The sequence below is a fragment of the Streptomyces sp. CA-294286 genome (assembly GCF_050947155.1).
In the GTDB taxonomy this organism is placed as follows: domain Bacteria; phylum Actinomycetota; class Actinomycetes; order Streptomycetales; family Streptomycetaceae; genus Streptomyces.
The window spans coordinates 565,315-622,395 of the sequence record NZ_CP192004.1 but is presented as its reverse complement, the minus strand read 5'-3'; the positions used below and the strand labels follow the sequence as shown (position 1 = coordinate 622,395).

Annotated in this window: 46 protein-coding genes and 3 pseudogenes (1 of these 49 only partly in view); 26 read left to right on the top strand and 23 right to left on the bottom strand. The window is 74.0% G+C overall.

Annotated elements, in window-relative coordinates:
* The 3 genes from ACQPZG_RS02735 to ACQPZG_RS02725 form a co-directional block, all read right to left on the bottom strand.
* On the bottom strand, positions 1-369 hold the 5' portion of the coding sequence (locus tag ACQPZG_RS02735) for a GNAT family N-acetyltransferase (RefSeq protein WP_433544130.1). 687 nt of this gene lie to the left of the window's left edge; the window shows 369 of its 1,056 coding nt (coding positions 1-369); its start codon is at positions 367-369; its stop codon lies beyond the left edge, outside the window.
* Between the two features lie 289 nt (positions 370-658).
* Positions 659-2,104, bottom strand: a complete 1,446-nt coding sequence (locus ACQPZG_RS02730; RefSeq protein WP_433544129.1) for an acyl-CoA synthetase — start codon at positions 2,102-2,104, stop codon at positions 659-661.
* A 159-nt stretch (positions 2,105-2,263) separates the two neighbouring features.
* Positions 2,264-2,956, bottom strand: coding sequence for an MBL fold metallo-hydrolase (locus tag ACQPZG_RS02725; RefSeq protein WP_433544128.1), 693 nt, complete (start codon positions 2,954-2,956; stop codon positions 2,264-2,266).
* A 92-nt stretch (positions 2,957-3,048) separates the two neighbouring features.
* Between ACQPZG_RS02725 and ACQPZG_RS02720 the strand changes: the two genes are divergently transcribed.
* The 8 genes and pseudogenes from ACQPZG_RS02720 (at position 3,049) to ACQPZG_RS02685 (ending at position 18,128) form a co-directional block, all read left to right on the top strand.
* Positions 3,049-4,005 (top strand): GlxA family transcriptional regulator, encoded by a 957-nt coding sequence (locus ACQPZG_RS02720; RefSeq protein WP_433544127.1) that lies wholly within the window; start codon positions 3,049-3,051, stop codon positions 4,003-4,005.
* Between the two features lie 64 nt (positions 4,006-4,069).
* A pseudogene (locus tag ACQPZG_RS02715) lies at positions 4,070-4,243 on the top strand (YbaK/EbsC family protein); the annotation flags it as partial.
* Between the two features lie 333 nt (positions 4,244-4,576).
* Entirely contained in the window at positions 4,577-5,827 is a 1,251-nt protein-coding gene (locus ACQPZG_RS02710) for an MFS transporter (RefSeq protein ID WP_433544126.1), read from the top strand.
* A gap of 71 nt (positions 5,828-5,898) precedes the next feature.
* Positions 5,899-7,203: a non-ribosomal peptide synthetase gene (locus ACQPZG_RS02705; RefSeq protein WP_433544125.1), complete on the top strand. Its 1,305-nt coding sequence runs from the start codon at positions 5,899-5,901 to the stop codon at positions 7,201-7,203.
* Positions 7,204-7,543: 340 nt separating this feature from the next.
* Positions 7,544-10,738, top strand: a complete 3,195-nt coding sequence (locus ACQPZG_RS02700) for a non-ribosomal peptide synthetase (protein WP_433544124.1) — start codon at positions 7,544-7,546, stop codon at positions 10,736-10,738.
* Positions 10,739-10,740: 2 nt separating this feature from the next.
* Positions 10,741-12,750, top strand: a complete 2,010-nt coding sequence (locus ACQPZG_RS02695; protein WP_433544123.1) for a non-ribosomal peptide synthetase — start codon at positions 10,741-10,743, stop codon at positions 12,748-12,750.
* A gap of 64 nt (positions 12,751-12,814) precedes the next feature.
* Positions 12,815-15,139, top strand: a complete 2,325-nt coding sequence (locus tag ACQPZG_RS02690) for a non-ribosomal peptide synthetase (RefSeq protein WP_433544122.1) — start codon at positions 12,815-12,817, stop codon at positions 15,137-15,139.
* Positions 15,129-18,128 (top strand): condensation domain-containing protein, encoded by a 3,000-nt coding sequence (locus ACQPZG_RS02685; RefSeq protein WP_433544121.1) that lies wholly within the window; start codon positions 15,129-15,131, stop codon positions 18,126-18,128. The genes ACQPZG_RS02690 and ACQPZG_RS02685 overlap by 11 nt, the downstream gene beginning before the upstream one ends.
* 116 nt (positions 18,129-18,244) lie before the next feature.
* Here ACQPZG_RS02685 and ACQPZG_RS02680 read toward each other — a convergent pair whose 3' ends face one another.
* A complete protein-coding gene (locus tag ACQPZG_RS02680) occupies positions 18,245-18,667 on the bottom strand; it encodes a GNAT family N-acetyltransferase (RefSeq protein ID WP_433544614.1) in 423 nt (140 codons plus the stop codon).
* A gap of 388 nt (positions 18,668-19,055) precedes the next feature.
* Here ACQPZG_RS02680 and ACQPZG_RS02675 point away from each other — a divergent pair, with 388 nt between their 5' ends.
* From ACQPZG_RS02675 to ACQPZG_RS02665, 3 genes and pseudogenes are all read left to right on the top strand, one after another.
* Entirely contained in the window at positions 19,056-20,252 is a 1,197-nt protein-coding gene (locus ACQPZG_RS02675; RefSeq protein ID WP_433544120.1) for an MFS transporter, read from the top strand.
* A 35-nt stretch (positions 20,253-20,287) separates the two neighbouring features.
* Positions 20,288-22,138: a choice-of-anchor A family protein gene (locus ACQPZG_RS02670; RefSeq protein ID WP_433544119.1), complete on the top strand. Its 1,851-nt coding sequence runs from the start codon at positions 20,288-20,290 to the stop codon at positions 22,136-22,138.
* Between the two features lie 63 nt (positions 22,139-22,201).
* A pseudogene (locus tag ACQPZG_RS02665) lies at positions 22,202-22,369 on the top strand (LysR family transcriptional regulator); the annotation flags it as partial.
* Positions 22,370-22,413: 44 nt separating this feature from the next.
* On the opposite strand, the gene ACQPZG_RS02660 reads toward ACQPZG_RS02665, so the two are convergent.
* Positions 22,414-23,520: an FAD-dependent oxidoreductase gene (locus tag ACQPZG_RS02660; RefSeq protein WP_433544613.1), complete on the bottom strand. Its 1,107-nt coding sequence runs from the start codon at positions 23,518-23,520 to the stop codon at positions 22,414-22,416.
* A gap of 81 nt (positions 23,521-23,601) precedes the next feature.
* Here ACQPZG_RS02660 and ACQPZG_RS02655 point away from each other — a divergent pair, with 81 nt between their 5' ends.
* Complete coding sequence (locus ACQPZG_RS02655) at positions 23,602-24,123, top strand: MarR family winged helix-turn-helix transcriptional regulator (protein WP_433544118.1); 522 nt, start codon at positions 23,602-23,604, stop codon at positions 24,121-24,123.
* A 127-nt stretch (positions 24,124-24,250) separates the two neighbouring features.
* Positions 24,251-26,377: an MMPL family transporter gene (locus ACQPZG_RS02650; RefSeq protein WP_433544117.1), complete on the top strand. Its 2,127-nt coding sequence runs from the start codon at positions 24,251-24,253 to the stop codon at positions 26,375-26,377.
* A gap of 22 nt (positions 26,378-26,399) precedes the next feature.
* Here ACQPZG_RS02650 and ACQPZG_RS02645 read toward each other — a convergent pair whose 3' ends face one another.
* Together ACQPZG_RS02645 and ACQPZG_RS02640 are read right to left on the bottom strand one after the other, a co-directional pair.
* The gene (locus ACQPZG_RS02645; RefSeq protein ID WP_433544116.1) at positions 26,400-28,016 is read right to left on the bottom strand and encodes an AMP-binding protein; all 1,617 of its coding nucleotides are present in this window, start codon (positions 28,014-28,016) and stop codon (positions 26,400-26,402) included.
* Positions 28,013-28,615, bottom strand: coding sequence for a CGNR zinc finger domain-containing protein (locus ACQPZG_RS02640; RefSeq protein ID WP_433544115.1), 603 nt, complete (start codon positions 28,613-28,615; stop codon positions 28,013-28,015). Before ACQPZG_RS02640 ends, ACQPZG_RS02645 begins: the two co-directional genes overlap by 4 nt.
* A 117-nt stretch (positions 28,616-28,732) precedes the next feature.
* On the opposite strand from ACQPZG_RS02640, the gene ACQPZG_RS02635 reads away from it, so the two are divergent.
* Positions 28,733-29,959: an MFS transporter gene (locus ACQPZG_RS02635; RefSeq protein ID WP_433544114.1), complete on the top strand. Its 1,227-nt coding sequence runs from the start codon at positions 28,733-28,735 to the stop codon at positions 29,957-29,959.
* On the opposite strand, the gene ACQPZG_RS02630 is transcribed toward ACQPZG_RS02635, so the two are convergent.
* The 5 genes from ACQPZG_RS02630 to ACQPZG_RS02610 form a co-directional block, all read right to left on the bottom strand.
* The gene (locus ACQPZG_RS02630; RefSeq protein ID WP_433544113.1) at positions 29,888-30,889 is read right to left on the bottom strand and encodes an SGNH/GDSL hydrolase family protein; all 1,002 of its coding nucleotides are present in this window, start codon (positions 30,887-30,889) and stop codon (positions 29,888-29,890) included. The two genes, ACQPZG_RS02635 and ACQPZG_RS02630, sit on opposite strands and share 72 nt — an antisense overlap.
* 485 nt (positions 30,890-31,374) lie before the next feature.
* A complete protein-coding gene (locus tag ACQPZG_RS02625) occupies positions 31,375-31,992 on the bottom strand; it encodes a DoxX family protein (protein ID WP_433544112.1) in 618 nt (205 codons plus the stop codon).
* Between the two features lie 57 nt (positions 31,993-32,049).
* Positions 32,050-32,859, bottom strand: coding sequence for an SDR family oxidoreductase (locus ACQPZG_RS02620; protein WP_433544111.1), 810 nt, complete (start codon positions 32,857-32,859; stop codon positions 32,050-32,052).
* Positions 32,860-32,932: 73 nt separating this feature from the next.
* Positions 32,933-33,937, bottom strand: a complete 1,005-nt coding sequence (locus tag ACQPZG_RS02615) for an alpha/beta hydrolase (RefSeq protein WP_433544110.1) — start codon at positions 33,935-33,937, stop codon at positions 32,933-32,935.
* Positions 33,938-34,068: 131 nt separating this feature from the next.
* A complete protein-coding gene (locus ACQPZG_RS02610; RefSeq protein ID WP_433544109.1) occupies positions 34,069-35,736 on the bottom strand; it encodes a catalase in 1,668 nt (555 codons plus the stop codon).
* A 408-nt stretch (positions 35,737-36,144) separates the two neighbouring features.
* Between ACQPZG_RS02610 and ACQPZG_RS02605 the strand changes: the two genes are divergently transcribed.
* From ACQPZG_RS02605 to ACQPZG_RS02590, 4 genes and pseudogenes are all read left to right on the top strand, one after another.
* A complete protein-coding gene (locus ACQPZG_RS02605) occupies positions 36,145-36,348 on the top strand; it encodes a hypothetical protein (RefSeq protein ID WP_433544108.1) in 204 nt (67 codons plus the stop codon).
* Between the two features lie 215 nt (positions 36,349-36,563).
* Positions 36,564-37,082 carry a DUF1203 domain-containing protein gene (locus ACQPZG_RS02600; protein ID WP_433544107.1) on the top strand — a complete coding sequence of 173 codons (519 nt, stop codon included), beginning with the start codon at positions 36,564-36,566 and terminating at the stop codon, positions 37,080-37,082.
* An 87-nt stretch (positions 37,083-37,169) separates the two neighbouring features.
* On the top strand, positions 37,170-38,111 hold the full coding sequence (locus tag ACQPZG_RS02595) for a DUF5829 family protein (protein ID WP_433544106.1): 942 nt from the start codon (positions 37,170-37,172) through the stop codon (positions 38,109-38,111).
* 530 nt (positions 38,112-38,641) lie between these two features.
* Positions 38,642-39,736 (top strand): annotated as a pseudogene (locus tag ACQPZG_RS02590) (pectate lyase family protein); the annotation flags it as partial.
* A 59-nt stretch (positions 39,737-39,795) separates the two neighbouring features.
* On the opposite strand, the gene ACQPZG_RS02585 reads toward ACQPZG_RS02590, so the two are convergent.
* Positions 39,796-40,614, bottom strand: coding sequence for a TetR/AcrR family transcriptional regulator (locus ACQPZG_RS02585; RefSeq protein ID WP_433544105.1), 819 nt, complete (start codon positions 40,612-40,614; stop codon positions 39,796-39,798).
* Positions 40,615-40,757: 143 nt separating this feature from the next.
* Here ACQPZG_RS02585 and ACQPZG_RS02580 point away from each other — a divergent pair, with 143 nt between their 5' ends.
* From ACQPZG_RS02580 to ACQPZG_RS02555, 6 genes are all read left to right on the top strand, one after another.
* The gene (locus ACQPZG_RS02580) at positions 40,758-41,750 is read left to right on the top strand and encodes an ATP-binding cassette domain-containing protein (protein ID WP_433544104.1); all 993 of its coding nucleotides are present in this window, start codon (positions 40,758-40,760) and stop codon (positions 41,748-41,750) included.
* Entirely contained in the window at positions 41,743-42,510 is a 768-nt protein-coding gene (locus ACQPZG_RS02575; protein WP_433544103.1) for an ABC transporter permease, read from the top strand. Before ACQPZG_RS02580 ends, ACQPZG_RS02575 begins: the two co-directional genes overlap by 8 nt.
* Before the next feature lie 94 nt (positions 42,511-42,604).
* The gene (locus ACQPZG_RS02570) at positions 42,605-43,084 is read left to right on the top strand and encodes a pyridoxamine 5'-phosphate oxidase family protein (protein ID WP_433544102.1); all 480 of its coding nucleotides are present in this window, start codon (positions 42,605-42,607) and stop codon (positions 43,082-43,084) included.
* A 479-nt stretch (positions 43,085-43,563) separates the two neighbouring features.
* On the top strand, positions 43,564-44,592 hold the full coding sequence (locus ACQPZG_RS02565; RefSeq protein WP_433544101.1) for a FecCD family ABC transporter permease: 1,029 nt from the start codon (positions 43,564-43,566) through the stop codon (positions 44,590-44,592).
* A complete protein-coding gene (locus tag ACQPZG_RS02560) occupies positions 44,592-45,377 on the top strand; it encodes an ABC transporter ATP-binding protein (protein ID WP_433544100.1) in 786 nt (261 codons plus the stop codon). The genes ACQPZG_RS02565 and ACQPZG_RS02560 overlap by 1 nt, the downstream gene beginning before the upstream one ends.
* 16 nt (positions 45,378-45,393) lie before the next feature.
* Positions 45,394-46,455, top strand: coding sequence for an ABC transporter substrate-binding protein (locus tag ACQPZG_RS02555; protein WP_433544099.1), 1,062 nt, complete (start codon positions 45,394-45,396; stop codon positions 46,453-46,455).
* Between the two features lie 52 nt (positions 46,456-46,507).
* Here ACQPZG_RS02555 and ACQPZG_RS02550 read toward each other — a convergent pair whose 3' ends face one another.
* From ACQPZG_RS02550 to ACQPZG_RS02540, 3 genes are all read right to left on the bottom strand, one after another.
* The gene (locus ACQPZG_RS02550; protein WP_433544098.1) at positions 46,508-48,586 is read right to left on the bottom strand and encodes an iron ABC transporter permease; all 2,079 of its coding nucleotides are present in this window, start codon (positions 48,584-48,586) and stop codon (positions 46,508-46,510) included.
* Positions 48,587-48,608: 22 nt separating this feature from the next.
* Entirely contained in the window at positions 48,609-49,595 is a 987-nt protein-coding gene (locus tag ACQPZG_RS02545; protein WP_433544097.1) for an iron-siderophore ABC transporter substrate-binding protein, read from the bottom strand.
* Between the two features lie 128 nt (positions 49,596-49,723).
* The gene (locus tag ACQPZG_RS02540) at positions 49,724-50,710 is read right to left on the bottom strand and encodes an ABC transporter ATP-binding protein (RefSeq protein WP_433544096.1); all 987 of its coding nucleotides are present in this window, start codon (positions 50,708-50,710) and stop codon (positions 49,724-49,726) included.
* A gap of 192 nt (positions 50,711-50,902) precedes the next feature.
* Here ACQPZG_RS02540 and ACQPZG_RS02535 point away from each other — a divergent pair, with 192 nt between their 5' ends.
* Positions 50,903-51,463, top strand: a complete 561-nt coding sequence (locus ACQPZG_RS02535; protein WP_433544095.1) for a DUF664 domain-containing protein — start codon at positions 50,903-50,905, stop codon at positions 51,461-51,463.
* A 262-nt stretch (positions 51,464-51,725) separates the two neighbouring features.
* On the opposite strand, the gene ACQPZG_RS02530 is transcribed toward ACQPZG_RS02535, so the two are convergent.
* Positions 51,726-52,334: a TIGR03086 family metal-binding protein gene (locus tag ACQPZG_RS02530; protein WP_433544094.1), complete on the bottom strand. Its 609-nt coding sequence runs from the start codon at positions 52,332-52,334 to the stop codon at positions 51,726-51,728.
* Between the two features lie 173 nt (positions 52,335-52,507).
* Between ACQPZG_RS02530 and ACQPZG_RS02525 the strand changes: the two genes are divergently transcribed.
* Positions 52,508-53,467, top strand: a complete 960-nt coding sequence (locus ACQPZG_RS02525; protein WP_433544093.1) for a helix-turn-helix transcriptional regulator — start codon at positions 52,508-52,510, stop codon at positions 53,465-53,467.
* A 215-nt stretch (positions 53,468-53,682) separates the two neighbouring features.
* On the opposite strand, the gene ACQPZG_RS02520 is transcribed toward ACQPZG_RS02525, so the two are convergent.
* From ACQPZG_RS02520 to ACQPZG_RS02495, 6 genes are all read right to left on the bottom strand, one after another.
* Positions 53,683-54,810 (bottom strand): hypothetical protein, encoded by a 1,128-nt coding sequence (locus tag ACQPZG_RS02520; protein ID WP_433544092.1) that lies wholly within the window; start codon positions 54,808-54,810, stop codon positions 53,683-53,685.
* Positions 54,811-55,109: 299 nt separating this feature from the next.
* The gene (locus tag ACQPZG_RS02515; protein WP_433544091.1) at positions 55,110-55,376 is read right to left on the bottom strand and encodes a DUF6158 family protein; all 267 of its coding nucleotides are present in this window, start codon (positions 55,374-55,376) and stop codon (positions 55,110-55,112) included.
* Entirely contained in the window at positions 55,373-55,519 is a 147-nt protein-coding gene (locus ACQPZG_RS02510) for a hypothetical protein (protein ID WP_433544090.1), read from the bottom strand. The genes ACQPZG_RS02515 and ACQPZG_RS02510 overlap by 4 nt, the downstream gene beginning before the upstream one ends.
* A gap of 121 nt (positions 55,520-55,640) precedes the next feature.
* Positions 55,641-56,267: a histidine phosphatase family protein gene (locus ACQPZG_RS02505; RefSeq protein WP_433544089.1), complete on the bottom strand. Its 627-nt coding sequence runs from the start codon at positions 56,265-56,267 to the stop codon at positions 55,641-55,643.
* Positions 56,183-56,713 (bottom strand): hypothetical protein, encoded by a 531-nt coding sequence (locus ACQPZG_RS02500; RefSeq protein WP_433544088.1) that lies wholly within the window; start codon positions 56,711-56,713, stop codon positions 56,183-56,185. The genes ACQPZG_RS02505 and ACQPZG_RS02500 overlap by 85 nt, the downstream gene beginning before the upstream one ends.
* A complete protein-coding gene (locus ACQPZG_RS02495) occupies positions 56,710-57,057 on the bottom strand; it encodes a hypothetical protein (protein ID WP_433544087.1) in 348 nt (115 codons plus the stop codon). The genes ACQPZG_RS02500 and ACQPZG_RS02495 overlap by 4 nt, the downstream gene beginning before the upstream one ends.
* Positions 57,058-57,081: the final 24 nt, after the last annotated feature.

Below are 57,081 nucleotides of genomic sequence, written 5' to 3'. Positions count from 1 at the left end.
GAGCCAGTTGACGAGCCCGGTGCCCAGTCCGCGCCGCCGCAGAGCGGGGTGGACCGCCGCGTCCCCGCCGAAGCGGGCGGCGTCGCTCGCGCCGTGCGGGGTGTGCAGCACGCCGTACGCCACCAGCCGCTCTCCGTCCCACCAGCCGGTGCTGTCCCGCGCCAGGTCGAGCTTGGGATCCTCCAGCACTTCGACGAGCTCCGCCGCGTCGACGTGCTCACCGGCCCGGTCGATCCGCTCCACGGCCTCGTGGAGTTCCAGCCAGGCCGATACGGCGTCCCGGCTCAGGGGCCGGGCGGTCAGGCCCCGTACGGCGTCGTCCTGTCCCCGTGCGTCGTCCTGTCGGTGCGCGTCGTCCTGTCCCTGCACGTGCTGCCGTCCTTTCGCGAAACCGGCGGGCCCGGGGGCCTGCCGCCTCGAACGATCAAAACACGCAGCGGCCCGGGGGACATGTCGGGGGCGGGTCGCGGGAGGGCCCACCACGGGGGAAGGCCCGCTCGGACGCACATCCGGGGGACGCCCGCCGTGGCGGACCCGCCGTACCGGCCCGGTCGTGGGCCTCGGCCGTTCGGTCACGCTCGTTCGGTCCCGGCCGTTCGGTGACGGTTGTTCGGTCCCGACCGTTCGGTGACGGTCGTTCGGTCCCCGCCCTCGGATCTCAGTCGTTCTTCAGGGCCTTCTTCATGATCTTCCCCATGTCGTTGCGGGGCAGTGCTTCCCGCAGCCGCACCGTCCGGGGGCGCTTGTACGGGGTGAGCTGGGCGGCGACGTGGTCGGCGAGCTCCTGTTCGCCGGGCGGGGCCGCCGGGTCTCTGGGGACGATCCAGGCGACGACCCGCTCGCCGAGGTCGGGGTCCGGTTCCCCGGTGACGGCCGCGTCGGCGACGGCCGGGTGCTCCAGCAGCACGTTCTCGATCTCGCCGGCCCCGATCTTGTAGCCGCCGCTCTTGATGAGGTCGGTGGAGCGTCGGCCCACGATCCGCACGGCCCCGTCCGGGTCGGTCGTCGCGATGTCGCCCGTACGGAACCAGTCCCCGTCGAAGGCGGCTTCGGTGGCATCGGGCCGGCCGAGGTAGTGCAGGAAGAGGTTCGGGCCCTTCACCTGGATCTCGCCGAGCGTCTCGCCGTCACGGGCGTCGACGGTCCGGCCGTCGTCGTCCACGAGGCGCAGTTCGACGCCGTCCAGCGGAGTGCCCACACTGCCCGGCCGGGGTGCGCCGCCCGGACGGACACTGGTGATCATGAGCGTCTCGGTCATCCCGTACCGCTCGACGACCTGCTGTCCGGTGGCGGCGGTGAGGGCCTGGTGGTCGCGTCGGGACAGCGCGGCGGAGCCGGAGACGAGGAGCCGGGCGCCGCCGAGGGCGTCCCGCAGCGCCGGGTCGGCGGGCAGCGCCTCGGCGAGCCGGTGGTACATCGTCGGCACCCCGAAGAGCATCGTCGCGCCGTCCGCCAGGGCGTCCCGGACTCCCTCCGGGGAGAACCTGCCGAGGTGGCGGAGGCTGCCGCCGCTGCGCAGCGGGCCGAGGACGCCCAGGACGAGACCGTGCACGTGGAACAGCGGCAGCCCGTGCACCAGGACGTCGTCCGCGCTCCACTGCCACGCGTCCGCGAGCGCGTCGAGAGTCGCGCGGACCGCCCGCCGGGGCAGGACCGCGCCCTTCGGCGGGCCCGTGGTGCCCGAGGTGTAGACGATCAGGGCGGGAGCCTCGTCGCCGGGCTCCGGCGGCAGGTCGGGCAGCGGCCCCGCGGGCGCCGGGTCGGGATGGACGACGGGGAGGGCGGCGAGCGGCCCCGGCAGCTCGACGCCCGGTGCGGCGAGCACGAGCTCGGGTGCGCTGTCGGTCACCAGGTGGTCCAGTTCGCGGGCTCCGCTGCCGGGGTTGAGGGGTACGAAAGGAACTCCGGCGAGGAGCGCGGCCAGTGCGCCCACGGCGGTCTCCAGGGTCGGAGTGGCCCACAGGGCGACCCGTCGTGCGCCGCCGAGGCGGACCGCGGTGGCCGAGGCCGCCGCCCGGAGCCCGGCGTAGTCCAGTGCGCGCTCGCCGAACCGCAGGGCGGGCGCGGCACCGGCTGTGTCGAGGGCGGGGAAGAGAGCGGGCATGTCTGTACTCCTGCGGGAGGCGGAGAGAACGCGGCGGCCCGGGGCGGGGCGTGCGAGGCGTCCCGGCCCCGCGAACGAAATCTCTCATGCTTCGGCCGGGACGGAACAGTGCCCCCTGCGGTCCGCGACCTCCCGGGACCCAATCTCGGTTCCGCGACGCTAGCGCGGCGTCGTGTCGTCGCCCTCGAACGGGGCGCCGTGTCCGGGCACGATCAGGTCGGCCACGGCCAGCACCCGTCGCCGGGACGCGCGCAGTACCTCGCGGTCCGGGGCCACCGGGTCGTCCGCCGGGCCCTCGGAGTGCCACCACAGGTCGCCCGCGAAGGCCACCACACCGGATTCGGTGCCCGCCAGGAGCGTGATGTCCTCGGGGCTGTGCCCGGGGGTGCGGATCAACCGGAGGGAGGGAGTGAGGGCGTACCCCTCGGCGTCCCTGTTCGTCCACTGGTCGCCGCGGTACTCCACCTTGTGGTCGTGCACCCGGGCGTCGGGGAAGAGGCCGACGTTCATGGTGTTGTCGGGGTGGTGGTGGCTGAGCACCACGTCGGTGATGTCCTCGGGGCCCAGGCCGAGTTCGGCCAGCGGGCCGAGAATGCGGTCGACGCCCGCGACCATGCCGGGATCGAAGATCACGTGCCGTCCGGCGTCGGCGATGTACGAGACGGTCGCGGCGACTCCGGGGCCGGTGGAGCCCACGTAGCCGGTGGTCAGCACGTGGTGGGTGGCGGTGCGGCCGAGCGGTGCGTCAGAAGTGGCGGCGGGCACGGCCGTTGCGGTTGCGGTTGCGGTTGCGGCGGCAACGGTTGCGGAGTTGCTGGTGGCGGTGGTCGCGGGTGCGGCGGTGTTCGTCATGGCTTCATCGTGGCGTGCGGACGGGCGGTGCACGAGTGGCACATCTGCCTGGTACCGCAGGATTCGTGCCACCCGTGTGCCACACTGCGTCGATGCCGCCCTTCTCGACTGTCGCCGCCTACGTCCCGCCCGCTGTCGGCATGCTCGCCGTCGGTATCGTCACCGAGGTCTTCGGGCCGCACGGGGCCGGGTCGCCCGGTTTCGACTTCGCCCTGTGCGCCGACCGGCCGGGTCCGGTGGCCACGGACTGCGGGGTGCCGCTCGCCCTCACGCACGGGCTGGACCGGCTCGCCGACGCCGACCTGGTCCTCGCCCTGCCCGGGGCGGGGTTCCGCACGCCGCCGGGCCCGGACGTGCTCGACGCGCTGCGCACCGCGCACGGGCGGGGCGCGGTGGTCGCGGCACACTGCGTCGGCACGTTCACGCTCGCCGCCGCCGGACTCCTCGACGGTCGGCGCGCCACCACGCACTGGCGGTTCGCCGCACTGCTCGCCGAGCGCCACCCCGAGGTCGCGGTGCAGGCCGACGCCCTCTACGTCGACGAGGGGAACCTGGTCACGGGTGCCGGCGCCGCCGCGGGCTTCGACCTGTGCCTGCACCTGCTGCGTCGCGAGTACGGCACCGCGTCGGCCAACGCCGTCGCCCGGGACATGGTGCTGCCCTCTCACCGCGACGGCGGTCAGGCCCAGTACCTGGCCGCGCCCGTGCCCGAGGACAGCGAGGACGAGCGGCTCGCCGAGGTTCTCGGCTGGGCCCGCGCACACCTCCACGAGCCGCTCCCCGTCACGGAGTTGGCCCGGCGCGCCATGATGAGCAGACGCACTTTCGCCCGCCGCTTCACCGCCGCGACCGGCACCACCCCGCACGCCTGGCTGCGGGGTCTGCGGCTGAGCCGGGCGGAGGAACTCCTGGAAACCACCCGGCTGCCGGTCGAGGAGATCGCCCGGCAGGTGGGTTACGGAAGCGCGGCGGTGCTGCGTGAGCAGTTCGTACGGCGCCGCGGCGTACCGCCCCGTTCCTACCGGCGCACGTTCACGGGCGCGCCGTAGGCCGCGTGACGAAGGCCGCGTGACGAAGGCTCGCGGCGCACCTCGGTGCCTTGCCGGGCAGGCCGGCATCACCCCCGTCGCCCTGCCCGCGGACTGGCCGCTCCTCGTCGACGCGTCCCTGCTGGAACTGGAGCGGGTCCTGATCGGCAGCGGCCGGCGGGTCGGCAAGCTGGTCGTTCCGGGAAAGGTCTTCGCCCAGCTTCCCGGGGCCGCCGTCCTGCCCTGCCTCGCGGGCTGACGCGTCGGCACGCGACGACAAGCGGAATGCTTCATTCAACTCCGGACGGTTATCGACCGGTTCAGGTTGCTCCGGTGACCTAAACCTGTCACCGGGTGACTACTTTCGGACATACCTGCACCGTCGGCCCGGAACTTCCCGCCGCAGGCCGCACACACCCGTGAACAGCGGCCCGCACACCTCCCACACAAGTCCGAACGTGGGAGCAGTTCATCTACTGGACGTCTGCATCTGCCGGAATATTTACGCTCGTTGGTCGCCAATGAAGGAAAAAAGTCCGGAACTCTCAACTCCGCTTTGACTCTTGATCTTCCCTTGGTGAAGGTCACGTGCATGCCCACCTCGACACGAGCCGCTCCCGGCGGCCTTCTTCGCCTGCGCGATTTCCGCCTGCTGCTCGCGGGGGCGACGGCCGGGCAAGTAGGCGCACAGGTCACTCTCGTCGCGCTGCCGCTCGTCGCCGTCCTCGAACTCCGGGCCCCCGCCTTCCAGGTGGGCCTGCTGACGGCTGCGGAGACGGCCGCGTTCCTGCTCATCGGCCTGCCCGCCGGAGCGTGGGTGGACCGGATGCGCAAGCGCACGCTGATGATCCGGGCCGACGTGGTGCGTGCCGTCGCGATGGCGAGCGTGCCGCTGGCGGGGTTCGCGGGCGTACTGACGATGTATCAGCTGTACCTGGTGGCCCTGGTCACCGGTGCGGCGACGGTCTTCTTCGACGTCGCGCACCAGAGCTACCTGCCGCAACTCCTGCCCAAGGAACAGCTCGTGGCGGGCAACGGCGCCCTGGAGACGGTGCGTTCGTCCGCCCAGGTGACCGGCCCCGGCCTGGGCGGCGGGCTGGTTCAGCTCGTCGGGGCGCACCTGGCGATCGTGGCCGACGCGATCGGCTATCTGCTGTCGGCGGTGTTCCTGCTCGCGATACGGCAGCCGGAGAACAAACCCGAGCCGGTTCCCGGAGCGTCGCTGCGCAAGGACGTCGCCGAGGGGCTGCGCTTCGTGCTGGGCCATCCGCTGCTGCGGGTCATCGCCGGGGCGACCGGTCTGGGCAACTTCTTCAGCGCCATGCTGATGGCCACGCAGACCGTCTTCCTGGTGCGGGTCCTCGACCTCCAGCCCGGGGTCGTGGGACTGATGCTGTCCGCTTCGGCCGTCGGCGGCCTCGCCGGCGCGCTGTGCGCGGGCCGGCTCGCCCGGCGGTTCGGGCACGCCCGGATCATCTGGCTGGCGTCGCTGGCCTCGGCGCCCTTCGCGCTGCTGTGGCCGCTGGCGGGCAAGGGTGCGGCGGCGGCGCTGTTCGCGGTCGCCTCCGCCGCGGTCTTCTTCGGTGCGGTCGTCTACAACGTCGCCCAGGTGAGCTTCCGTCAGACCCTGTGTCCGCCGCGTCTGTTGGGGCGGATGAACGCCACCCTGAGGTTCCTGATGTGGGGCTCGCTGCCACTGGGCGCCCTCGTCGGCGGAGGCGTCGCGGACGCCCTGGGCGCGCGCGCCGCGCTGTGGGTGTGCGCGGTGGGCTTCCTCCTCGTACCGCTGCCACTGCTGCTGTCGCCGCTGCGCTCCATGCGGGACCTGCCGGACGCCGACTGACCGGTCCGCCCCCACCGGCAGGTCCCGAACCGCTTTTCCACGGTCAGAGAAACGATCAGAGAGAGGACCTCGTGCACTCCAGCATCACCGGTCAGCGTCCGAGCATCACCGGCCAGTACCTGAACCGCTACCAGCGGCTCGCCGCGAGCACCGCGGGCGAGGGGGCGGACCTGCTCCCCGTCACCGGTGCGCAGCGCCGCTTCGTCCTGGTGCGGGCCATGGATCCGGCAGGCCGCCCGGACACCGTTCCGATGTTCTTCGCGTTCCCTCGCGGCACCGTGGACACCGTGCGGCTGCAGGCCGCCGCCCAGTGCCTCGCCGCCCGCCACCCGGCGCTGCGTTCCCGCGCCTGCGTCCTGCGGGGCACTCCGGTGCTTCGCCAGGCGGATCCCGGCATACCCGTGGAACGGGTGCGCCGGGCGCCCGGCGAGGACGTCCACGACGCGCTGCGCCGTGCCGTGGGCGCCTGGTCGTCCGACGGCCCTCCGCTGCGCCTGTTCCTCGCGCAGGACGCCGCCGAGGAGGTGCTCGCGGTGGTGCTCGACCACGCCGCCTGCGACGGTCGGTCGCTCGCCCGCATCGTCGAGGAGCTGGGCGACGCCTACCGGGACCGCCTCGGGCCGCTCGACCCGTCGCCCGCCGAGGTCGCCTCGCACCTCGCCGAGTACCGGGAGGCGGTGCTGCTCCAGCTGGAGGCCGAGCGCAGGGCGAGCACACCGGACGCGCTCGCGTACTGGGGCGAGCGGCTTCGTACCGTGCAGGAGCGGGCGGCCAAGCCCGACACGTCCGCCGGCATCCCCACCGGTGCCGCTGAACTCACCCTCCGCGCAGACCAGTTGGGCGTGCCCTTCGCCACCCTCCTGGACGCCTGCCGGGCCGCGGCGGGCGTGCTGTACGGCCCCGGGCGGGTCCCGCCGATCGGCTACCCGTGGGGCGGCCGACCGGCCGGGGCGCCGCCGGTGCTGGGCTGCTTCCTCAATACGGTGGTCTTCCCCGCCGCGACCGGCCCCGAGCGCCCCGCGCCCGAGGTGACGGCCACCGAGTGGTGGGACGACCTGGACCGGGCCGACACCCCGTTCGACGAGGTCGTGCACGCCGCCCGGTCGGCGGGGGCCCGGTGGTCGGGAGCGCTGGACGGGCTGCTGACCGTGGACGACGCCCGTCGCCGCCCGACGCTGCGGCTGGGCGGGGTGGCCGGACGCGAGGTGCACGTCGACGGCCGCCGGGTGCGCGCCCCGTTCGCCGTGTCGGTCGTCCAGGGCGCCGAACTGCAGGTGCGGATGGTGTGGGACCGCACGGTACTCGCCGACGACGCCGCGCAGGACGCCTTCGCCGCGCTGGCCGGGGAGCTGCGGGCCGGGCTGCCCGTCTCCTGACCCGCCCCGCCGGACCGCCCCGGGTGCCGTACGGCACGGCCACCCGCGTGGACGACGCGGCTTCCTCCCGTACGACACGGCTGCTCGCGTACGAACACGACAGGTCGTATACGACACGGCTGCGCGCGTACGACACGGCCGCTCGTGCACGACACCACCACTGCCCTGCCGACACGGCCGGCCCCGTACGCACGGGGCCGTGCGGCGTCCGGCCGGGCGCCACGACCTCCGGTGCGGCACCGCGTGACCCGCGGGCCCGCCGGTACGCCACGGGCGGCGGGCACGACCGTGCCCCGCCGCCTCTTCCCGCACGTCCGACCCGACAACCTCAGGGATCGCCATGCTTCCTCTCTCCTCCTCGCAGGAGATCGTCTGGCTGCACGAGCAAGTGCAGCCGGGCAGCCGCGCCTACAACTTCACCGCCTCCCTCGACCTGTGGGGAACCCTCGACGTCGGCGCCCTGGAGCGCGGACTGGCCGCCACGCTGGAGCGCCACCCGGGTCTGCGCCTGGAACTGGTCCCCGTGCCCGGCGCCATGCCGGGGCAGCGGGTCGCCGACGTGTGCCCGCCCCGGCTGCGCACCGTGGACCTGAGCGGGGAGGCCGACCCGGAGAGCGCGTTCCAGGCTCTGCTGCGTGCCGAGGCCGAGAGCCCGCTCGACACCTTCGAGGCGCCGCTGCTGCGCTGGACGCTGGTCCGGATGGCCGACGAGCGGCACCGGCTGATCCACGTCGAGCACCACCTGATCCACGACGGGCACTCGTTCGCGATCCTGCTGGCCGACGTCTTCGGCGTGTACCGGGCCCATGTCCTCGGCGAGAGCGAGGAGTTGAAGCCCGCCTCCTCCTACGCCGACCACATCCGCGCGCAGGCCGACCCGGCGGCCCGGGACGAGGTGATGCGTGCCGGGCTGGAGTACTGGAGCGCCGAGCTGGAGGGCGCTTCGTACGACATGCCGCTGCCCGGCCTGGCCCGGCCCGGGGTGCAACGCCGGCACCACGGCGGCCAGTTGCGGCAGTCGATCGGCGCGGACCTCGCGGAGCGGCTGCGGGCGCACGCCAAGGAGCGCGGACTGACCCCGTTCGCCACCCTGCTCGGGCTGTTCGCGGAGCTGCTGCGGCGGCACAGCGGGCGCTCCGAGATGGTCGTGGGGACCGCGGTGGGCAACCGTCCGCTCGGGTTCGAGGACGCGGTGGGGATGTTCGTCAACACGATCCCGCTGCGGTTGCGGCTGGACGCCGACGCGCCCGCCGAGGACACCATGGACGAGGTGACGGACACCCTGCTGCGGGCCCTGCCCTACCAGGAGGTGCCGGTCCAGGAGCTGACGCGGGCGCTCGGCCTGCACACGTCGGGTGCGGACAATCCGCTGTTCAGCGTGATGTTCAGCGCGCACGACGCCGTGCTGCCGGACCTGGAGGTGCCGGGGCTGGACATCTCCCTCTTCGAGGGGTTCAACACCGGGACGACCCGCTTCGACCTCGACGTCGTGCTGCTGCCCGACGACCGGCGCGGGGTGGGCCCCCGGCACGGGGCGGCCGGCATGACGATGGTGTGGGACTACGACGCCGATCTGTTCGGGGAGGACGTGGCCCGGCTGCTCGCCGGACGTTTCCTGGACCTGCTGCGGGCCTACCTGGACGCGCCCGGCACGGTGCTGGCCGAGCTGGCGCCGCCGCCCGCGGCGCCCGCCGCGGAGCCGGAGGCACGGGGCTTTGCCGACCGCGACCCGCTCGACGTGCTGACGGGCCACGACCCGTCACTGCCCGCCGTGCTCGTCGGGGCCAGGCGGCTGACGTACGGCGAGCTGAACGAGCGGGTCGACGGCCTGGTGGCCCGGCTGCGGGCCGCCGGGGTCACGGCGGGCCAACCCGTCGCGGCGGTGCTGCCGCGCGGCGTTGAGTCGGTGGTGACGCTGCTGGCCTGTCTGCGCAGCGGGGCCGTCTACTGTCCGCTGTCCCCGTCCGACCCCGCTGCCCGGCTGGAACTGCTGCTGAACCGGCTGGGCCCGGCGATGGTCCTCACCCCGTCCGACGGCTCGGTGGCCGTGCCGGACGGGCTGCCCGCGGGCGCGGTCGGCGACGCCGTGCTGCCGCCCGCCGCGCCCGCCGAGGCCCTGCCTTCGACGGCGTACGTCATCCACACCTCGGGCTCCACCGGCACGCCGAAGCCGGTCGCGGTCGGCGGGGCCGCGCTGCGCAACCACCTGACGGGGGTGGCCGACCGTTTCGCGCTGGCGGCCGGTGACCGGGCGCTGCTGTTCGCGCAGCCGTCGTTCGACGTGGCGCTGGAGGAGGTGCTGCCTTCGCTGTGGGCCGGGGCCTGCCTGGTGGTACCGGAGTTCGAGGTGCCGACCGGCGGCGAGCTGGCGCAACTCCTGGTGGCCGCGCGGGTGTCCGTCGCCAACCTGCCCACGAGCTACTTCCTCGCCACGCAGGAGGACCTGCGGTCCGTGCTGCGCGAGGGCCGCTGGGCGCCGAGGCTGCTGGTACTGGGCGGCGAGCGCATACCCGCCGACGTGATGCGGGCGTTCCTGCGGGAGACCGGCTCGGGCAGCGGCTCCGACGTGCGCGTGCTGAACGCGTACGGGGTGACGGAGGCGTCGATCAGCTCCACCGTGTACGAGCTGGACCCTGGCGCCCTCGGCACGGCCGCCGAGGTGCCGCTCGGCACCGAACTGCCCGGCGAACGCGTGCACGTGCTCGACGAGGGGCTGCGCCCGCTGCCGAACGGCGCGGTCGGTGAACTCGCCGTCGCCGGTGCCGGACTGGCCGAGGGGTACGTCGGCAATCCGGAGGCCACCGCGGCCCGTTTCGTACGGGTGCCCGCGCTCGGCGGCGAGCGCGTCTACCTCACCGGTGACCTCGGGTTCCGTGGCACGGACGGCCTGCTGCGCTTCCTGGGGCGGCGGGACAACCAGATCAAACTGCGCGGCTACCGCATCGAGTTGGAGGAGGTCGAGGCCGCCGCGTCCGGCGTTCTCGGCGGCCGGTCCTGCGCCGTGGTGCTCGACCGGTCGTCCGCGACGGGCGGCCCCCGGCTGGTGGGGTTCCTGGAGACCGACGCGGACGAGACGGCGTGGGACGAGCAGGGGTTGCACAGCGCCCTGAGCGCGAAGCTGCCCGGAGCGCTCGTGCCCGCCCACTGGGTGCGGCTCGATGCCATGCCGACACTGCCGGGCGGCAAGCCGAACCGGGCCGCGCTGACGAAGCTGGCCGCCGAGGTGGAGCGGCCCGCGCAGGCCGACGAGCCGTCGGACGAAGGGCAGGACGCGCTGCCCGACCTGGCCCGGTCCGCCGACCCGGCGCTGGCACTGCTCGCCGAGGGGTGGCGGGAGGTGCTGGGGCACGGCCGCTTCGAGGAGGGCTCGCACTTCTTCCGCGTCGGCGGCCACTCCCTGCTCGCCGCTCAGCTCGCGGCCTGGCTGGAGCCGCACCTTGGCGACCGGCCGCCGCTGCGGGTGCTCTTCCGCAACCCCGTCTTCGCCGATCAGGCCCGTGCGCTCATCGCCACCGCCAAGTCGAGGGAGTCGTGAAGATGACCGGCACCGCACCCCACCACCGGACCGACGCCCACTCCCGCTCGGCGACCGACACAGTGAAGGAACGGCAGGACATGACCTCAAGCGTGCAGTACGGCCGGCCCGTCGGCCCCGACCCGGTGGGGGTGCTCGCCGCCTACGAGGGGTGGGTGCGGCGCGCACCCGGGTCCGCCGCGGTGACCGACGGGGCGCACTCCTGGACGTACCGGCAGATCGACGAGGCGGCCGACGCGCTCGTCCGGACCTGGGACGGGCGGGTGCGGCCTGGCGACCTGGTCGGGGTCTGCCTGGACCGTTCCGCCGCCCTGGTGGTGACCGCCGTCGCCCTGGCCAGGGTCGGCGCGGTCTATCTGCCGCTGGGGCCGCGCCCCGGGGAGCGCAGGCTCGCCGCGGTCGGCGAGGACGTCGGCGTCGCCTGCCTGATCGGCGCGCCCGAGGTGCTCCCGCAGCGGCACCGGGAGGCCGAGCACCTCGCCCTGCCGCTGCCCGCCGAGGGGGTCAACGCGGTGGCCGGGACGGTGGCGGCGTTCCTGCCGCCGGCGCCCGGGGCCCGCCCCGCTCCCCCGGGAGCGCTGTACGCCGTCCTGACCTCGGGATCGACCGGCCGCCCGAAGGCGGTCGCCGTCGCGGAGCCCGCACTGTCGGCGCTCCTGTCCTGGTACCGGGAGGAGACCGGTCTGGGCCCCGGCGACCGGCAGACCCTCCTGATCGGCGTCGCCTTCGACCCGCACGTCATGGAACTGTGGGGCGCACTGACCTCGGGCGCGACGCTGGTACCCGCGCCGGACGCCGTCCGCTGGGATCCCGGCGCGCTCACCGACTGGTGGCGGGACGCGGCGGTGACGGTCGCGGTCACCGCGACCCCGATGACCGAACCGCTCCTCGACCGGCCCTGGCCTCAGGACCTGGCGCTTCGTCATCTCGTCGTGGGTGGCGACCGGATGCGCCGTCGGCCCGGTCCGGACGTGACCGCCGTGGTGCACAACGCGTACGGGCCCGCCGAGGCGACCGTCGTGACCACCACGCACTCCATGCGGGCGAGCGACGACGACGCGCGCGAGGACGCCGCACCGCCGATCGGCCTGCCGCTGCCCGGGGTCTGCGTCCTGGTGACGGACACCGAGGGCAAGGTCGTCGCACGCGGCGAGGACGGCGAACTGTGCGTCGGTGGAGTCCAGTTGGCCATGGGCTACCTCGATGCGGAACTCACCGCGAGCCGCTTCGCCGCACTGCCGGGCGCGGACCTGCCGCCGGAGGTGGACCGCGTGTACCGCACCGGTGACCGGGTGCGGATGCGGGCCGACGGGGCACTGGAGTTCCTCGGCCGTCTCGACGACCAGGTGAAGATCAGCGGTGTGCGGATCGAACCGGCCGAGGTGGAAGCCGCGTTGGAGCAGGACCCGGCGGTGCGCAGCGCGGTGGTCGTCGCCCCGCGCGACGCCGAGGGCCGCGCCCGCCTCGTCGCCTATGTGCTGCCCGTGGCCGCCGGCTCCGACGCCACCGAGGACGCGCCCGCCGGCCCGCACCGGGGTAGCATCCCGGCGCCCGCCCCGGACCCGGACGCGCTGCTCGCCTCGGTGCGCGCCTGGCTGCCCGAACAGGCGGTGCCCTCCGCGGTGCGCGTCGTCGAGGCGTTCGCGCTGGACGCCAACGGGAAGGTCGACCGGGCGGCCCTGCTGAAGCGGGAGGCGGAGACCCGGGAGCAGACGGACGCCGCGGCAGCGGACGGCGCCGCGGCGCTGCCCGCCGACGCGACCGCCAACGAACGGCTCGTGCTGGAAACGGTACGGAAGCTCCTGGACCGCCCCTCGGCCACCCTGACGGACAACTTCACGGACATCGGCGGCACTTCACTGGCCGCGGCCCGGCTGCTGACCGCTGTCGAGCGGGAGACCGGAGTGCGGCTGCGCGCGCCGGAACTGCTGCGCCAGCCGGACCTGCGGGCGGTCGTTGCCGTACTGGACAAGCGGTGCGCCGCAGCGGCGGCACGCGGCGCCGGGGGCTGAGATGACCGCCCCCCGCCGTACCGGACCCCACCACCCGCCGCTCCCCGATCGGAAGGAACCTGCTGTGCAAGGCTCCACCGTGGCCGAGAACCACACCCCGTCCGCCTCCGCATCCGCTTTCCCAGGCGGATCCGCCCATCCCGATCTGACCGCCCTGCTCGACCACCGCGCCGGGCTGACCCCCGACGCACTGGCCCTGATCGAGGGCGACACGCTGCTGACGTACCGGCAACTCGTGGGCTCCGCGCGTGGCTTGGCGGCTCACCTCGTGACGCGGGGAGTGCGTCCCGGCGACCCCGTCGCTCTGCTCGTACGGCGCTCCGCCCGCGCCGTGGTCGCACAGATCGCCCTGTGGTGGGCGGGCGCGGTGTGCGTGCCGCTCGATCCGGCGCACCCCCGGGTGCGCACCGAGGCGATGATCGACGATTCCGGTGCGGTGCTGACGGTCGGCGACAAGGACCTCCTGGAGTCGGCCGGGGTGGACGGCCCGCGTCTGGCGCTGGACGCCGGGATCCCGGCCTACGACGGTGTCCAGCCGCTCCCCGGGCCGGGCGAGGACGCCACGGCGTTCATCATGTTCACCTCGGGTTCGACCGGGCGGCCCAAGGGCGTGGCGGTACGCCACCGCGCGGTGGCCGCGCTGGTCACGGATCCGGCGTACGTGACGGTCACCGCCCGGGACCGGGTGCTGCTGCACTCCCCCGCGACGTTCGACGCGTCGACGTTCGAGGTGTGGGTGGCCCTGGCGAACGGTGCCGCCGTCGTCGTCTGCCCCGCCGACCGGCCGTCCTTCGAGGACCTGGCGCGGGAGGTGGAACGGCACGGGGCGACCGTCGCCTTCTTCACCACGGCGCTCTTCCACCAGCTCGCCGCCCGCCGTTCCCGCGTCTTCTCGCTGCTGCGTTCGGTGGTGGTCGGCGGCGAGACGCTGTCCGCGCTGCACGCCCGTTCGGTGCTGCGGGACTTTCCCTGGCTCGAACTGGTCAACGGGTACGGGCCGACCGAGACGACGACGTTCGCCACCGCCCACCGGGTCACCGCCGAGGACGGCGAGGGCCCGATGCCCATCGGCCGGCCGATCGCCGGAGCCACCGCGCACGTCCTCGACGAGGACGGCCGGCCGGTCGCGGCCGGGGAGCACGACGGCGACCACGCGCCGCGCGGCGAACTCTGGGTCGGCGGGAGCCGGCTAGCCCGGGGCTACGTCGGGCAGCCGGAGCTGACGGCCGAGCGCTTCGTCACCCACCCGGCGCTGGGCCTCCTCTACCGCACCGGCGACCTCGCCTCGGTCCGCCCCGACGGGACCCTCGACTTCCACGGGCGCACCGACGACCAGGTGAAGGTCCGCGGCCACCGCATCGAACCGGGCGAGATCGAGCACGTGCTGCGCGCCCAGCCGGAGGTGGACGACGCGGCGGTGACGGTACGCCGCCCGGCCCCCGACGACGCACGGCTGGCCGCGTTCGTCGTGCCCGCGCCCGGCTCCGCGCCTTCCCCGCAGTCCCTGCGCGCACGCCTCACCGCGACCCTCCCCGCCCACCTGGTTCCCGACGAACTGACGGTCCTCGACCGCCTGCCGCTCACCCCGACCGGCAAGGTGGACCGGGCCGCGCTGGCGGACCTCGACCGACGGCCGACGGCCGGGGCGGTACCCGGCGCGGAGACGGAGGGGCCCGGGGCCGTGACCGCCCCCGGTGCGGCCACCGGCACCGAGGCGGCGTCCTCGCCCGGCCCGGCCGCCGTTCCCGGCCCGGCCGCCGCGCCCGCGCTCCCGGCGTCCGAGGCCGGTACGTCCGTGCACGCCGCGCCCCGGCAGGATGGGGCCCCGCACGCGTCCCGGACCCGGTCCGAGGGCCGGGCCCCGGGCGGTGGCGGCACCGAGGCGGGCCCGGACCCCACGGCGCCCTCCGCGACCGGAGCACGTGCCGAGGCCGCGGCGCCCGCCGGACCCGCGCCCGGCCCCGTGGCCGCCGCTTCCCCGGCCGTGGAACCGGTGCCCGAACCGGCCGCGGCTGCGCACGCCCCGTCCTCCCGGGAGGAAACCGTGCCGGGCGCACCGGCGCTGACGCCTCTCCAGCAGGCCGTGGCCGAGGTGTGGGCGCGGTCGCTGGGCTGCGAAGTGACGTCGCCCGACGACGACTTCCTCGCCCTGGGCGGTCATTCCCTTCTCGCGCTCGTCGTCACCGACGACCTCCGGGAGGACCTCGGCGTCGAGTTGTCCCTCGCCGACTTCTTCGCCTCGCCGACGGTCGCCGGGCACGCCGCACTCGTCGAGCGGGCCCTGCTGGCAGCCCACACCGACCTGCACCCCCTGCCCGGCGCGCACCCCCTGCCGGACTCCTACCCCCTCCCGACCCCCGACGCGCCGGAGCACCCCGATGTCCCCTGACACCCCCGCCGCCCTCCAACAGGAACTCCTGCGCCGGGCCCGCTCCCGCACCGCGCCCCGGCCCGCCGCACCGGCCCCCGCGGGCACGGACCCCGATGCGGGTTCCGGTTCCGACACCGGCCGTGCCCCGCTCTCGCACGCCCAGCGCCGCATGTGGCTGATGGACCGGCTCGGTCATCGTGACGGGGCCTACAGCGTGCCCTTCGCCACGCGCCTGAGCGGGCCGCTCGACCTGGACGCGCTCGGCGAGGCGCTCAGCGCTCTCGTCGCCCGGCATACGATCCTGCGCACCCGGTACGGCGTGCACGACGACGTGCCGTACCAGGAGACGCTCCCCGCGCTGGACACCTACCCCGTGCGCGTGGTCGACACCGACACCGTAGGAGGGCCCGGCTACGACGATCTGCTGACCGCCGAGGCCCGGCTCCCGTTCGACCTCTCGGCCGGCCCGCTGCCCCGGGCGCTGGTGCTGCGGCACGGCCCCGAGGACCACACCGTACTTCTGACGCTTCATCACATCTCGGTCGACGGACACTCGTTGGAGACGGTCGCCGACGAACTGAGCGCTCTGTACGCGCACGCCACCGGGGCCTCGGCACCGCCCCTGCCTGCCGCACCGCCGCAGTACGCGGAGCACGCCCGGCGCGAGCACGCGGCTGCCGGCCGGCTCACCGGCAGTCTCGACCACTGGGCCCGCCGGCTGGCCGGGGCCGTTCCGCCGGCCCTGCCCCGCCCCGCGGCCCCGCCGTCCGACCTGCCGGACCGGCCCGCCGCCACCGTCCTCGTGCCCCTGGCCCCCGACGTCCCCGACACCTTGCGCGAGTGGGGGCGCACGAGGCGGGCCACGCTCTTCACGGTGCAGCTCGCCGCCGCGTTCGCCGCGCTGCACCGGCTGACCGGTGCGGACGACCTGGTGATCGGCTGCGCGGCCGGGCACCGCGAGGGCCGGGAGGCGGCCGGGCTGGTGGGTCTGTGCGTCAACACCCTCGCGGTACGGGTGGACGCGTCCGGCGACCCCGCATTCGGGGAACTGGTGGAGCGGGTGCGGGACGCGCTGCTGGAGGCGCAGCAGCACCGGCAGGTGCCGTACGACCTCGTCATGGAACGGCTCGGCGCGGCGGCACGCGGCGCGGACGGCTCCGCGCTGGTGAGGGTGACCTCCGACGTACTGGGCGAACCGACGGCGTTGCGGCTGCCCGGCCTACGGGCGGAAGCGGTCGAGGTGGAGCTTTCCGAGGCCAAGTTCGACCTCTCCTTCGGGCTGGTGACGGCGGGCAAGCCGTCGAGTCTGGTCCAGTACGGGCGGGCGGCGCTCGACGACGGGACGGGGCAGGCACTCGGCCGTTCCTTCGCGGAGCTGCTGACCGCCGTGGCCGCCGATCCGGCCCGCCGCCTCTCGGAACTGCCCGGCCCCGCGGGAAGCGAGCGGGACACCGCGCACCCCGCCTCCGCCACGGACGCCGACCCCGCCGCGCACCCCGCTCTGGCCGCGCTGCGTGCCCTGCCCCACGTCGCCGACGCCGTGGTCGTCGACCCGCCGGGCGGGCCGCTCCTCGCGTACGCCGTGCTCCGGGAGTGGAGCGGCCCCACGCCCGCCCAGCTGCGTGCCGCGCTGCGCGGTGTGCTGGACGGGGACCGGTTGCCCCTCGCGGTGACGCTCGTCGACGCGCTGCCGCGCACGGCGGACGGCTCACCCGACCTCACCCGCCTTCCCGGCGCACCGGCAACGGCAACGGCAACGGCAACGGCATCAGCGTCGGCGCCCGCATCCGCATCCGCATCCGCATCCGACGGTGCGCCCAGCCCGCACGCCGAAGCCGTGACGGCCGCGTTCGCTCACGTGCTCGGCCGCCGGCCCGCACCGGACGACGACTTCTTCGCACTCGGCGGGCACTCGCTGACCGCCGTCCAACTCGCCGAGCGGCTGCGGACCGGCCTGGAACTCCCCCTGACCGGGCTGGACATCATGGAGGCACGCACCCCCCACGCCCTGACCGCACTCCTCGACGACCGGGCGCGGGCCCGTACGGCAGCACGCAGGGCGGCGGCCACGGCAGCGGCCGGACGGTCCGCCAAGCGGCGCACCGTCGCGCCCGGCACGGTCCTGGTGACCGGAGGGACCGGCGGTGTCGGCGCCTTCGTCCTGCGGGAGCTGGCCGCTCGCGGCAGGCCGGTCCTCGCACTCGCCCGCCCGGAGTCGGCACACCTGGTCGCCGGTGAGGGGGTCGAGGTGGTGGAGGGCGACCTGGGCGACCCGGACGGTCTGCGGCGGGCGGTCGCCGGAGTGGACGCGGTGATTCACGCGGCCTGCACCTTCACCCGCCCCGAGGTGGACGTGGCGGCCATGCGCGCCATGGCCGAGGCATGGAACAAGGGCCCCTTCGTCTTCGTCAGCAGCGTCGACGCGTACGGGCACCCGGCGGACGGCTGGGTGCCCGAGGAGAGCCCGTCCCGGCAGCCGCTGAGCCCGTACGGACAGGCGAAGGTCGACTGCGAGGCCCTTCTGCTGCGCGCCGCGGGCACCGGGGGCAGGGGCGGCGCGAGCGCGGTCCGATCCCCTCTGGTGTGGGGTGCGCACGACCGACTTCGCGACCAACTCCGCTGGGGGGCCATCGGGTTGCTGTACCAGGCCGCCCGCGCCCACGCCCCGATCACCCTTCCCGCCCCCGGCGCGGGCGGCCACGAGTGGTACGGCGCTCCCTGGGTGCACGCGGCGGCGCTCGCCCGCGCGGTCACCGCGTGTCTCGACGCCCCGGTGCACGGCGTGGCCAACGCGGTGAGCGGGCACGTCGGCTGGCCGGAGCTCACGGAGGAGCTACGGACCCTGCTGGGCAGCGACAGCCCCGTACGGTACGACGCGCGGGTCCACCCGGACCTCGACCACCACTGGCACTACCGGGCGGACCGGCTGGCTCCGGCGCTGCGCCCGGAGCCGGGCGAGGACCTCCGTACGGTACTGGCGGACATGGTCGTGCCCGGGGCGTCCTGACCGGTCGCCCCGGCCCTCGTGCCCGGCCCGTGCTCGTCACCGGAGCCGGGCCTCGCCCCCCGCCCCGGCCCCGGCCGCGCGCAGCCTCAGCGGGCGCGCCGCCGGGGCCGGGCCGCTCACTGGGCGCCCAGCGTCATCCACTGCTCGGGCTTCGTCAGGGGAGCGAAACCCGCGCGGGCGTAGACCGCGTGCGCGTCCGCGGTGGCCAGCAGGATGCGCCGCAGGCCGTAGGGGGCGAGGTGCTCGCGCACCGCGGCGACGAGAGCCGTCCCCAGCCCCTTGCCGCGCGCCTGGGGCGCGATGTACACGTCGCACAGCCAGGCGAAGTCGGCCCAGTCGGTCACCACCCGGGCGTACCCGACCTGCCTGCCGCAATTCCGGTCGTAGACGCCGAAGTTGAGGGAGTTCGAGATCGCCCGGTCCTGCTTCTCCCGGGAACGTCCGCGAGCCCAGTACGCGTCCTGCGACAGCCATCGGTGGATCAGCTCGGGGTCGAGCCGGCCGGCGTCGGCGGACAGCTCGTAACCGGCGGGGAACACGTCACCGACGGGCGGTTGGCGAGCGGCGGGGGGTTCGGGACCGGCGGAGGAGCGGGGGAGTTCCGGATCCGCGGGGCGTTCAGGACCCACGGAGGGACCGGGGAGTTCCGGACCCGCGGGGCGTTCAGGACCCGCGAAGGGGCCGGGGAGTTCCGTTCCGGCGGGGGGTTCGGTGGCCATGGCGGTATCCAAGCAGCCCCCCGCCCCGCACCACCGCTGAATTTCGGCAGTCGGCCGCCCGGGGGCCGTTCCGGTCGACGGGCGCGGGTCACCCGTAACCCGTCCGCACCCGTCCGCCCACGCACCCGTAACCCGTCCGCCCACCGCGCGTAGCGCGTACGGCCCAGTTCCACGCGCCCCGGCGGCCTTCGGTGGTTTGACTGGCGCAATGGACACCGAGCTCACCGAGCAGAAGCCCTCCGCCGCCGCGTACCGCAACCTCTTCGTGGCGACGCTCGGGTTCACGCTCACCTTCTGGGCGTGGGACCTGATCGCCCCGCTGGCCGTCGACTACAAGGAGCGTCTGGGCCTCAGCTCGTTCCAGCAGTCGCTGCTCGTCGCCGTGCCGGTGCTGGTGGGGTCGGTGGGGCGGATCCCGGCGGGTGCGCTCACCGACAGGTACGGCGCGAAGCTGATGTTCCCTCTGGTGTCCGCGCTGACCATCGTCCCGGTGCTGCTGCTGATCCCCGCCAGGAACAGTTACGTGCTGATGCTGCTCGTCGCCTTCCTGCTCGGTCTGGGCGGCACGACGTTCGCTATCGGTGTGCCGCTGGTGAACTCCTGGTTCCCGCCGTCCCGGCGCGGCTTCGCGCTCGGTGTGTTCGGCATGGGCATGGGCGGAGTCGCGCTGTCCGGGTACTTCACCCCGCGCATCGCCGGGCACGGGGAGAACCTCCCCTTCGTGGTGGTGGCGGTCGCCCTGGCGCTCTACGCGGCGCTGGCCGCCGTCCTCATCACGGACGCGCCCGGCCGGACCGTGCCCACGGCGTCGCTCGGCTCCCGGCTGGGGCAGGCCGGCCGGCTGCGGGTGACGTGGGAGCTGTCGGCGCTGTACGCGATCGGGTTCGGCGGGGTCGTCGCCTTCGGCGTGTACCTGCCGACGTACCTGAAGACCTGGTACGAGCTGTCGCCGACCGACGCCGGAACCAAGGCGGCGGGTTTCGCCCTGGTCACCGTCGTGTTCCGGCCGCTCGGCGGCAGGCTCTCGGACCGGTTCCACCCGGCCGTGGTGACCGGCGTCGCCCTGGCGGCGGTGGCCGTCTTCGCGGTGGTCCAGGCCTTCGACCCGGTGCTGGGCCCGGTCGGCACGATCGCCCTGCTCGGCATGGCGGCCGGGCTCGGCGCGGCCGGCGGCAGCGTGTTCGCCCTGGTGTCCCGGGCCACCCCGCAGAGCCAGGTGGGCAGCGTCACCGGAATCGTCGGCGCGGTGGGCGGTCTCGGCGGGTTCCTTCCGCCGCTGCTGATGGGCGCGATCTACAGCGCCAAGGACTCGTACTCGATCGGCTTCATGCTGCTGTCCGACCTGGCACTGGCCGGTTGTGTGTACGCGCTCGTACGGATGCGGGCACGGAGTTCAGCCCTGTGAACACTCGGCTGGTGACGGAGAGAAGGACGACGACTGTGAGAAGTGCTCCCGGCAGAATCAGCCGCAGAGGAATCAGTGCGGCCGGAGTGACCTGGCTGGCGGCCGGCGCGGTGCTCCTGCCGCTGGCGGGCCCGGCGAACGCGCTGGCCGCGCCCGCGGACTCCGCCCGAGCGGCGGCCGTCCCCGTGGCGGCCGTCCCCGCGGCGGTGCACGCGGCCCCGCTGCCCGGCGGGCTCGGCCCGTGCGTGCCGGGCAACTGCCCGAGCCCCTTCCCGTCGATCAACAACGGCGCGATCGCGGGCTACGACAACGCCGTCAACGTTTTCACGGGCGGCGACTTCCGGGTGCGTGGCAAGGCGGCGGAGGCGGAGGGGCGCGTCGTCGTCCTGGGGTCCTTCGACATGAACAAGTCGGCCGACGGCAGCCAGGTCTACAACGTGGGCCTGGCGGGAGTCGGTTCGCGCGTCGCACCGCCCGTCGGCTCGGACTACCTCACGACCGGCGGCGCCGTCACGGTCGCCGCCGGTCAGCGCCTCCTGGCCGAGGACGGCGTGGTGCGCCACGCGGGCCCCCTCACCGGGACCGTCGTCGGCAAGGCCACCGCCGACCCGGCCGCGATCACCCCGTACGCGGCGCTGCGCAAGCAGCTGTCCGACGCCAGCCAGTGCTACGCGGACGGGGACACCGGGACGCGCCCGGCCACCGGCACGGCCGTCAACCAGGGCGGCCAGACGCTGTTCACCGGCGACGGCACCTCGGCGCTCCAGGTCTTCAACGTCGACTTCGACCTGGCGGCGGCCAACGGCGGCCAGCAGGGCCTCGTGTTCGCGAAGATCCCCGCCGGGGCGACCGTCCTGGTCAACGTCCTGGGCGCGAACCGCACGGTCAACACGTACAGCGGCGGCATCGACGACGCCACCGACCCGCTGAACACGCTGCGCGACAGACTGCTGTGGAACTTCCCCGACGCCGCCGCCGTGGACCTCAAGGGCACCGGCCAGTTCCAGGGCAGCGTCCTGGTCGGCAACGCGGTGTCGGAGACCAGGGTGTCGCTGCCGGGCATCAACGGGCGCTTCTTCACCACCGGTTCGCTCACCCACGAGACGGCCGCGTCCGGCGGGGGTGGCCAGGAGTTCCACGCGTACCCCTTCAACGGCGACCTGCCCACCTGTGGCAGGCCCGCACCGGTGGAGGGCGAGGTGCGGATCGTCAAGCAGGACGCCGCGAGCGGCGCACGACTGTCCGGAGCGGTCTTCCAGCTGTGGCGCGAGAGCAACGGGGTGCCCGGCCTCCAGACCGGCGGCACCGATCCCGACAGCCGTCAGGGCGCGCCGTGCACCACCGACACGACGGGCACCTGCCGCAGGACGGTCCCGGTCGACTCCACCTTCTACTGGCAGGAGACCAAGGCGCCGACTGGCTACGACCTGCCTTCCCCGGCCGTGTTCGGGCCCGTCGTGCTGACCGAGGCGCTCCGCCCCCAGGGCGTCACGACGGTCGCCCGCAACAAGAAGACGGTGGTCCCCGAGGTCACCGGAAAGCTCCAGGTGCGCAAGGTCGACGCCCGTACCGGGCAGGGACTCGCCCGTGCCGTCGTCGAACTGTGGCGTGAGAGCGGACGGCGGCCGGGCCTCCAGACCTCCGGCCCCGACCGCGACCGGCAGATCGGCTCCGGCTGCGCCACCGACGCACAGGGCCGCTGCGACTTCGACCGGCTGCCGCTCGGCTCGTACTACGTACGGGAGACCGTCGCCCCGGAGGGCTACCGGCTCCCCGACCGCCCGGTGTCCGGCCCGCACGCGGTGACCGGCACGAACGCGGCCCAAGGCGTGGTCGTGCGGGTGAAGAACGAACGGGAGACCCAGCCGCCGAAGCCGAAGAAGTAGCCGCGCCGGACGGCTCCGGGCACGCGCGCCGGAGCCGTCCCCGGTACGGCCGACTCATGCCGACGGGGCACCCGCGGGGTCGCGCTGACGCCGGCCGGGCGGATCATGCTCGGCGCGGCGGAGTCCGTGGCCGCGGAACTCGCGCACGCCCGGCAGCAGGTCGAACGGCTCGGCACCGGCCGTACCCGGCTCACCGTCGCCACGTTCACCAGCGGCGGGCGACTCCTGCTGGTGCGGCGGGCGCGCGGAGGCGTGCTGCGCGGTAGCCGCGGTGTTCAGGGCAGCAGGGTGAGGAGGGCGTCGCGCAGGGCGGTGCGCCTGGTGGACATGAAGCGGTGCAGGGTGCGGGAGCCGAGGGCGACGCGCTGGGCGCTGCGGCGGCGTTCGGCGTCGTAGGCGCGCAGGGCGGCGGGAAGCCCGTGCGGGCCGTGCGCGGCGACGGCGCGGGTGAGGGAGTCGGCGTCGAGGATCGCGGTGCAGGCACCCTGGCCCAGGTTGGGCGTCATGGCGTGGGCCGCGTCGCCCACCAGGGCGAAGACGCCCGCCGGGGCGGACTTCGTACGGCCCGCGGGGACGGTTCCCGTACGGCCCGCCCCGGGTCCCGCGGGGAGGGAGACGAAGGACGGGAGCGCCGGGTACAGGTGGCGCATCTCGTAGCGGATCCAGCCGGCCGGGTCGGTCTCGGCGAGGATGCGCGGGATCGGGTCGTGCCAGCCCGCGAAGTAGGGGCGCAGTTCGTCGGCCGTGGTGGCGGCGGGCACGGTGGCGTACCAGTTGGTGCGGCCGGGTTCCACCGGCGTCATGCCGAAGAAGCGACCGCTGCCCCAGGTCTCGCCGTGGCGGTCGCTCTCGAAGTCGGCGATGCCGATCCAGGCGACCGTGCCGGTGTCGCGGGGCGCGCTGCGGGTACCGAGGACGGCCGTGCGCACGGCGCTGCGGATTCCGTCGGCGCCGACCACCAGGTCGTGTCCGGCGGCCAGCGCCGCCACGTCGGTGACGTTCTCGCCGAAGGTGACGGGGACGTCGCCGAACGCCTCCAGTCCGGCGAGCAGTGCGTCGATCAGGTGGGGCCGGGAGATGAGGAGTTCGGGGCGTCCGGCCTTCTTCTCGATGCGCTCCAGCGGGAGGCGCGCCCGTACCCGCCCGTCGGGGGTACGGATGTCGGCGCGCCGGTAGGGGACGGCGTGCCGGCGCAGCGCCTCGCCGATGCCGAGGCGGTCGAGGGCGGCCTGCGCGGTGGGGTGGATGCCGAAGGCGGTGCCGTATCTCTCCAGGGAGGTGCGGCGCTCGCGCACGGAGACCGTCCAGCCGGCCCGCCGCAGTCCTGTCGCCGTGGCGAGCCCGCCCACTCCCGCGCCCACCACCACTGCTGTTCCCGCCATCGCGACCTCCAGGTCAGGTTCCGCCACTGCTCACTACACCTGTAGTATCACGCCGTGGGCGGCCCTCGATAGGGTGAACCCGTGGCCAGTACGAACGAACGAGACCCCGAACGAGCGGCAGCACCGGACCGCGCCCCGGCTCCCCCGCCGGGGGAGCCCGTGCCGGATCTGCTGGCGTTCGCGGTGCAACTGCGGCGGATGAACGGCGAGATAGGCCGCCTCGCGCACGGCTTCGCGACCGAGCAGGGCCTGCATCCGACCGACGTCCAGGCCCTGGCCGCCATCCTGGACTCCGATACCCCGCTGACGCCCGGTCGGCTGCGCGAGCATCTCGGGCTGACGTCCGGCGCGGTGACCGCCTGCCTGGACAGACTGGAGAAGGCCGGGCACGTCCGGCGCTCCCGGGACAGCAAGGACCGGCGGGTCGTGCACCTGCACTACGAGACGAGCGCGCGGTCCGTGGCGCGCGCGCACTTCCTTCCCCTGGCGACGGCGACCGAGAACGTGCGGTCGCGCTTCGAGCCCGCCGAACTCTCCCTCGTACTGCGCTTCCTGACGGAACTCAACACGGAACTCTCGGAACTCCCCGCGCCGCGCAGGTGAGCGCCCCTCCCCGCCGACCGGGCCGACGCGCGGCGAGGACGCATGGGCGGGGCCGAACAGGGCACTGGTATATTTCAATCATTGAGATTGTCACCCCCTGAGGTACCTCCGTGGCACCGGGAGCACGATGTCTACCCCCGCACGTTCCGCACGCTGGCTCATCCCGCTCGTCCTGCTCGTCGTCTGGCTGGGCGTCGGCGGCGGTCTCGGCCCGTACGCCGGGAAACTCGGCCAGGTCGCCACCAACGACCAGGCGGCGTTCCTCCCCCAGAACGCCGAGTCGACGCAGGTCATCGAGGCGCAGAAGGCGTTCCGCCAGGACGAGACGCTGCCCGCGATCGTCGTGTGGACCGCCGAGGGCCAGGACGGCGGCAGACTGGGCGAGGAGAAGCAGGGCGCCGCCACAAAGGCGCTGGCGTCCCTGAAGGGCTCCGAGGGCATCGTGGGAGCCGCCTCGCCCGCCTTCCCCTCGAAGGACGGGCAGGCGCTCCAGGGCGTCGTGCAACTGCGTCCCGGTCTCGGTGAGGAGCTGACGCCGACCCTCGACCGGATCAAGGAGACGGCAGGTCAGGTCCCGGGCACCACCGTGCAGGTGGCGGGACCCGCGGCCAGTCAGGCCGACCTGAAGGACGCGTTCGCCGGGATCGACGGGCTGCTCCTGGGCGTCGCACTGCTCGCCGTCCTGCTCATCCTGCTGCTCGTGTACCGCAGCGTGCTGCTGCCGCTGATCATCATCGTCGGTGCGGTCTTCGCCCTCGGGCTGGCGAGCGCGGTGGTGTACGTGCTCGCGGACCACGACGTGGTGCGGGTGGACGGGCAGGTGCAGGGCATCCTGTCGATCCTGGTGATCGGCGCGGCGACGGACTACGCGCTGCTGCTGACCGCGCGCTTCCGGGAGGAGCTGAGCGGCGGCCACGACCGTTTCACCGCCGTACGGGCCGCCTGGCGGCAGACGGTGGGGCCGGTGACGGCCAGTGCGGCGACCGTGGCGCTCGGCCTGCTGGCCCTGCTGCTCAGCGACCTGACCAACAACCGCGCGCTGGGGCCGGTCGGCGCGATCGGCATCGTGTGCGCGGTACTGAGCGCGCTCACCTTCCTGCCCGCCGTGCTGGCGCTGCTGGGCCGGGCCGCCTACTGGCCGGCCCGCCCGAAGCCGCTCGCCGAGGGCGACGCGAAGGGACGGGGTGCGCACGGGCTGTGGCAGCGGGTCGCCGACCTCGTCGACCGTGCGCCGCGCAAGGTGTGGGCGCTGTCCCTCGCCGGGCTCCTCGCCTGCGCGGCGTTCGCCCCCATGCTCACCTCGCGAGGGGTGCCGCTGGACGAGATCTTCGTCAACGACGCCCCGTCGGTGTCCGCGCAGCAGACCCTCGGCGAACACTTCCCCGGCGGTTCGGGCAACCCCGCGGTGATCGTCGCCGGCGCACCGCAGGCCGACGCGGTCCGGCAGGCCGCCGAGCGGACCGAGGGTGTGGCGGGCGCCGCGACCGTCACCGCGTCCGGCCGGCCCGGCGGAGGCCCGCCGCTGGTCGTGGACGGCCGGGTGCGCATCGACGCCACCCTGGCGGACGCCGCCGACAGCGACGCCGCGAAGGACACGGTGGCCCGGCTGCGGGACGCGGTGCACGCCGTGCCCGGCGCGGACGCACTGGTCGGCGGGTACACGGCGCAGCAGTACGACACCCAGCAGACCGCGGCGGACGACCGCGCGGTGATCGTGCCGGTGGTCCTCGCGATCATCCTGGTCATCCTGGCGCTGCTGCTGCGCTCGCTGGTGATGCCGGTGCTGCTGGTGGTCACCGTGGCCCTCAACTTCGTTGCCACGCTGGGCGTTTCGGCGCTGGTCTTCACGTACGTCTTCGGCATGAGCGGCACCGATTCCTCCGTACCGCTGTACGGGTTCGTGTTCCTGGTGGCGCTCGGCGTGGACTACAACATCTTCCTGATGTCGCGGGTCCGGGAGGAGTCCCTGGCCCACGGGGTGCGTGAGGGCGTACGGCGCGGGCTGACCGCGACCGGCGGCGTCATCACCTCGGCGGGCGTGGTCCTGGCCGCCACGTTCGCGGCCCTCGGCGTCATTCCGCTGGCGTTCCTCCTCCAGATCGCGTTCATCGTGGCCTTCGGGGTGCTGCTCGACACGCTGGTCGTGCGCTCGCTGCTGGTACCGGCGCTGGTGCGGGACATCGGGCGGAAGGCGTGGTGGCCGGGAGTGCTGAGCCGCACCGGGGGCGGGGGCCCGGCGGACCGGTCCGCGTAGCCCGCGGGCGCCCCTGGACACCTCAGGGGCGCCCCGACGCCGTCTCCAGGTACCGGGCCCGGATGCGGTGCTTGGCGAGCTTCCCGTTGGGGTCGCGCGGCAGGTCGGTGACCAGGTCGACACCCCGGGGGATCTTGAACCCGGCCAGCGTGGCGCGCAGCGCGTCCCGCAGCTCCGCCGGGTCGGGCGCGGCTCCCGGCTCGGGGAGCACGAAGGCGTGCAGCCGCTCGCCGAACTCGGCGTCCGGCACGCCGAACACGGCGCAGTCGAGCACCCCGGGCAGGATGAGGAGCGCGGCCTCGATCTCCGCCGGATAGATGTTGACGCCCCCGGAGATGACCATGTCGACGGCGCGGTCGCAGACGTAGAGGTAGCCGTCCTCGTCGAGGTACCCCATGTCCCCCACGGAGACCAGCCCGTCGAGGCCGACCTCCTCGCGTGCCTCGGGCCGCCCCCGGTAGGTGAAGTCGGTGTGCGCGGGCTGGCGCACGTACAGGTTCCCGACCTCGCCCGGGGCGCACTCCTCGCCGTCGTCGCCGACGACGCGGATCTGCGCGTCGCCGAGGGGCCGCCCGACGCTGCCGGGCCTTGCCAGGGCCTCGGCCGAGTCGATGAGCGTGATGTAGCCGGTCTCGCTGGAGGCGTACGTCTCGTGCACGATCGGCCCGAGCCAGTCGATCATGGCCTTCTTCACCTCGGGGGCGCAGGGCGCTCCGGTGGAGCCGACGAAGCGCAGCGAGGACAGGTCGTACCGCTCGCGGACCTCGCGCGGGAGCTTCAACAGCCGTACGTACATGGTCGGTACGCAGTACAGGGTGTCGATGCGGTGCCGTTCGACGAGGGCGAGGGTCTGTTCGGCGTCGAAGCGCGGCGCGATGACGAGCAGGCCGGCGACCAGGGCCCCGTACTGGGCGTACATGCTCGGCGCGCTGTGGTACAGCGGCGCCGTCAGCAGGGCCCGGCAGCCGGCCCGCAGCCCGTGGACCTGCTCGATGACGGCGAGCATACGGGTGCGGAAGGCGTCGGCCTCCGCCACCGGCACGGGCGTACGGACCACGCCCTTGGGGCGGCCGGTGGTCCCGGAGGTGTAGACCATGTGCCCGCCCGGGGACTCCAACGGGCCACTGTAGGGCTCCTGTTGCTCCAGCCAGCTCTCGTACGGGAGGACCTGCCCGCAGCCGTACGCGAGGGCCTGACCGGGTCCGTGCGGGAGGGCCTGACCGGGTCCGTGCGGGAGGGTGCGCCCGCCGTCCGGGGAGAGAGGCCGCCCGTCGGCCCCGGCCCCCGGCGCCCCGCTCCCGCCGTGCGGGACGGCGAGGACGGTGAGGCCGTCGGAGAGCGCCGAGCAGGCCGCTTCGAGGAGGTCGGTGTGGCCGATCGCCGCTTTCGCGCCGCAGTCCTCGACGATGTGGGCGAGCTCGGAAGGGGTGAAGTGCCAGTTGAGCGGGCAGAACTGGAAGCCGCCGAGTCGGCAGGCCAGCATGATGTCGACGTACACCGGGTCGTTGCGCAGCAGCACGGCGACCACGTCCCCCGCCCGCAGCCCCAGCTCGTGGAGACCTCCGGCCAGTTTCTGTGCCCGGCGCTCCAGTTGGTCCGGCGCCGTGTCGGCGCCCTCGAAGCTGAGGATGGCGGTCATCGGAGGTCCTCTCGTCCGGCGGAGTGCGCGTTCCTGCGGGCCCGGAAGGCAGCCGCTTTCATGCGGTTCTGGCAGGCGGTGGAGCAGAACTGGCGGGCGGCGTTGCGGGAGGTGTCGGCGTAGACGCGGTCGCAGCGGGTGGCCCGGCACACGCCGAGGCGCCCTCCGAGGCCGCCGCCCAGCGTCAGGGCCAGGGCGGTGGCGCAGCTCGCGGCGACGCCCGCGGCGAAGGAGTCGCCGGGACCGTGGAAGTGCAGCCGCCAGGTTCCGTCCCCGGCGCGGTCGAGCTGGGGGCGTGCGCCGACGGTGCGCAGCAGGTGGTTGACAGTTTCGGCCGCGAGGTCGACGTGGCCGTCCTGCACCGCCTCGAAGGCCGCGCGCATGCGGCGTGCCGCGTCCGCCAGGTGGGCCGCCTGAGCGGGGTCGGGGGTGCGCGGAAGCGCCGACGCGGCGTCGTCGGGGACGGCCTCGGCGACCGCGGTCCACAGGTCGGCTCCGGTGGGGGCGGTGCGGGGGCGGCCGTGGGCCTCGCCGTCGGTGAGGGCGTTCACGAGGGACACGGCGTGTTCCAGCCGCACCACCACGTGACTGTCGAACATCACTTGACCGGTTACTCCTTCGGGCCTAGGTTCCAGGCCTGGGTTTCGTAACCGACGATACCGGGGTCGACAGTGATGCCCCGTGGGGGTGGCCCGCGGGGCGCGCGAGGGGGCGGAATGCCGAGGATCATCTGGCTGCTGGTGGTGGCGCGGGCGGTCAACCGGATCGGGGCGTTCTCGCTGCCGTTCCTGACCGTCCTGATCAGCACGGAGTTCGGGGCGAGCACCGCCACGGCGGGCCTGTTGTCGGCGGCCTTCGGGCTCGCCACGATCCCCTCCCGGCTGGCGGGCGGTCGGCTGGCGGTCCGGCTGGGGCGCCGCCGCACCATCGTGCTGGGGCTGACCGGCTGCGGCCTCGCCCAGCTGGGCATCGCCGCCGCCGGTTCGCTCCTCGCGGTGGCGGTGTTCGCCGTACTGCTCGGGCTGGTCTTCGAGTTGTACGAGCCGCCCAGCCAGGGCCTGATCGCGGACGCCGTCGGCCCGGCCGACCGGGTGCGCGCGTACGGCCTGCTCAACGCCGGTCTGGCGCTCGGCGGGACGGGTGCCGGACTGATCGCGGCGGGCGTCGGGCGGTGGGACCTGCGGTGGCTGTTCGTGGTGGACGCGCTCTCCTGCCTGGCCTGTGCGCTGATGATGCGTCTGGTACTGCCCGCCGACCGGCCCCCGGCGAAGCCCGGCGGCCCTCGTCCGGCCGGTTCGGTGCGGCCGTGGCGGGATGGGGCCCTGTGGGCGATGTTCCTGCCGGGTACGGTCTTCGCCCTGATCGCGATGCAGATCATGATGGCGCTGCCACTGGCCCTGGAGCGGCGTGGCTTCGAGGCGGCGGACGCCGGACTGCTGTTCACCACGTCGGCGCTGTCCGTCGTCGCCGCCCAACCCCTGCTGCGGCTGCGCCTGTTCGCGTCGCTCCGCGACTCCCCGTCCCTCGCACTGGCCTATCTCGTCATGGCCGCCGGCCTGTCCTGGTACGCGGTCGCGGACACGCTGCCGCAGTTCGTGCTCGCCACCGTCGTGTGGAGTCTGGGCGAGGCGATCGTCCTGGGCCGCGTCCTGGGGGTGGTGGCGGGCCTGGCGCCGCCGGGCGGCGCGGACCGCTATCTCGCCTCGTACGGCGTCAGTTGGGGCATCGCGACCGTCGCCGCTCCCGTGGTGGCCACGCAGTTGCTGACGCATGCGGGGGTCGGCCGGCTGTGGGGTGTTCCGGCCGCCGTCCTTCTCGTGCTCGCCGTCGCCCAGCTCCTCGTGGTCGGCCCGGTCGTCGCGCACCGGCGTTCAGCGGATGCCGCGCAGGTACCGGTCGACGACGGAGGCGATGACGTCGGTGTAGCGCACGATGCCCGGTGAGGCGGCCGGGCAGGGTCTGGGGGTGGAGGTCGTCGGGGCCATGCAGAAGTGAAGGGCGTCGCCGTGCCGGTGCATGGCGGCCATGCCGTCGCGGCAGAAGCCCGGCCGGGCGCGCTCCGCCGCGTTGCAGGGCAGGCGCTCCCGCCACTCGTACCGTCCGCCCTCCGGGCTCACCGCGCGGCCCGCGTCGGCGAGGAGGTCGCCCGAGGCCGCCGCTCGGGCCCGGTAGAGGTCGTTGACCCGGCGGGTGCGGTCGGTCGAGAAGGCATCGGGGCCCTGGAGCACCCAGACGATCCGGGGCCGGGGGATGCCCGCCGAGCGTGCGGCCGAGGCGATCTGTCCGGTAAGGGTCTCGGCGTCCTTCGTGTACCGCGTGAAGTAGCGGTCGCTGCCCTGCGAAATCTTGTCCATGCACGGCGTGTAGCCCCAGGAGTTCCCCCAGAACTGGAGGACGACGACGCGGGGCCGGTGCGTGCGCACCAGGGTCGCGGCCTTGTCCTTCGGGGAGACGAAGAGGGAGGGGCGGTCGGTGAGGTAGTCGCAGAGGGTGATGCCGGAATACGGGACGCTGTGCACCTTCGCCCGCCCGTCGGACTCGATGCGTTCCCGGAGCACGGTCTGGGTCTCCATACCGATCGAGTCCCCCAGATACAGCACCGAGGGCCGCTCCCCTGTCGGCGGCGGCACGTCGGACGGCGACGTCCCTGCGGGTGACCGGGGCTCCTTCCTCGACCTCGCGGAAGCCGACTCCTCGGAGGGCCGGACGGCACCACCCGTGGCGGTGCCGCCGGGGCGGGGCGCGGCTGCCGCGGGGGGATCGAACCCGTCCGGCGGCTCGGCCGGGTCGGGCAGCTCGCCGCAGCCCGTGATCCACACCAGCGCGCACGCGACGAGCGCGCCGACCGTCGCCGGTAAACGTCTGGGCCTCACTGCGGGTCGCTCCCCCCGAACGGAACAGGAGTGACCACCGTGGACCAAGCGGACGCGAAGGAACAGTCACCTGCGTGACAAAGAACGCGGCATTTCGGTCGTGGGAGCGGGACGGGGGTACGTGCGGGCGAACGAAGTGGTCGTACGAAGTGCGGGGCCGCGAACAAAGCTGCCACCCGCAAGGGGGGCTCGGACGAGCCGTCGCCCTCCGCAAGGGGACGCGTCGCGCTGCCGACCCGGCAAGGGAGCCCGGACAGACCGTCACCCCGGCAAGTGAGGCGCGGACGAGCCTGTCGCCCGGCACGCGGGCCGAGCACGGGGCTGCCGCCCGGCACGGAATTGCCGCCCGGCCACCGCGACGCGCACGGCGGTACGGAGGGCGCCCCTCGCCCCGCGCGCGCCTCCCGCCGCCTCCACGAAGGGGGCCCCACGGGAGGCGGCGGGGTGCGCGGCACCGTCGGCTCAACGGGGCCGCCGGGACTGGTTCAGTGCGTGGGGAAGCGCTTCCGGGCGGCCTTCGTGGCCGTCCTGGCGTGCTTGCGGGCGTTGTTCGCGGACCGCAGCCGCGCCAGTTCGGCCCGCTGCCCCGCGTTCCGCGCCGAGATCCGCCCGGCGCGCCGCCCGGCGGATGCCGACTTGCGGGCGGCCGCCGAGGTCTTGCGGGCGGTCGTCGCCGAGTTCCGTACCCGCCAGGCCGCCGACGGCTTGCCGTGGGTGTCGGCGGCCGTGATGAGCAGACCGCCGAGCAGGGAGAGGTTCTTGAAGAACTGGACGCGCTGCTCCTCCCGCGCCTCGGGGTCCTTCTCCTCCCAGTACCGGTGCCCGGCGAGCGTGGTGGGCACCAGCGTCCCGGCCAGCGCGAGCGCCGCGAACCGGGGGAAGCGCCCCAGGGCGAGCAGGGCGCCGGCGCCGACCTGCACCGCACCGTTGATCCGCACGAGCTGCTCGGGGTCCGTCGGCAGCTTGGGAATGCGCTGCGCCAGGGGTACGGCCACCGGTTCGGCGGCCGGAGCCACCGGCTCCGGGTGCCGCAGGGTGCTGTAACCACCGCTGATGAACGTCGAGGCCAGCAAGGGCCTTGCAATCCTCCTGATGAGTGCCATGTGCGACGGGTTCCCCCGACTGCGCCTGTTATGTGCGGCCATCGGCGGTGGAGCGGCTCATGGCCGCCGCCAGTCGTCGCTGCGCAGGTGGGAGCCCGCCTGCGGGCCCATCCGGGTCATGCCGCCGTCCGCGATCCAGGAGGCCCCGGTGACGTACGAGGCGTCGGGGCCCGCCAGGAAGGCGATGACGGCGGCGATCTCCCGGGCGTCGCCCGGACGGCCCAGCGGGATGCCGGGGCGGTCGGCGGTGCGCACGTCGCTCTCGTCCTGACCCGTCATGGGTGTGGCGATCTCGCCGGGGGCGACGGAGTTGACGGTGATGCCGTGTTCGGCGAGCTCCAGGGCCATCACCTGGGTCAGCAGGCCGAGCCCGCCCTTGGCCGCGCAGTAGGGGGCCGCGCCCACCCGGGGCTGGTGTTCATGCACCGACGTCACGTTGACGATGCGCCCGCCGCCGCCCTGTTCGATCATGCGGCGGGCGGCGTGCTGGCCGCACAGGAACGGACCGATGAGGTCGACGTCGACGACGCGTCGTACCTCGTCGTGCCCGAGGTCGAGGTACGGGGTCGCGGTGCCGGTGCCCGCGTTGTTGACCAGGACGTCGATCCGGCCGAGCTGATCGGCGAGTGAGTCGATCACCAGTGCGGCGTCGGGCAGCCGGCTGAGGTCCATCCGGGCGACGGCCGCCCGCCGCCCGTGCGCGCCGACCTCCTCCGCCGTCCGCTCGGCGCCCTCCCGGTCGCTGTGCCAGGTGATCCCGATGTCCATTCCGGCCTCGGCGAGACGTACGGCCGTGGCCCGGCCGATGCCGGAGTCCGCGCCGGTGACGACGGCAACGGGGGCGGTGGAGGTGCGGGTGTCGGTCATGTGGGGTCCCTCGGAACGTTTCGCCGGCCCCCGGGAGGACCGGACGGATGGTCGGGTCCCCAGGAAGGTCCCCTCAGCTGTCGGCCCCAATCGGCGGGTCGCCCAAAAGGCGGCGGAGCCAGCCCGTACGGGCGCGACGCGCGTCCCGGGTGAGGGCGGAGTGCGGGGCGAGGCTGTCGAAGCCGTGGCAGCCGCCGGGCCACACGTGCAGCTCGGCCTGCCCGCCGGACCGCCAGATCGCGTTCGCGTACGCCACGCCCTCGTCCCGCAGCATGTCGGCCGACCCCACGTCCAGGTACGCCGGGGGCAGCCCGGCGAGGTCGGCGGCGCGGGCGGGGGCCGCGTGGGCGGGCACGTCCGGGGAGCCGTACCGGTCGCCGAGCAGCGCCTTCCAGGCGGTGGCGTGGGAGGTGAGGTCCCAGACGTCGGCGCCCGACAACTGGCGGCCGGAGAAGGTGGGGTGCCGGTCGTCGAGCATCGGGCAGAGAAGGATCTGGCCCAGCGGCCGGGGACCGCCCCGGTCGCGGGTCAGCAGGGCGAGGGCGGCGGCGAGCCCGCCGCCGGCGCTCTTGCCGCCGACGACGATGCGGTCCGCGTCGATGCCCAGTTCGGCCGCGTGGCCCGCCGCCCGGACGAGTCCGGCGTAGCAGTCCTCCAGAGCGGCGGGATAGGGCGAACCCGGTGCGAGCCGGTACTCCGCGGAGAGGACGGCCAGCCCCAGCGGCTCCGCCCACTCCCGCAGGACGCGGGGCAGCACGGACCAGGCGTTGCCCATGATCATGGCACCGCCGTGCAGGTAGTACAGCAGGGGCAGCGGCCCGGCGAGCCCGGCCGGGCGGGCGCTCACGAGCGTGACGTCCGGTGCGCCCCGCGGCCCCGGCACGGACAGTTCGGTCACCTCGAAACGGCCGTCGGCGCGCAGCTCCCGCAGCGTCGGGCGGGGCCGGGCGGCGGCGTCCTGCTCCTGGCGGGCCGCGAGGTTCTCCGGCGTGATCGGTTCCCGGGGCTTCCGCCCCCGGGACCGCAGCACCGCGGCGAGTTCGGGGTCGAGGGGGGGCACGGCGTGCGAGCGGTCCATGGGGCGCAGTCCATCACCCCGCCGAGGTGTCGCCACGGGCGGGCTCACGGCGGGGACCGGCTGCGTACGGCCGGACGGCACCGGGCCCGGGGAGGGATGGCGTGCGCCATCCCTCCCCGGGCCCGGTCGCCTCAGCGGGAGACGACGTGCCGCGTGTCCGGCACGCAGTGCGTCATCGTCAGGCCGGAGACGTCGCGCGGCGGGTTGTCGCCGAGGTTGTCCAGCCGCTTGCGGTCCTCGTCGGTGAGGGTCTGCCCGTCGAGCGGGCCGAGGTGGTTCACGTCGGAGGGGCTGATGCCGAGACCCTCGCCGACCCGCAGGCCGAGGTCGTTCTCGACCAGCAGGAAGTGCCACACCATGCGCTCCTGGACCGGGCGGTCGCACTGGGAGATCAGGGTGACGAAGTTGTGCACCAGGTCGTCGCGCTCCCAGTCCTCCAGAAGCAGGTAGCGCTGACCTGCCTGGAGGTAGTCGTTGGTGCGCGGGATGCGCTTGCGGGTGAGCCGGCCCCGGATCTCCGGGCCCTGTTCGTCGTGGCCGGGGTACTCGGCCTCGCGCAGGCCGCCGGTGATCGAGGGTTCGTAGTTGACCTCGGGGTTCGCGTTCCTGGCCCCGTTGTCGTAGGCCATCGCGCCGTCGCGCTGGTTGGTGCGCACCTCCGCGTTCTTGGCCTGGTTGACGGGGAGCTGGAGGTAGTTCGGGCCGACCCGGTAGCGCTGGGTGTCGCTGTACGAGAAGGTCCGGCCGACCAGCATCTTGTCGTCGGAGAAGTCGAGTCCGTCGACGAGCACGCCCGTGCCGAAGGCGATCTGCTCGTTCTCGGCGAAGTAGTTGTCGACGGTGCGGTCCAGCACCATCCGGCCGACCGGCTTGGGCGGGAACTCCTGCTCCGGCCACGTCTTGGTGTCGTCGAGCGGGTCGAAGTCCAGCTCCGGGTGCTCGCCGTCCTCCATGACCTGCACGAGCAGCTCCCACTCCGGGTGGTCGCCGCCGCGGATCGCCTCGTACAGGTCCTTGGTGGCGTGGCCGAGTTCCCCCGCCTGCACGTTGGCGGCGTCCTCCTCGGTCATGCTGCGCACGCCCTGCTTGGGCATCCAGTGGTACTTCACGAGGACGCTGTCGCCCGCCTCGTTGACCCACTTGTACGTGTTCACTCCGAAGCCCTGCATGTGCCGGTAGTCGGCGGGGATGCCGCGCGGACTGAACAGGTTGACCAGCATGTGCATGCTCTCGGGCGTCTGCGACATGAAGTCGAAGATCCGGGCGGGCTTCTGCTCGTGCGAGACGGGGTCCGGCTTCAGCGCGTGGATGACGTCGGGGAACTTCACCGCGTCCCGGATGAAGAAGACTCCGAGGTTGTTGCCCACGAGGTCCCAGTTGCCGTCCTCCGTGTAGAACTTCACGGCGAAACCACGCGGGTCCCGGGCCGCCTCCGAGGAGTCGCGACCGCCGATCACGGTGGAGAAGCGCACGGCGACGTCGGTCCGCTTGCCCGCCTCCTGGAACAGCTTGGCGCGGGTGTAACGGCTGACGGGCTCGTCGCCCCACTTCCCGTACGCCTCGAAGTGGCCGAAGGCGGTCACTCCGCGCGCGTGCACGACGCGCTCGGGAATGCGCTCGCGGTCGAAGTGGCTGATCTTCTCCAGGAAGTGGTAGTTCTCCAGGGTCGCCGGTCCACGGGCGCCGACCGTGCGCTGGTTCTGGTTGTCGTAGACCGGGTGGCCCTGCCGGTCGGTGAGTGCCGGGCGGTCGGCGTTCGAGTCGTCGGCGGGCGAGCCCATGCGCGAAACGTCGGTCACGGCCTTCAGCTCCTCGGGTGTGCGCGTCGGGTGCGAGTCGTCGGGTGCGGGCGGTCGTACGCGAACCCTGCGGATCGCGTACGGGTCGGGCGCGCGTACGGAGGCAGGCGCGCCGCGACCGGGGCCCAAGTACCCCGAACGAGAGCGTCCACACCGGGAATTGCACGCTGTCGCATCTCGTACGGTTGTTCGGGCACCCATACCCACGGAAACACTCACGTTAGCCCCGGAAGCATGGATTGGCGACACCTCGCCCACGCGACTCGCCGTCACCCTCGGCAGACGTCCGGAACACGTCGGCGTCGACGTCCGCCGGGGACGGTGAGGCGGTCGCTGTTCGTGGCCGAAAGACGCTCCCGCCGGGCCGCGAACCGCCACGTAACGGTCCGCAGAATCGTTAAGCCAGCCATGAGCCAGCCCGCGTACGACCCTTGGCCCTCCCCGCCGCAGGCCCAGCCCCTCTGGCCGTCCACCGGACGGCCGCTGTCCCCCTGCCCGATCTATGACGCCCTGGAGGCCCAGTGGCGTCAGCAGGGGCGGGAGGTGCCCCGGCTCGCACCTCGGGACGGCCGACGGCGTGCGCCGTCCGTCGACCTCTTCCTCCGCGGGTGATCCCCGGCGCGATCCGCGGGTGGCCGGCCGGAGGCGCGGACGTGGTCGGTCCGGGACGCGGACACGGGTGGCCGGAGGGGCGGACGAGGGCGGTGCGGGACGCGGGTGGCCGGAGGCGCGGACGCGGCCCCTCGGGAGGGTGCGGGGCGGAGGCGTGCGGCCTCGACGTCCGGATTCCGCCAGTGCCTGCCGACACGTCCGGTCAAGCTGGGGCCATGACTTCGTACACGCCTCTGCCCCTCTCCCCCGCCGCACTCGAAGAGCTCCGGAAGGCCGACGACGCGGGGCGGGCGCCGCGCCCGTTCACCGCACACGAGCACGGGTCGCCCGTCGACAGCGTGGGCAGTCCGCTGCGCTGCTGTCTGCGCGCCGTCGAGCCCGGCGAGCGGATCGCCCTCGTCTCGTACGCCCCGCTGCGCCGCTGGGCGGCCGACTCGGGCGCCGAACCGGGAGCGTACGAGGAGACGGGCCCGGTGTTCATCCACGCGGACCCGTGCGCGGGGGTGCGCCCGGCTCCGGGCTACCCGTTCGCACGGCCGGGGGCGTTGCGCGCGGTGCGGCGCTACGACGCGCGGGGGCACATCGTCGGGGGACGCTGCTTCGAGGTCCCCCAGGACGCCTCGGCCGGGTTCGAGCGGGTCTTCGACGAGGCGTTCGCCGATCCCCAGGTGGTGCTGGTGCACGTCCGGGCCGTGGAGTACGGCTGCTTCCACTACGAGGTGCGCAGGCCGTGACGCCGCTTCCGGGGACCCGTCCCCGGGGGGCGTGAACGGCCGCGCGCGCCCTGGGCGTTCCGCACGATGCGCCCTACGCTTGCCCGCATGTTGCTTCGACGAGTGATGCGCATCTGCGTCGCCCTCGCTGTCGTCCTCGCGGGCGCGGTCCACGCGAGCGCGTCGGCCGCCGCGTCCGACGCCGGGCCGCTTCCGGCGGGACGTCAGCTCCTCCACTACAACCACGCCTACGGCGTCCTCGACCGCGAGACCGCCGACGCGATCGAACACTCCGCCTACCTCCGGGAGTTCGCCGACTTCCAGGTCCGCACGACCACGGGTTCCGGCGGCCAGACGTGGACCGGCCGCTATCTGCTCGGCCGCGAGACCTACCTCGAACTCTTCGGGGTCGGCGATCTGCCCGGCCAGGACGGCGGCCTCGGCGCGGGCGGACTGGCGCTCTCCGTGGAACGACGGGGCGAGCTGGCGGAGGTGGTCCGGCGGCTGCGGGACCAGGGGATCGAGGAACCCCTGGAATTCCCCCAGACGCGCGACTTCGGCGACGGGGTCCCGGTGCCGTGGTTCGACGCCGTGTTCACGTCCGGCGAGTACGACGCCTTCGGCGCCTGGGGCATGGAGTACCGCCCCGAGTACTTCGCCGACCCGCGCAGCCGGACCGGTCCGGCCCGCTTTCCCGGCGACGTCGGCAGGGACCGCTACCTGTCCGACGACTACCGCCGGCACCTGATGCGCGACATCACGTCGATCCGCCTCGCGGTCACCGCCCGCGACCTGGCCAACACGGTGCCGCTGCTGCGGGCGGGCGGGTTCTCCGTGCGGTCCGTCGAGGGCGGAGTCGTCGCGAAGGGCGGCGGCAGCACCATCCGGCTCGACGCCGTGCCCCGCGCGCAGGCGGGTCTGCGTCAGATCGGCATGTCCCTGAACCGGCCCGTCGCGCACCGGCACGAGGAGCGTCTCGGCCACTCGACCCTGGTGGTCGGCCCCGGCCCCCGGGCCGTGTGGGACTTCCCCGCCGCCGGGGGGCGATAGGGCCCCCCGTACGACCCCGGACAGACCGGCCGCTGAACGGGCCACGCACGCGAAGGCGTGCGTGGCCCGTTCCGTCGTCCGGCCAACTCCGCCGCGCGGCCGCTGACTTGGCAGGGCCGGGGGCCACCCCGGAGCCCGAGCCCGCAGAGTCCGCCGACCCGGCGGCGGGGAATGTTCCGCGTTCTGCGCGGAGTCTTGCCAGGGCATGGGGGCACCCCTATGGTCACGGGCAGAAAGCGCTTTCCCGCTTCATTGCTCCACCCGGGGACCGTTCGGCGGGACGGTCGTCGCGCCCCCACGAGCGACGTCGCGCAAGCGTCGCCCACGCTTTCACCGCCGGCGTGCGCCACCGGTCCCGTCAGGGGCTCCCCACGCCCCCGGCGTCGACACATCGACATGAGCATCCGCATCGGGCCGGTCCTCACCCTGCCCGGAATCAGGCCGTCCGGCATCCCCGACCGACCGCGCGGGACCACCCTCGCCCGCGCCGTCGGCACTCGCCGGACCGGACCACGAATTGGGAGCCGAGAATGAGACGAGCAGTCGCCCTGCGACTCAGTACGGCCCTGGCCACGACGGCGGCGACCGTCGCGACCGGCCTGTTCCTGACCACCCCCCACGCGTCGGCCGCCCCCGGCGGCGCCACCGGCTACGCGACCCAGAACGGCGGCACCACCGGCGGCGCGGGCGGCAAGACCGTACGCGCCACCACCGGAACGGCGATCCACGCCGCCCTGTGCGGCCGGGCGAGCAGCAGCACCCCGATCGTCATCGAGGTCGAGGGCACCATCAACCACGCCAACACCACCAAGGTGTCCGGCACGAGCTGCAACACCGCCGCCGGCGTCATCGAGCTCAAGCAGATCAGCAACGTGACGCTTCTCGGCGTCGGCAAGGGCGCCGTCTTCGACCAGTTGGGCATCCACCTGCGGGAGGCCCGCAACATCGTCATCCGCAACGTGACCGTGCGGAACGTCAAGAAGTCGGGCTCCCCCACCTCCAACGGCGGCGACGCCATCGGCATGGAGAGCAACGTCCGCAACGTTTGGGTCGACCACGTCTCCCTGGAGGCTTCGGGCGGCGAGTCCGAGGGCTACGACGGCCTCTTCGACATGAAGAACAACACCCAGTACGTGACGCTCTCGTACAGCACCCTGCGCAACTCCGGACGCGGCGGTCTCGTCGGGTCCAGCGAGACCGACGTCTCCAACAGCTTCCTCACGTACCACCACAACCTGTACGAGAACATCGACTCCCGCGCCCCGCTGCTGCGCGGCGGCACCGCCCACATGTTCAACAACCACTACACGCGCCTCAACGACTCGGGCATCAACTCCCGGGCCGGAGCCCGCGCCAAGGTGGAGAACAACTACTTCCAGGACTCCAAGGACGTCCTGGGCACCTTCTACACCACCACCGTCGGCCACTGGCAGGTCGGCGGGAACGTCTTCGACCGGGTGACCTGGTCGAAGCCCGGCAGCGACTACAAGCCCGCAGGACCCGACCCCCGGTCGACGACCACGATCGGCATCCCGTACGCCTACTCGCTCGACGGGGCCGCCTGCGTCCCGGCGACCGTGAGCCGGACGGCGGGCGCGAACAAGGGCCTCCAGGTGTCGAACGGCTGCTAGCCGACCTCGCTCCGGCCCCGGCACGGGCGGTCACCCGCCGCCCGTGCCGGGGCTCAGGCGCGGGCGACCAGCACCTCGACCCCGTCCAGCACCCGGCCCAGTCCGAAGGTGAAGTCGAAGTCGGGGTCGTCGGGACCGTTCATCACCCCCGACCGCAGCATCCTGCTGATCGCGGGGTGGCGGTCCGGGTCGACCAGGTGCGCCAGGGTGCGCGCGTAGTCCTCCAGGGCCGCCTGCGGGGTGACGCCGTTCGCCCGGAAACCGGCGTCCAGGTCCGCCGCGAGCAGCAGTTCGTTGCGCACGAAGCCGGAGACGAGCAGGATCACCGAGATCTTCTCGCCCTCGTCGAGCCCGCTTCCCTCCATGGCCCGCAGTCCCTGCTCCCACCAGTCGATCGCGTTCGGGCTGGCGGGCGGGCCGTGCACCGGGACGCGAAGCGCCCACAGGTTGCGCCGGTACCCCTCGCGCATGGCGAAGGCCCACCGCTCCAGGCCCTCGCGCCAGCCGCGTCCGGCGACGAGGTCCTCCGGCGGGGGGCCCATCGCGGCTTCCAGCATGAGGACGTACAGCTCCCCCTTGGCGCCGACGTACCGGTAGAGCGACATCGGGGCGGCACCCAGTTCCTTGGCGACGCGGCCCATGGAAACCGCTTCGAGCCCCTCGGAGGCGGCGATCCGTACGGCGGCCTCGACGATCCGCTCCAGACTCAGGCCGCGCTTGGGACCCTTGGCCGGACGCCCGCGCAACCCCCAGGCCGCTTCGAGGCCGGCGGGCAGGCCCGTGCCGCCGCCGCTCCGGCGCTCGCCCTCACCTCCGCCGTCGGTGCCGTGCCCGTCGCCCCCGGCGCTTCCGCTCCTGCCGCTGCCCGCCATGACCTCCGCCTTCCCTCCCGTGCTTGACGCCCATCCTAGGTATGCGTAACCCTTACGCAGTAGTGCGTATGCCATACGCAGAACGCGTGCCGTCCCGCGGCACGGCACTCCACGCACGGCGGACCCGGAAGGTGGCGACAGCCATGATCGAGGCGCACGGCCTCACCAAGTCGTATCGAAGGCGCGGCCGCGGGAGCGGCGGCGAAGGCGTCGACGGGGACGGCAGGCTGCACGTCCTGCGCGGCATCGACCTGCACGTCGCCCCCGGTACCGTGCACGCCCTGCTCGGGCCCAACGGCGCGGGCAAGACCACGGCCGTCCGCATCCTGGCCACCCTGACCCCGCCCGACAGCGGGACCGCCCGGGTCGCCGGTCACGACGTACGGGCCGAGCGGCGCGCGGTGCGCCGCTCGATCAGCCTGACCGGTCAGTTCGCGGCGATCGACGAGGCGCAGACCGGCGAGGAGAACCTGCGCATGATGGCCCGGCTGGCGGGCCTCACCCGCCGCGACGCCCGCCGCAGGGCCTCCGAACTCCTCGACCGCTTCGGCCTCCTGGCCGCGGGCCGCGAGCAGGCCCGTACGTACTCCGGCGGCATGCGCCGCCGCCTGGATCTCGCGGCGGGCCTGGTCGGCTCCCCTTCCGTCTTCTTCCTCGACGAGCCGACGACCGGACTCGACCCGCGCAGCCGCCGCCAACTCTGGCAGGCCGTCGGCGCGCTGGCCGCCGAGGACGGGGCCACGGTGCTGCTCACCACCCAGTACCTGGAGGAGGCCGACCGGTTGGCCGACCGCATCTCGGTCCTGCACAAGGGAGTCCTGGCCGCCGAGGGCACCGCGGCCGAACTGAAGGCACGGCTGGCCGGACACCGCCTGGACCTCACCCTCGCCTCCCGGGAGGCATACCTCCGCCTCGCCCACCGGGCCGTGCGGCACTCCCCCGAGACGCTCGGCCTGTCCGTCGCCACCGACGGCACGGCTCCCCACGTACGGGCGCTGCTCGACGAACTCGACCCGGCCGGCCGGGACATCACGCACTTCGCCCTGCACACCGCCACCCTCGACGACGTCTTCCTCGCCCTGACCGACGACGAGCGGCACGAGAACCAGAACCCGGAGCGGCCCGCCCATGTCTGAGACCGTGACCCGCCCTCTCGCCCAGCACCTGACCATGACCGGGCGCTCGATCCGCATCAGCAGCCGCAACATCGACGCGGTCATCACCTCGCTGGCGCTGCCCATCATGATCATGACGATCTTCGTCTACTTCTTCGGCGGTGCCATCAGCACCGGCCAGGAGTACCTCACCTACGTCACTCCCGGCGTCCTGGTCCTCTGCTCGGGCTTCGGCGCGGCGAGCACCGCGCAGAGCGTCGTCGGGGACATGCGGGAGGGCATCATCGACCGCTTCCGCTCCATGGACGTCAGCGGCGCCGCCGTCCTCACCGGGCACACGCTCGCCAGTACGACCCGCAACCTGCTCTCCACCGCCCTGGTCCTCGCCTTCGCCTTCGCCATCGGCTTCCGGCCGTCGGCGACGGCGGCCGGCTGGCTGGCCGCGGCCGCCCTGCTGGCCTCCTACATCCTCGCCATCTCCTGGCTGTCGGCGACGTTCGGTCTCCTCGCCAAGTCCCCCGAGGCGGCGGCCGGGTTCACCTTCTTCATGACGTTCCTGCCCTACCCGTCCAGCGCGTTCGTGCCCGTCGGCACCATGCCCTCCTGGCTGCACGCCTTCTCCGAGCACCAGCCCGTCACCCCGGTCATCGAATCCCTGCGGGGCCTGCTGCTGGGCCTGCCGGTCGGCCACACCCCGTGGCTGGCGCTGGCCTGGTGCGCGGGCATCCTGGCGGTGTCGGCGGCGGTGTCCGGGGCGCTCTTCCGGGCACGTACGGCGTGAGGGAGCGGCGCGGCCCTCCCTTCGCCGACGGGACCGCGGACGTAGGACCGATGGCCCATGCGGGGCGGCCGGGCCGCATCTAGGGTCGACGCTCATGGAGATCACGCAGAGCGAGCGCCGCGATTCGGCGGAACGTACCCGTGCCACTCTCGAACGGCTCGCCGCCGAACGGGACATGTGGGTGTCCACGGCCCACCCGGAGCACGGCCCGCACCAGGTGCCGCTGTGGTTCCTGTGGGACGGGCGGGCGGTGTGGGTGTGCACGGCGGAGACGTCCGTGACCGTGCGCAACGTCCGCGCCGAGCCGCGGGTGCGCCTGGCGCTGCCGGACACCGCCGACGTGGTGACGCTCGCCGGGCGGGCGGAGTGCTTCGCGTCGCGGGACGTGCCCGAGGAGGCCGCGGAGGCCTTCACCGACAAGTTCGGCTGGGACCCGCGGGCGGAGACGAAGCCCCATGTCCACGTGCGGGTGACGCCGAGCACCGTGCGTGCCTGGCACGGTGAGCCGGAGCTGCGCGGCCGGGTGATCATGCGCGACGGCGCGTGGCTGGGCGGGGCGCCGGAGACGACCTGATCGCGTTCCGGGCCCTCCTCCCCCATCTTCGCGCCGCGCCGGGCGAGGGAGAGCCCGGGACGACGGGCGGCCGGAGCGTCGACCGCGCGGGGCGGGAACGGCGGGCCGCGAGGCGACGGCCCCGGAGGGCGCGGCAGCACACCCCTGTCCGTCCCGGCGTCCGGCACCCGCTAGGCTGCGAGTCGCCCCGCGGGGGAAGTCCGGTCGAAGTCCGGCGCTGACCCGCAACGGTAGACGGAGCCCCCAAGTGGGGGCCCCGTAAGCCCGATCACCCGCGGCGGTGAAGCGCTCCTGACAATCGCCGTGGACTGCGAGAGGTGCCGCACGGGGCGCCCCGCGCCCGGCGCCGCTCCTTGGGTTACGCAGCAGCACGGCCCGAGGCGAAAGCGAACCCGCCCGTGGCCATCCCCCTCGCCCGCCCTCCCGCCGCGCCACCGCGCCCGGCCCCCGCCGCAGGTGCCGGCCGCGGACGCGCACCGGTGGCGCTGCCGGTCCTGCTGCCCGTGCTGGGCGCCGGACTGCTGCTGTCGCTGGTGTGCGGGGCGGGGATCGGCGCCTCCGGGCTCACCTGGGGCGAGGTGGCCCGCTATCTGTGGGCGGGGCTGAGCGGCGGGACGATCGCGCCCGGCGAGGTCTCCGCGTACACCATCGTGTGGGAGCTGCGTTTTCCGCGCGCCGTGCTGGCGGCGGTCGTCGGGGCGGGGCTTTCGGCCATCGGCGTGGCGGTGCAGGCGATGGTGCGCAACGCGCTCGCCGATCCGTTCGTGCTGGGGATCTCCTCGGGGGCCGCCGTCGGCGCCAACGCGGTGCTGATCTTCGGGGCGTTGGGGGCGCTGGGGATGTGGGCGCTGTCCGCGGCCGCGTTCGGCTCGGCGCTGCTGGCGATGACGCTGGTGTACGCCATCGCCCGCACCCCGCGGGGGCTGACCCCGTTGCGTCTGGTGCTGACGGGGACGGCGATGTACTACGGGTTCTCGGCGATCACGACGTTCATGGTGTTCGCCGCCGACCGGGGCGAGGCGGCACGCTCGGCGATGATGTGGCTGCTGGGCAGCCTCGGCGGGGCGAGCTGGGCGTCGGTGCCGATCGCGGCGGGGGCGGTGCTCGGCGGTCTCGTCCATCTGGGCTGGTCGGCGCGGCGGTTGAACGCCCTGGCGATGGGCGACGAGACGGCCGCCGCGCTGGGCGTGGACGCGGGCAGGCTGCGCAAGGAGCTGTTCCTGGTGTCCGCGGCCGTCACGGGTGCGGTGGTCGCGGTGAGCGGGGCGATCGGTTTCGTGGGGCTGATGGTCCCGCACGGGGTGCGGATGCTGGTCGGCGCAGACCACCGGCGGTTGCTGGCCGTCGCACCGCTGGTCGGGGCGGTGCTGCTGATCTGGGTGGACATCCTGTCCCGGGTGGTGCTGGCACCGGTCGAACTGCCCGTGGGCGTGCTCACCGCCGTCGTCGGCGTGCCCTGCTTCATCCTGCTGATGCGCCGTCACTCCTACACCTTCGGAGGTGTGTGATGCGGCTCGACATCGAGGCGCTGACCGTCGACGTCCCGGGCTCCCGGCTGGTGGACGAGGTCACGTTGTCCGCGGACAACGGCCGGCTCGTCGGTCTGGTGGGTCCCAACGGCAGCGGGAAGTCCACCCTGTTGCGGTGCGCGTACCGGGCGCTGCGCCCCAGCGCGGGGGCGGTCCTGGTCGACGGGGACGACCTCGCCGCGCTCAGTACCCGCGAGGGCGCCCGCAGGCTGGCGGCGCTGCCCCAGGAGGCGGTGGCCGAGTTCGACTTCACGGTGGCGGAGGTCGTCGCGATGGGGCGGCTGCCGCACCAGCGGTCGGTGGCACGCGCCTCGGAGGAGGACCGCCGGGTGTGCGCGGGGGCCCTGGAGCAGGTGGGGGCCGCCCACCTCGCGGGCCGCGGTTTCCTCTCCCTGTCCGGCGGCGAGAAGCAGCGGGTCCTCATCGCCCGCGCGCTCGCCCAGCAGCCCCGGGTGCTCGTCCTGGACGAGCCCACCAACCACCTGGACATCGCCCAGCAGTTGGAGGTCCTCGCCCTGGTGCGCGACAGCGGTCCGACCGTGCTCACCGCGCTGCACGACCTCAACCTCGCCGCTCTCCACTGCGACGTGCTGTACGTCATCCGGGCGGGCCGCATCGTCGCCCACGGTCCCCCGCACGACGTGCTGTCGACCGAGCTGCTCGCCGAGGTCTTCGGCGTACGGGCGCACCGCGTCCCGCACCCGGAGTCCGGCGCCGTACAGCTGCTCTTCGACCGTCTCGTCGTCCCGTCCCCCACTCCCTGAGGAGCCCCTGCCCACCATGCCCCACCACCACCGCCACCACCTCCGCCACCACCTCCGCCACCACCTCCGCCGGCGCCCCGCGGCGCTCGGACTCGCCGCCGTGCTGACCCTGACCCTCTCCGGCTGCGGCGCGCAGGTCGCCGGGACGGACAGCGCCAAGCCGGGCAGCGGCCACTACCCGGTGACCGTCGAGAACTGCGGGGAGAAGAAGACGTACGAGAAGGCCCCGCAGCGCGTGGTCACCAACGACGTCGGCATCACCGAGATCATGTTCGCGCTCGGCCTCGAAAAGCGGATGGCGGGCTTCGTGATGCCCGACGACAAGGGCGACCTGACGTCCGTGCCCTGGAAGGACGGCTACACCAAGACCAAGTGGCTGTCGAAGAAGGGCATCAACAAGGAGCTCGTGCTCGACGCACGCGCCGACCTGGTGTTCGCGGGCTGGAACTACGGTTTCGACGAGGGCGAGGGCTTCACGCCCGCGGAACTCGCGAAGATCGGCGTCGGCTCGTACCTGCTGAGCGAGTCGTGCCGCAACGGGCGCGGCACCGCGCGCGGAGTGATGGCCCCGCTCGACGCGCTCTACACCGACCTGCTCAACCTGGGCCGGATCTTCGACGTCGAGGACCGTGCCGAAGCCCTGGTCGCGAAGTTCCGCAAGCAGGTCGCGGAGGCGGAGGGGAAGGCGCTGAAGGGCGCCGACCGGCCGCGCGTCTTCCTCTACGACGACGGGCGGGACAAGCCGTTCACCTCGGGCGCGTACGCCGGACCGCACGACATCATCACCCGCGCGGGCGGCGACCACGTCATGAAGGACCTCAAGGACAGCTGGGCGACGGTGGGCTGGGAGACGGTGGTGGCGCGGGACCCCGAGGTGATCGTGATCAACGACTACGGGGACACCACCGCCGAGCAGAAGCGCACGTTCCTGAAGTCCTACCCGCCGCTCGCCAACGTCTCGGCGGTGAAGAACGACCGGATCGTGGTCCTGGACTACGTGGACCTGGTGGAGAGCCCCCGCAATCCGGCGGCGGTCGCCTCGCTCGCCGAGGACCTGCGGAGGCTGACCGGCCGGTGACGCGGAAGGGCGCGGAGCGGATGTTCCCGCTCCGCGCCCTCGGGGGCCGCCGCTACCGCGCGTCCCCCCTGCTCCGCAGCAGCAGCCACAGGAAGTACGGCGTCCCGATGACCGCCGTCAGCAGCCCCGCGCCCAGCTGTGCCGGCGCGATGACGGTACGGCCCACCACGTCCGCCGTGCCCACCAGCACCGCGCCGAGCAGGACCGCCACCGGCACCACGCGCGCGTGCCGGCGGCCGACCAGGGCGCGGGCGGCGTGCGGGGCGACCAGGCCGACGAAGGCGATGGTTCCGGCGGCGGCGACGGCCGCCGCGCTCAGCAGCACGCCCAGCGCGAGGAAGCCCAGGCGGGAGCGGGAGAGCCCGAGGCCGAGCAGCCGCGGGGTGTCCTCGTCGAGGGAGACCAGGTCGAGTTCGGTGCGCCGCACGAACGCCACGGCCGCCCCCGCCGCCAGGATCACGCCGAGCGGCAGCAGGTCGGGCATGGTCCGCCCGTACGTCGAACCCGACAGCCAGGTCAGTGCCTTGGTGGCGTTGAAGGGGTCGGTCAGCACGATGAGCAGGCTGATCAGCGCGGTGCTCGCGGTGGCGACGCCCATGCCGACGAGGACGAGCCGGTTCTGCTGGAAGCCGCCGCGCGCGGAGAGCCCGAAGACGACGACGGCGGAGAGGGCCGCGCCCGCGAAGGCCGCCCCCGCCATGCCGGTCGGCCCGGCCATCGGCACGGTCGTCACCAGGAGCACCGCGCCCAGCGCCGCACCGCCGGAGACGCCCATCACGCCCGGTTCGGCGAGCGGGTTGCGGGTCACCGCCTGGATGAGGGTGCCCGCCAGGGCGAGGGCCGCGCCCGCGAGGAGGGCGGCCAGGACGCGCGGGACCCGGGTGTCCAGCACGAAGGTCACGGCCCGCCCGGCGTTGCCCTGCGCCCAGTTCAGCACGTCGCCGAGCAGCAGTTTGGAGTCGCCCAGGAGGACGGAGGCGACGGTCAGCCCGACGAGGACCGCGAAGAGGACGGCCGTCACGGTGACGAAGACGGTACGGCTGCGGATGCGGAGCCGGTCGGGCGGCGACGCGGCGCCCAGGTCCCGTCCCCTGGTCGCCAGGACGATCAGGAACACCGCGCCGACGAGGCTGGTGACGACGCCGGTCGGCACGGACACGGACGTGTCCGCGGAGACGAGGGTGCGCAGCACCACGTCCGAGCCGAGCACCAGCGCGGCGCCCGCCAGCGCGGAGACGCTCACGCCGACGCGGATGCGGGTGAACGCCCGGTGGCGGCGCGCCAGTACGCGCACCAGCGCCGGGGCGCACAGTCCGACGAAGCCGATCGGCCCGCACAGGGTGACGGCCGCGGCGGACAGCAGGGCGGCCAGTACGACGGTGACCACCCGGGTGGCGCGCACGGGCACGCCGAGCCCGCGTGCCGCGTCGTCGCCGAGCGCCAGGGCGTCGACCCGGCGGGCGACCAGCAGCAGTCCGGCGAGTCCCACGACGGCCAGCGGCACCATCCACAGCACGCCGCCGAAGCCGTTCTGGCCGATGCTGCCCTGGTTCCAGGCGTACAGCCCCTGCGTCTCCACGGGGAACAGCAGCAGCATGCCCTCCGTGACGGCGGTGAGCCCGAGGGTGAGCGCGGTGCCGGCGAGCACGAGGCGCACGGTCCCCGCGCCGAGGCCGGACATCCCGAGCACGACCGCGGCGGCGGCCAGGCCGCCGACGAAGGCGACGCCGGAGGAGGCGAGCAGCGGCAGCGAGACGCCGGTGGCGGCGACCAGCCCGAGCGCCACGTAGGAACCGGCGTTGACGGCGAGGGTGTCCGGCGAGGCGAGGACGTTGCGGCTGACGGCCTGGAGGGCCGCGCCCGCCATGCCGAGGACCGCGCCGACGAAGACTCCGGCGGCCATGCGCGGCAGCCGGGAGGCGATGACGACGGAGGAGTCCCCCGGTGCGGCGTCGCCGGTGAACGCCTTCCAGACCTGGGCGGCGCCGACGTGCGCGGTGCCCTGGGTGACGTCGACGACGGCGAGGGCGGCGACCAGCAGGACGAGCACGGCCGTCACCGCCACCGCGCCGCCCTTCCGGGAGGCCGCCGCCGTGGTGGGGGCGGCGGGAGCGGTGGTGGTGACGGCCATGGTGTGTACGCGTGTCCCGTCGTTACTTCTTCAGCGCGGTGACGACGGAGTCGACGTACATCTCCATCGACGCGGTGCCGCCGAACATCCACACGCCGTCGGGCAGACGGTGCACCTTGTTCCCCGTGACGAAGGGCAGGGACTTCCACACCGCGTTGTCGGCGAGGACGCCGGTGAACACGGTGCTGCTCTTGTCGCTGTCGTTGGAGACGTAGCCGAACACGGTGTCCTTGTCGAGCTTGGTCAGGCCCTCGACGTCGGTGGCGCCCAGACCGTACGCGGGGTCGCCCTTGACCTGCCAGGGGTTGGTCAGGCCGAGCCGGTCGTTGACGGCGCCGATCAGCGAGCCGCTGGTGAAGGGCCGGATGGAGACCTGGTTGCCCTGCGCGTAGCCGTCGGCGAAGGCGAACTTCGTGCCCTGGTGGCCGGCCTTCTCCAGCTCCTGCTTGCCGGTGGCGAGCTTGGCCTCGAAGTCCTTCTTGAGCTTGTCGCCCTTCTCGGTGGTGCCGGTGGCCCGCGCGATCATGTCCAGGCTCTTGGTCATCTGACCGATCGGGTCCTTGGCGTCGGCCGCCTTCAGGGTCAGGACCGGGGCTATCTTCTCCAGCTGCTTGACGGCGGCCGGCGGAAGGTCCGTGGTGGCGACGACGAGGTCGGGCGCGAGGGCGGCGACGGTGTCCATGCTGGGCTCGCCGCGGGTGCCGATGTCCTTCGGGCTGCCCTTCAGCGGGGCGGCCTTGTCCCAGGCGGTGTAGCCCTTGACATCCGCGACGCCGACCGGGTCGACGCCGAGCGAGACCAGGTGCTCGACGACGTCCCACTCGGTACCGACGACCTTCCTGGCGGGGCCGTCCAGCTCCACCTTCTTGCCGGCGGCGTCGGTGAAGGAGATCTTCTCGGCCGGCTTGGTGTCCGCCTTCTTGTCCGCGGCGGGCTCGGTGGTGCCGCAGGCGCCGAGGGTCAGGACGGCGGCGGTGGCCGCGGTGGCGGCGAGGAGGAGTCGTCTCATGGGGGCACTGAGCCTTTCACTGTGCGCGGGGGTGCGCGTTCTGCTGGTGGAGGGTCGTTCTTACGGGGTGGGCGGGCGGGCGTCCGGTCGCCCGGGGGCAGGACGCCCCGGGGTACGTGCCTGTCGCGCTACGCGGTGCTGCTGGCGGTGCTCACCCGTACGCCGCCGCTGTCGCCACTACCGTCGCCGGGCGCGCAGTTTCCGTCGCCCGTACCGTCGTCGCGGTGGGCGCCGACGCTGTCGCGGTCGGCGTCCAGCACGCGGACGCCGTCGGGTGTGCGCCTGGTGTGGTGGCGGCCGATCGCGCGGGTGCGCAGCCGTCCGGTCAGCGGGTCGGTGGACACTTCGATGCGGATGCCGTACGTGTCGGTCAGCCGCTCCGGGGTGAGTACGTCCCCCGGCTCGCCGTCCGCGATAACCCGGCCCGCCCGGAGCAGTACGATCCGGTCGGCGACGGCCGCCGCCTGGTCGAGGTCGTGCAGCACGACGCCGACGGCGATCGCGTGGTCGTCCGCCAAGTCCCGTATCAGGTCCAGCAGTTCCACCTGATAGCGCAGGTCGAGGTAGGTCGTCGGTTCGTCCAGCAGCAGCACGCCGGTCTCCTGCGCGAGGCAGCCCGCCAGCCACACCCGCTGCAACTGGCCGCCGGAGAGGTGTTCGGCGCCCCGCTCGGCCAGTTCGGCGACGCCGGTCATCCCGAGCGCCCGGTCCACGGCCTCCCGGCCGCCGGGGTCGCTCCGGCCCCAGCGCCCCCGGTAGGGGTAGCGTCCGAACTCCACCACGTCGCGCACGGTCAGCCCGCTGGGCGTGGGCCGTCCCTGGGTCAGCAGCGCGATGTGCCGCGAGAACTCGCGCGGGGACAGCGCGAAGCCGTCCGTACCGCCGTCGAGGGTCAGCGTCGCACTCCGCGCCCGCTGCAACCGCGCCACGGTGCGCAGCAGCGTCGACTTGCCGCTGCCGTTGGGGCCGACCAGCACGGTCACCCGTCCGGGCGCCAGTTCGAGGGACGCCTCGTGCACCACGTCGACTCCGTCGTACGCCACGGTGACACCCGTGGCGGCGAGGGCGTGACCGCGGGCCGGTGCGGCCTGGGGGAGTTCTTCTCCGACATTCACACGGCGAAGGTTAGCCTAACCTAATGTTGGCTGAAAACATCCGGTCCCGTTACCGGGCATCCGCACGGCAGCCCCCGCGGTGCCCGCCGCCGAACCGCTGTGCCCGGGGGCGGGATTGGCCGCCGTCACGCGCGCGCTCCGGCCCGTGCAAACCGGTGGCGGACCGGGCCCGGACCGGCCACCATGGCTCTCATGAACGAGCAGCCCGCACGTTGGACCCCGGCGACCGTCTACCCGGACATGTGGGTCGATCCGGACGACGACCCCCGCAACAGCGACGGCGGCAGCCCGGACGGCGAGCTGCCGACGCTGCTGGAATTCCTGAAGGACTATCGCCTGACCCTGCGGATGAAGTGCGAGGGCCTGACTCCGGAACAGCTGGCGCGGCGCTCGGTGCCGCCGTCGACGATGTCGCTGCTCGGCCTGCTGCGGCATCTCGCCCAGGTGGAGCGGGACTGGCGCAACTGGATCACCGACGGAGATCCGCTGCCGAAGCTGTACGGGAAGAAGGACGTCGACTTCGAGGGCGCGGTCGCCGAACAGTCCGTGGTGGACGCCGCGTACGCCGACCTGGAACGCGAACAGGCCGCCACCGACGCCGCCCTGGCCGCCCATCCGGACCTGGGCACGCGGCTTGGCAAGGACGGGACGGCGGTCCGCGAACTGATGGTGCACCGGATCGAGGAGTACGCACGGCACTGCGGCCACGCCGACCTGCTGCGCGAGTGCGTCGACGGCCGGGTGGGGCAGTAGCGGGCAGCGCCACCCCTCGCGCGCACAGGCCGCGGAGGCCCTACGGGCGAGGAGCACCGGCCGAGTACCGGAAACGTCCCGTGCCGTGACGGCGCTGCCGGGCCGCCGCGGGCACCCCGCCACTGCCCGACCGCGCGGCGGGACGCCCCGCAGGCCGACGCGCCCCGCCCGCCGGCCGGGCGCCCTCGCACGGAGCGCTCCGCCCGCCGCGCCTTCGCACGGAGCGCCCCGCCCGCCGGACGGTTGCCCGTCCGTCAGGCCGTCACGGGGTGCGGCCGGACCACGCCACGAGGCGGTCGATGTCCGGTGCCTCCGGAGCGACGTCCACCACGGCGGCGAACGGGACCGGGCCGCCGCGCGGTTGAGCGGGCAGGGCGCGCGGGGCGGCGGCGAGACAGACCTTCAGCAGCTCCGGGTCCCAGGTGGGGCGCTGACCCGTCGCGGTGGCCAAGTCCCATGTGTGCAGGGTGAATTCGGTGGTGAAGGCGACCGCTACGGCTGCCCCGGGCAGGGTGCCGAAGGGCAGGGTGAGCGCACGCTCCAGGACCGCGGGGTCGGCCCACGCCTCCGCGGCGTCACGGGCCGCGGCCTCCCACGCCTTCAGGACGTCACCGTCCGCGAAGTCGTCCGCGACGAGCGGCTGGCTCGCGGGATCGCCGCCGTTCGCGGCGAGGGCGATCCGGCGCAGCGCGGCCACGAGGTGGCGCGAGAGCTGCCCGACGGTGTACTCCGTGCAGGGCGTCGGATCGTCGAGTCGGCCGGCCCGTACGGCGGCCAGGGTGCGCCCGGCCAGTGCCACGGCCGTGTTCAGGAACGGGCGGGGGTCTGCGGGGGCGGCGGGGCCCGGTGCGGTGTGCGCGGTGTGCGTCATGTGCTCATTCTGGAAGCTGAACAGGCCACCTCCTGGCCACTTTCCGGAGAGGATGACCTGCGGGGCAGGAGAAGGCCCGCAGGAGAAGAGAAGCGCGCACAGGAAGGGCACCGGCATGACGACCGACTCGGGAAGCGGCCCGGCATGACGACGGATCCGGGAAGCGGCCCGGCATGAGGGCCGACCGCCTGGTGGCGACCCTGCTGTTCCTCCAGTCGCGCGGGCGCGTCACCGTGGCCGAGGTGGCGGCCGAACTCGAAGTCTCCGAGCGGACCGCGCGCCGCGACCTGGAGGCCCTGTCGACCGCCGGCATCCCCGTGTACTCCCAACGCGGCCGGGGTGGCGGCTGGTCGCTGGTCGGCGGCGCCCGCACCGACCTCACCGGGCTGACCGCCGAGGAGATCCGCTCGCTCTTCCTGCGCGCGGGATCGGCGACGGCGACGCCGGAACTGCGCACGGCACTGCGGAAGTTGGTGCGGGCGCTGCCCGCTCCGCTGCGTTCGGACGCCGAGGCCGCCGCTCGGTCCCACATCGTCGACGCCACCGACTGGACACGCACGGACGCCACGGCCCCCGAACCGCAGCTCGCCGCCCTCCGGCGGGCCGTGGTGGACGGCCATCAGGTGCGGCTCGGGTACGCGGGTCCCGGAAAGCCGGCGTCCGTGCGGACGGTCCACCCGCTGGGACTGGCCTTCAAGGCGGGCAACGAGTACCTCGTCGCCGACACCGAGGACGGCCTGCGCACGTTCCGGCTCAGCCGCGTCCTGACCGTGGAGCCGACCGGCGATCCGGTGGACCGACCGGAGAGCTTCGACCTGCCGGCCGTCTGGCGCTCCCTCGCGGCGCGACTGGAGGAGCGGATGCTGGCGGCGACGGTGCGGGCACGCGCGGAGCCGGGCACCCTCGCCCTCCTGGAGCGACTGTTCGAGGGGCGGCTGCGGATCGGTGAGACGCTGCCCGACGGCTGGTCCGCGGTGACGGTCGACGGGCCGACGGCGGAGGTCGTCGCGGGTCAACTGGCCGCGTTCGGCGCACGGATCGAGGTGCTGGACCCTCCCCGGGCGCGCGAGCGGCTCGCCCGCCTGGCGGTGGAGCTCGCCCGCGTCTACGGCACGCCGGACTCCGTGCCGTAGACGATCCGTGGGCCACCGCTACGGAACCGGCGTCGAGCCGCCCACCATCGGCGGCCGCCGAACTGCCGGCGGTGCACCTCGATGTCGGCGTACCGGCCCGGCGGACGAAGAACGGCACGGGCCGCGCCCGCCTCCGGGGCCGCCTCCGGGGCCGGGTCCGGGGCCGGGTCCGCCTCCGGTAGGGAGTGCGCCGACCGCGGGAAACCGCCGACCGCCTACGTCCGCGTCGCCGTTCCGCAGCCCGCGCCGTCGGCGTCCTTCATCCGCTCCGTCATCGGCGTGCTGCGGTCGTAGGGGTCGACCTCGGGGCCCGTGCCCGCGCCGGAGCGTTCGACGCCGAAGGTCGGGGCAAGGCGGCCTGAGGTGTCGCGGCAGCCCGCGTTCGTCATGTGCACGGTGTAGGAGTCGAGGGAGAAGGTGCCTGCCTCGGTCTTCACCTTCTCGGGATCGTCCCAGCTCAGCACGGTTTCGCGCCGCACGATCGTGCGGGCCACCTCCTCGCTGCCCGCCGCGGCGCGCACGACCGGGTAGACGAACGTGACGTCGGCCGTCACCTGGAGCGCGCCGTGCTCGCCCTCCTGGAAGGCGAGGCGGCCCCGGGTCTTGATGACGTCGCCGACCAGGCGGGTGCGCGAGGGGTCGAACCGGCTGAAGAGCAGCAGCGGGTCCTTCTTCGCGTCGGACACGCGTGAGGTGGTGAAGGCGGTCGACAGGTAGTCCTGGACGTCCTTCTGGTGCGGGTTGATGAGGGCGACGGCCCGATCGGGGCGCTCGCCCCGGAGCACGCCAGGGTCCAGATTGGACGCGGCGAGGAAGTCCCGGGTGCGGGCGAGGGCCTGGGCCACCTGTGCGGTGTTCATCCAGCCCGTCGCCCTGGCCGGTGGCACGGTGATTCCGGCCGCACCGTTCGCCCACTGGGCCGCGGGCGAGCCCCGGAAGGGTTCGGCGAGGGTGGGCCGCAGGGGCGTCTGTTCGGCGGGCGGGCCGGTCGGCCGCTGCGACTCGGGGGCCTGCGCGCCGACGGCGTCCGTCGTGCCGTCCGCACCGCCGAACCAACCGGTGGCACGGTCGGCGAGCCCCGGCACCAGCGCCACGGCGAGCAGCGCCGACGCGGCCACCAGCACCGCCGCGTGCCACCCCTTGAAGCGGCGCGGCGCGGCGGGCTCGTAGGAACGCCACGCCTGCGGGCGTACCGGCTCCTCACGCAGCCGTCGCGTCACCTCCCGTGCCCGCGCCGAGGGCTCCTCGGGCGCGTCCGGCACTCCGGCGGCGGACTCCCGCAGGAACCGCTCCCACTCCTCGTCGGACACGGACGAACCGTCCTGTCCCCCACCCGCACTCATCCCCGACTCCTCGTACCGACCGCCGCTGGGGCCCCTCCCCGGGATCGTCCCCGCATGATCCCACAGCCCTTCTCCCGGCCGTCGATCGGCGGGGAGGCCCCGGGCTGGGCCCGTGCGCCGGTGGAGCGGGGTGCGTACCGCAGAGCGGACGGGGCCGCCGCACGGGCGGGTCGCAACGCGGTGCGGCGGGACCAACAGCGCACGTCCCGCGGCGACTTCGGACCCGGCACGCCCCATGCCGTACCGCGGGCCCCACACCGCGACACCGGCGCGGCACGAGCACGTGCCACGCCCGCGCGTCACGTTTCGCGTGCGCGGGCGCCCTCTCGCGTCCGGTGGGCGGAGACGGCACGCTCCGGGTGGCGGCGTACGTACTCGTCCTCCAGTTCCGCGGTCCGCCGGGTGTGCTCGGCGAGCGCGTCACCGCTGCCGTGCAGGAAGGTCTCGTGCCGCGTACGGTGCACGCTCTCCAGTTCCTGGAGCAGTACGTCCTCGCTCAGCCGGGCCGGGTCGACGCCGTGCGCGGGTCCGGGTTCGCGGCCGGGACCGTCACCGGGGCCCCTCACTTGTTCTGCTCCGTCAGTGCGTCGCGGACCCTGCCGAGCAGGACCGCCACCGGGTCGTCGTGCTCGGCCCTCGGCGACTTCGCCGTTCCGGCCGACCGTTGCTGCCGGGCCTCGCGGCCCCTTGCGGGTTGCTGCGCGGTCATGATCGTACATCTCCTCTCGCGCGGGAACACCGTGCCCTCCTGCGAGTAACCGAGCCGCCGCCGCCCAAACCGCCGACCGGCGCCGGGCCCGGCTGCCAGGGGTTCTGCGATCCGTAGTGGTCTAGACGAGGTGGCGGGTGTCGCCGAGGCGGACGACCTGGCGGTTGTGGAAGTAGTCGTCCTCGTGCAGCGTCGTGATGCTGCCCGGGGAGGCGCGGAAGGCGGCGTATCCGGCCGACTCGACCGGCATCCTGATCCAGGACGCCACGACGAAGGTCAGGCAGCCGCCGTGCGTCACGACGATCTGGTGCCGGCACGGGCTGCGGAGGATGTCGTCCATCGCGGCGTAGAGGCGCTGCGCCCACTGCGCCTTTCTCTCGGCGCCCCGTACTCCCTCGTCGTGGTCCATCCGCTCCCCCACCGGCGGCGGCGGGACGAACCTCCGGTCCAGCCACTCCTGCGGCCTGCCGCCCGCCTCGCCGTAGGACTTCTCGCGCAGTCTGGGGTCCAGGACCGGTGCGATGCCGAACACCTCGGCCAGTGCCGCGGCCGTCTGCCGCGTGCGGCGCAGGTCGGAGGAGAACAGTTCCACCGGGGCCGCGTCCGGCACCTGGTCCCGCAGCGCCCGCGCGACGGCTCCCGCGGCGCGCAGGCCGGCGGACGTCAGCTCCGAGTCGTACCACCCGCCGACGACCCCTTCGACGTGATGCGTCGCCTCGGGGTGGGTGACGACGTGGAGCGTGCGCATGCAGACGCCTCCTGTACTGGGTGTCCTGTGTCCGAGTCGCCGGGCCCGACTGCCGCGAGCGGGCCGGCGTGCTCGGCGTGAGGCCGGGGCCCGGTGCCGCGTCGCCGGCCCGACCGTACCGGGACGCGGCTGACCAGGGCGAAGACGAGCAGAGCCGCCGTCGCCCCGAGTGCGGTGGCCAGCGCGTCGGCGAGATACCGGTCCACCACCGGCCTCAGCAGGTCGACGAAGACCCACCCCACGGCTCCCACGACGGTGGCCGCGGCGGCGGCCGACCAGATCCGGTGGCGCGCCCAGAACCACTGGGCCAGGCCCATGACGAGAGGCGGCGCGACCGCGAGTCCCTGTTCGTCCAGCGCGGAGAGCACGGCGTACCCCAGAGCGGTGACCACCCAGCAGACCAGGACGAGGAGCCCGGTCTCCCGCCAGGGAACGCGTCGGCTCATGCCTCGCGCCTCCCGTCTCCGCGCCTCGCCTCGTGCCGCCCCCAGCCCCGCCAGGCGATGCCCGCGAGCAGGGACGTCACGATCAGCGGCCCGGCGACCCAGCGCACCAGACCCGACGGCCACATCAGCTCCTCGCCGGCCATCCGGCACACCTCCTGCACCGTCAGGGACACCCCCAGCAGTACGTAGCCGACGCCCCACGTGCGTGCACCCCACGCGGGGCCCGGGATGCCCGGCCGGGCGCGCCGGGGCCGCAGTACGGTCGCGCATCCCAGCCACGCACAGCCCACCCCCACGGCCAGCATCAGTAGGTGCGCGGCCCGGTCCCACAGCTCACCGAACATCCGCCCCCCTCTCCACGCTCCCGA

Bases quoted from the DNA above. Each gene is read 5' to 3' on its own strand.
- ACQPZG_RS02730 (WP_433544129.1), bottom strand. From the start codon at position 2,104: ATGCCCGCTCTCTTCCCCGCCCTCGACACAGCCGGTGCCGCGCCCGCC.
- ACQPZG_RS02725 (WP_433544128.1), bottom strand. From the start codon at position 2,956: ATGACGAACACCGCCGCACCCGCGACCACCGCCACCAGCAACTCCGCA.
- ACQPZG_RS02720 (WP_433544127.1), top strand. From the start codon at position 3,049: ATGCCGCCCTTCTCGACTGTCGCCGCCTACGTCCCGCCCGCTGTCGGC.
- ACQPZG_RS02710 (WP_433544126.1), top strand. From the start codon at position 4,577: ATGCCCACCTCGACACGAGCCGCTCCCGGCGGCCTTCTTCGCCTGCGC.
- ACQPZG_RS02700 (WP_433544124.1), top strand. From the start codon at position 7,544: ATGCTTCCTCTCTCCTCCTCGCAGGAGATCGTCTGGCTGCACGAGCAA.
- ACQPZG_RS02695 (WP_433544123.1), top strand. From the start codon at position 10,741: ATGACCGGCACCGCACCCCACCACCGGACCGACGCCCACTCCCGCTCG.
- ACQPZG_RS02685 (WP_433544121.1), top strand. From the start codon at position 15,129: ATGTCCCCTGACACCCCCGCCGCCCTCCAACAGGAACTCCTGCGCCGG.
- ACQPZG_RS02675 (WP_433544120.1), top strand. From the start codon at position 19,056: ATGGACACCGAGCTCACCGAGCAGAAGCCCTCCGCCGCCGCGTACCGC.
- ACQPZG_RS02660 (WP_433544613.1), bottom strand. From the start codon at position 23,520: ATGGCGGGAACAGCAGTGGTGGTGGGCGCGGGAGTGGGCGGGCTCGCC.
- ACQPZG_RS02650 (WP_433544117.1), top strand. From the start codon at position 24,251: ATGTCTACCCCCGCACGTTCCGCACGCTGGCTCATCCCGCTCGTCCTG.
- ACQPZG_RS02645 (WP_433544116.1), bottom strand. From the start codon at position 28,016: ATGACCGCCATCCTCAGCTTCGAGGGCGCCGACACGGCGCCGGACCAA.
- ACQPZG_RS02640 (WP_433544115.1), bottom strand. From the start codon at position 28,615: ATGTTCGACAGTCACGTGGTGGTGCGGCTGGAACACGCCGTGTCCCTC.
- ACQPZG_RS02635 (WP_433544114.1), top strand. From the start codon at position 28,733: ATGCCGAGGATCATCTGGCTGCTGGTGGTGGCGCGGGCGGTCAACCGG.
- ACQPZG_RS02625 (WP_433544112.1), bottom strand. From the start codon at position 31,992: ATGGCACTCATCAGGAGGATTGCAAGGCCCTTGCTGGCCTCGACGTTC.
- ACQPZG_RS02620 (WP_433544111.1), bottom strand. From the start codon at position 32,859: ATGACCGACACCCGCACCTCCACCGCCCCCGTTGCCGTCGTCACCGGC.
- ACQPZG_RS02615 (WP_433544110.1), bottom strand. From the start codon at position 33,937: ATGGACCGCTCGCACGCCGTGCCCCCCCTCGACCCCGAACTCGCCGCG.
- ACQPZG_RS02605 (WP_433544108.1), top strand. From the start codon at position 36,145: ATGAGCCAGCCCGCGTACGACCCTTGGCCCTCCCCGCCGCAGGCCCAG.
- ACQPZG_RS02600 (WP_433544107.1), top strand. From the start codon at position 36,564: ATGACTTCGTACACGCCTCTGCCCCTCTCCCCCGCCGCACTCGAAGAG.
- ACQPZG_RS02595 (WP_433544106.1), top strand. From the start codon at position 37,170: ATGTTGCTTCGACGAGTGATGCGCATCTGCGTCGCCCTCGCTGTCGTC.
- ACQPZG_RS02585 (WP_433544105.1), bottom strand. From the start codon at position 40,614: ATGGCGGGCAGCGGCAGGAGCGGAAGCGCCGGGGGCGACGGGCACGGC.
- ACQPZG_RS02580 (WP_433544104.1), top strand. From the start codon at position 40,758: ATGATCGAGGCGCACGGCCTCACCAAGTCGTATCGAAGGCGCGGCCGC.
- ACQPZG_RS02575 (WP_433544103.1), top strand. From the start codon at position 41,743: ATGTCTGAGACCGTGACCCGCCCTCTCGCCCAGCACCTGACCATGACC.
- ACQPZG_RS02570 (WP_433544102.1), top strand. From the start codon at position 42,605: ATGGAGATCACGCAGAGCGAGCGCCGCGATTCGGCGGAACGTACCCGT.
- ACQPZG_RS02560 (WP_433544100.1), top strand. From the start codon at position 44,592: ATGCGGCTCGACATCGAGGCGCTGACCGTCGACGTCCCGGGCTCCCGG.
- ACQPZG_RS02555 (WP_433544099.1), top strand. From the start codon at position 45,394: ATGCCCCACCACCACCGCCACCACCTCCGCCACCACCTCCGCCACCAC.
- ACQPZG_RS02550 (WP_433544098.1), bottom strand. From the start codon at position 48,586: ATGGCCGTCACCACCACCGCTCCCGCCGCCCCCACCACGGCGGCGGCC.
- ACQPZG_RS02545 (WP_433544097.1), bottom strand. From the start codon at position 49,595: ATGAGACGACTCCTCCTCGCCGCCACCGCGGCCACCGCCGCCGTCCTG.
- ACQPZG_RS02535 (WP_433544095.1), top strand. From the start codon at position 50,903: ATGAACGAGCAGCCCGCACGTTGGACCCCGGCGACCGTCTACCCGGAC.
- ACQPZG_RS02530 (WP_433544094.1), bottom strand. From the start codon at position 52,334: ATGACGCACACCGCGCACACCGCACCGGGCCCCGCCGCCCCCGCAGAC.
- ACQPZG_RS02525 (WP_433544093.1), top strand. From the start codon at position 52,508: ATGAGGGCCGACCGCCTGGTGGCGACCCTGCTGTTCCTCCAGTCGCGC.
- ACQPZG_RS02520 (WP_433544092.1), bottom strand. From the start codon at position 54,810: ATGAGTGCGGGTGGGGGACAGGACGGTTCGTCCGTGTCCGACGAGGAG.
- ACQPZG_RS02510 (WP_433544090.1), bottom strand. From the start codon at position 55,519: ATGACCGCGCAGCAACCCGCAAGGGGCCGCGAGGCCCGGCAGCAACGG.
- ACQPZG_RS02505 (WP_433544089.1), bottom strand. From the start codon at position 56,267: ATGCGCACGCTCCACGTCGTCACCCACCCCGAGGCGACGCATCACGTC.
- ACQPZG_RS02500 (WP_433544088.1), bottom strand. From the start codon at position 56,713: ATGAGCCGACGCGTTCCCTGGCGGGAGACCGGGCTCCTCGTCCTGGTC.
- ACQPZG_RS02495 (WP_433544087.1), bottom strand. From the start codon at position 57,057: ATGTTCGGTGAGCTGTGGGACCGGGCCGCGCACCTACTGATGCTGGCC.